The sequence below is a fragment of the Micromonospora sp. DT68 genome (assembly GCF_049847245.1).
GTDB lineage: Bacteria > Actinomycetota > Actinomycetes > Mycobacteriales > Micromonosporaceae > Micromonospora > Micromonospora profundi.
Map to the genome: position 1 here is coordinate 115,344 of NZ_JBNCNZ010000002.1, position 57,671 is coordinate 173,014.

At 70.5% G+C, this 57,671-nt stretch carries 49 protein-coding genes and 1 pseudogene (2 of these 50 cut by a window edge); 21 read left to right on the plus strand and 29 right to left on the minus strand.

Annotated features, from left to right (window positions below):
• The 4 genes from ACPXB1_RS03740 to ACPXB1_RS03755 all read right to left on the minus strand — a co-directional run.
• Positions 1–939, minus strand: the 5' portion of a protein-coding gene (locus ACPXB1_RS03740; protein WP_425734818.1) for an IlvD/Edd family dehydratase. It extends 789 nt beyond the left edge of the window; only the first 939 of its 1,728 coding nucleotides appear in the window; the start codon lies at positions 937–939; its stop codon lies off the left edge, out of view.
• A gap of 70 nt (positions 940–1,009) precedes the next feature.
• On the minus strand, positions 1,010–2,527 hold the full coding sequence (locus tag ACPXB1_RS03745; protein WP_425734819.1) for an aldehyde dehydrogenase family protein: 1,518 nt from the start codon (positions 2,525–2,527) through the stop codon (positions 1,010–1,012).
• Positions 2,524–3,735: a fumarylacetoacetate hydrolase family protein gene (locus ACPXB1_RS03750; protein WP_053652945.1), complete on the minus strand. Its 1,212-nt coding sequence runs from the start codon at positions 3,733–3,735 to the stop codon at positions 2,524–2,526. The genes ACPXB1_RS03745 and ACPXB1_RS03750 overlap by 4 nt, the downstream gene beginning before the upstream one ends.
• Entirely contained in the window at positions 3,732–3,938 is a 207-nt protein-coding gene (locus ACPXB1_RS03755) for a hypothetical protein (protein WP_053652946.1), read from the minus strand. Before ACPXB1_RS03755 ends, ACPXB1_RS03750 begins: the two co-directional genes overlap by 4 nt.
• Positions 3,939–4,067: 129 nt before the next feature.
• On the opposite strand from ACPXB1_RS03755, the gene ACPXB1_RS03760 reads away from it, so the two are divergent.
• The 4 genes from ACPXB1_RS03760 to ACPXB1_RS03775 all read left to right on the plus strand — a co-directional run bounded on the left by ACPXB1_RS03760 (position 4,068) and on the right by ACPXB1_RS03775 (position 8,605).
• Complete coding sequence (locus ACPXB1_RS03760) at positions 4,068–4,826, plus strand: IclR family transcriptional regulator (RefSeq protein ID WP_053652947.1); 759 nt, start codon at positions 4,068–4,070, stop codon at positions 4,824–4,826.
• 100 nt (positions 4,827–4,926) lie between these two features.
• A complete protein-coding gene (locus tag ACPXB1_RS03765) occupies positions 4,927–6,387 on the plus strand; it encodes an alkaline phosphatase PhoX (RefSeq protein WP_053652948.1) in 1,461 nt (486 codons plus the stop codon).
• A gap of 74 nt (positions 6,388–6,461) precedes the next feature.
• Positions 6,462–7,640 (plus strand): DUF4241 domain-containing protein, encoded by a 1,179-nt coding sequence (locus tag ACPXB1_RS03770; protein WP_157552285.1) that lies wholly within the window; start codon positions 6,462–6,464, stop codon positions 7,638–7,640.
• Positions 7,641–7,726: 86 nt separating this feature from the next.
• Positions 7,727–8,605 carry a fructosamine kinase family protein gene (locus ACPXB1_RS03775; protein ID WP_053652950.1) on the plus strand — a complete coding sequence of 293 codons (879 nt, stop codon included), beginning with the start codon at positions 7,727–7,729 and terminating at the stop codon, positions 8,603–8,605.
• Positions 8,606–8,717: 112 nt separating this feature from the next.
• Here the strand turns inward: ACPXB1_RS03775 and ACPXB1_RS03780 are convergent, their stop codons facing one another.
• A complete protein-coding gene (locus ACPXB1_RS03780) occupies positions 8,718–9,656 on the minus strand; it encodes an oxidoreductase (protein ID WP_053652951.1) in 939 nt (312 codons plus the stop codon).
• A 146-nt stretch (positions 9,657–9,802) separates the two neighbouring features.
• On the opposite strand from ACPXB1_RS03780, the gene ACPXB1_RS03785 reads away from it, so the two are divergent.
• Entirely contained in the window at positions 9,803–10,246 is a 444-nt protein-coding gene (locus ACPXB1_RS03785; RefSeq protein WP_053652952.1) for a MerR family transcriptional regulator, read from the plus strand.
• Positions 10,247–10,261: 15 nt separating this feature from the next.
• Here ACPXB1_RS03785 and ACPXB1_RS03790 read toward each other — a convergent pair whose 3' ends face one another.
• The 4 genes from ACPXB1_RS03790 to ACPXB1_RS03805 all read right to left on the minus strand — a co-directional run bounded on the left by ACPXB1_RS03790 (position 10,262) and on the right by ACPXB1_RS03805 (position 14,520).
• Positions 10,262–11,638 carry an AbfB domain-containing protein gene (locus tag ACPXB1_RS03790; protein WP_197281431.1) on the minus strand — a complete coding sequence of 459 codons (1,377 nt, stop codon included), beginning with the start codon at positions 11,636–11,638 and terminating at the stop codon, positions 10,262–10,264.
• 163 nt (positions 11,639–11,801) lie between these two features.
• The gene (locus ACPXB1_RS03795; protein ID WP_425734820.1) at positions 11,802–13,265 is read right to left on the minus strand and encodes an endo-1,4-beta-xylanase; all 1,464 of its coding nucleotides are present in this window, start codon (positions 13,263–13,265) and stop codon (positions 11,802–11,804) included.
• A gap of 293 nt (positions 13,266–13,558) precedes the next feature.
• The gene (locus ACPXB1_RS03800) at positions 13,559–14,011 is read right to left on the minus strand and encodes a hypothetical protein (RefSeq protein WP_053660672.1); all 453 of its coding nucleotides are present in this window, start codon (positions 14,009–14,011) and stop codon (positions 13,559–13,561) included.
• On the minus strand, positions 14,008–14,520 hold the full coding sequence (locus ACPXB1_RS03805; protein WP_231640228.1) for an anthrone oxygenase family protein: 513 nt from the start codon (positions 14,518–14,520) through the stop codon (positions 14,008–14,010). Before ACPXB1_RS03805 ends, ACPXB1_RS03800 begins: the two co-directional genes overlap by 4 nt.
• A gap of 195 nt (positions 14,521–14,715) precedes the next feature.
• On the opposite strand from ACPXB1_RS03805, the gene ACPXB1_RS03810 reads away from it, so the two are divergent.
• Positions 14,716–15,864, plus strand: a complete 1,149-nt coding sequence (locus ACPXB1_RS03810) for a sensor histidine kinase (protein ID WP_157553013.1) — start codon at positions 14,716–14,718, stop codon at positions 15,862–15,864.
• Entirely contained in the window at positions 15,861–16,523 is a 663-nt protein-coding gene (locus tag ACPXB1_RS03815; RefSeq protein WP_053660674.1) for a response regulator transcription factor, read from the plus strand. The genes ACPXB1_RS03810 and ACPXB1_RS03815 overlap by 4 nt, the downstream gene beginning before the upstream one ends.
• Before the next feature lie 157 nt (positions 16,524–16,680).
• Here the strand turns inward: ACPXB1_RS03815 and ACPXB1_RS03820 are convergent, their stop codons facing one another.
• Positions 16,681–17,424: an alpha/beta hydrolase gene (locus ACPXB1_RS03820; RefSeq protein ID WP_231640229.1), complete on the minus strand. Its 744-nt coding sequence runs from the start codon at positions 17,422–17,424 to the stop codon at positions 16,681–16,683.
• Between the two features lie 224 nt (positions 17,425–17,648).
• On the opposite strand from ACPXB1_RS03820, the gene ACPXB1_RS03825 reads away from it, so the two are divergent.
• Positions 17,649–18,257, plus strand: a complete 609-nt coding sequence (locus ACPXB1_RS03825) for a TetR/AcrR family transcriptional regulator (RefSeq protein WP_053660677.1) — start codon at positions 17,649–17,651, stop codon at positions 18,255–18,257.
• 74 nt (positions 18,258–18,331) lie between these two features.
• Here ACPXB1_RS03825 and ACPXB1_RS03830 read toward each other — a convergent pair whose 3' ends face one another.
• The 8 genes from ACPXB1_RS03830 to ACPXB1_RS03865 form a co-directional block, all read right to left on the minus strand.
• Positions 18,332–19,771, minus strand: coding sequence for a dihydrolipoyl dehydrogenase family protein (locus ACPXB1_RS03830; protein WP_053660679.1), 1,440 nt, complete (start codon positions 19,769–19,771; stop codon positions 18,332–18,334).
• A 1-nt stretch (position 19,772) separates the two neighbouring features.
• Complete coding sequence (locus ACPXB1_RS03835) at positions 19,773–20,330, minus strand: hypothetical protein (protein WP_053660681.1); 558 nt, start codon at positions 20,328–20,330, stop codon at positions 19,773–19,775.
• Positions 20,331–20,388: 58 nt separating this feature from the next.
• On the minus strand, positions 20,389–20,688 hold the full coding sequence (locus ACPXB1_RS03840; RefSeq protein ID WP_053660683.1) for a hypothetical protein: 300 nt from the start codon (positions 20,686–20,688) through the stop codon (positions 20,389–20,391).
• A 317-nt stretch (positions 20,689–21,005) separates the two neighbouring features.
• The gene (locus ACPXB1_RS03845) at positions 21,006–22,109 is read right to left on the minus strand and encodes a low temperature requirement protein A (RefSeq protein ID WP_231640230.1); all 1,104 of its coding nucleotides are present in this window, start codon (positions 22,107–22,109) and stop codon (positions 21,006–21,008) included.
• Positions 22,110–22,309: 200 nt separating this feature from the next.
• Positions 22,310–23,758, minus strand: coding sequence for a multicopper oxidase family protein (locus ACPXB1_RS03850; RefSeq protein ID WP_053660686.1), 1,449 nt, complete (start codon positions 23,756–23,758; stop codon positions 22,310–22,312).
• 230 nt (positions 23,759–23,988) lie between these two features.
• Entirely contained in the window at positions 23,989–25,026 is a 1,038-nt protein-coding gene (locus ACPXB1_RS03855) for a hypothetical protein (protein ID WP_053660688.1), read from the minus strand.
• Positions 25,023–26,990 (minus strand): CRTAC1 family protein, encoded by a 1,968-nt coding sequence (locus ACPXB1_RS03860; RefSeq protein ID WP_082377713.1) that lies wholly within the window; start codon positions 26,988–26,990, stop codon positions 25,023–25,025. Before ACPXB1_RS03860 ends, ACPXB1_RS03855 begins: the two co-directional genes overlap by 4 nt.
• Positions 26,991–27,363: 373 nt before the next feature.
• Positions 27,364–28,002: a MerR family transcriptional regulator gene (locus tag ACPXB1_RS03865; RefSeq protein WP_082377714.1), complete on the minus strand. Its 639-nt coding sequence runs from the start codon at positions 28,000–28,002 to the stop codon at positions 27,364–27,366.
• A gap of 679 nt (positions 28,003–28,681) precedes the next feature.
• Here ACPXB1_RS03865 and ACPXB1_RS03870 point away from each other — a divergent pair.
• On the plus strand, positions 28,682–29,482 hold the full coding sequence (locus ACPXB1_RS03870) for a helix-turn-helix domain-containing protein (protein WP_053660694.1): 801 nt from the start codon (positions 28,682–28,684) through the stop codon (positions 29,480–29,482).
• A gap of 196 nt (positions 29,483–29,678) precedes the next feature.
• Here the strand turns inward: ACPXB1_RS03870 and ACPXB1_RS03875 are convergent, their stop codons facing one another.
• From ACPXB1_RS03875 to ACPXB1_RS03905, 7 genes are all read right to left on the minus strand, one after another.
• The gene (locus ACPXB1_RS03875) at positions 29,679–31,037 is read right to left on the minus strand and encodes a cytochrome P450 (protein ID WP_053660696.1); all 1,359 of its coding nucleotides are present in this window, start codon (positions 31,035–31,037) and stop codon (positions 29,679–29,681) included.
• Positions 31,034–31,570, minus strand: a complete 537-nt coding sequence (locus tag ACPXB1_RS03880; protein ID WP_053660698.1) for a flavin reductase family protein — start codon at positions 31,568–31,570, stop codon at positions 31,034–31,036. The genes ACPXB1_RS03875 and ACPXB1_RS03880 overlap by 4 nt, the downstream gene beginning before the upstream one ends.
• A gap of 26 nt (positions 31,571–31,596) precedes the next feature.
• Positions 31,597–32,040, minus strand: coding sequence for an acyl-CoA thioesterase (locus ACPXB1_RS03885; RefSeq protein WP_053660700.1), 444 nt, complete (start codon positions 32,038–32,040; stop codon positions 31,597–31,599).
• A gap of 2 nt (positions 32,041–32,042) precedes the next feature.
• Positions 32,043–37,847, minus strand: a complete 5,805-nt coding sequence (locus ACPXB1_RS03890) for a type I polyketide synthase (protein WP_053660701.1) — start codon at positions 37,845–37,847, stop codon at positions 32,043–32,045.
• Between the two features lie 74 nt (positions 37,848–37,921).
• Positions 37,922–38,893, minus strand: coding sequence for a DUF1702 family protein (locus tag ACPXB1_RS03895; RefSeq protein ID WP_053660703.1), 972 nt, complete (start codon positions 38,891–38,893; stop codon positions 37,922–37,924).
• A gap of 140 nt (positions 38,894–39,033) precedes the next feature.
• The gene (locus ACPXB1_RS03900; protein ID WP_053660705.1) at positions 39,034–40,029 is read right to left on the minus strand and encodes a DUF1702 family protein; all 996 of its coding nucleotides are present in this window, start codon (positions 40,027–40,029) and stop codon (positions 39,034–39,036) included.
• A gap of 138 nt (positions 40,030–40,167) precedes the next feature.
• A complete protein-coding gene (locus ACPXB1_RS03905; protein WP_157553016.1) occupies positions 40,168–41,226 on the minus strand; it encodes a carboxymuconolactone decarboxylase family protein in 1,059 nt (352 codons plus the stop codon).
• 461 nt (positions 41,227–41,687) lie between these two features.
• Here ACPXB1_RS03905 and ACPXB1_RS03910 point away from each other — a divergent pair, with 461 nt between their 5' ends.
• Positions 41,688–42,251, plus strand: a complete 564-nt coding sequence (locus tag ACPXB1_RS03910; RefSeq protein ID WP_053660709.1) for a DUF5987 family protein — start codon at positions 41,688–41,690, stop codon at positions 42,249–42,251.
• The gene (locus ACPXB1_RS03915; protein ID WP_053660711.1) at positions 42,248–43,900 is read left to right on the plus strand and encodes an FAD-dependent oxidoreductase; all 1,653 of its coding nucleotides are present in this window, start codon (positions 42,248–42,250) and stop codon (positions 43,898–43,900) included. The genes ACPXB1_RS03910 and ACPXB1_RS03915 overlap by 4 nt, the downstream gene beginning before the upstream one ends.
• Before the next feature lie 221 nt (positions 43,901–44,121).
• On the opposite strand, the gene ACPXB1_RS03920 is transcribed toward ACPXB1_RS03915, so the two are convergent.
• Positions 44,122–45,336, minus strand: a complete 1,215-nt coding sequence (locus ACPXB1_RS03920) for a hypothetical protein (RefSeq protein ID WP_355589495.1) — start codon at positions 45,334–45,336, stop codon at positions 44,122–44,124.
• On the minus strand, positions 45,329–45,892 hold the full coding sequence (locus ACPXB1_RS03925) for a SigE family RNA polymerase sigma factor (RefSeq protein WP_355589493.1): 564 nt from the start codon (positions 45,890–45,892) through the stop codon (positions 45,329–45,331). The genes ACPXB1_RS03920 and ACPXB1_RS03925 overlap by 8 nt, the downstream gene beginning before the upstream one ends.
• A gap of 186 nt (positions 45,893–46,078) precedes the next feature.
• Here ACPXB1_RS03925 and ACPXB1_RS03930 point away from each other — a divergent pair, with 186 nt between their 5' ends.
• Entirely contained in the window at positions 46,079–46,660 is a 582-nt protein-coding gene (locus ACPXB1_RS03930; RefSeq protein WP_355589491.1) for an NADH-quinone oxidoreductase subunit B, read from the plus strand.
• A gap of 36 nt (positions 46,661–46,696) precedes the next feature.
• Positions 46,697–48,013 (plus strand): DUF2252 domain-containing protein, encoded by a 1,317-nt coding sequence (locus ACPXB1_RS03935; protein WP_355589489.1) that lies wholly within the window; start codon positions 46,697–46,699, stop codon positions 48,011–48,013.
• 15 nt (positions 48,014–48,028) lie between these two features.
• On the opposite strand, the gene ACPXB1_RS03940 is transcribed toward ACPXB1_RS03935, so the two are convergent.
• Positions 48,029–49,075: a glucose 1-dehydrogenase gene (locus tag ACPXB1_RS03940; RefSeq protein ID WP_355589488.1), complete on the minus strand. Its 1,047-nt coding sequence runs from the start codon at positions 49,073–49,075 to the stop codon at positions 48,029–48,031.
• A 116-nt stretch (positions 49,076–49,191) separates the two neighbouring features.
• On the opposite strand from ACPXB1_RS03940, the pseudogene ACPXB1_RS03945 reads away from it, so the two are divergent.
• Together ACPXB1_RS03945 and nuoH are read left to right on the plus strand one after the other, a co-directional pair.
• Positions 49,192–49,788, plus strand: a pseudogene (locus ACPXB1_RS03945) (NADH-quinone oxidoreductase subunit C); the annotation flags it as partial.
• Between the two features lie 338 nt (positions 49,789–50,126).
• Positions 50,127–51,089, plus strand: a complete 963-nt coding sequence (nuoH, locus tag ACPXB1_RS03950) for an NADH-quinone oxidoreductase subunit NuoH (protein WP_053654030.1) — start codon at positions 50,127–50,129, stop codon at positions 51,087–51,089.
• 164 nt (positions 51,090–51,253) lie between these two features.
• On the opposite strand, the gene ACPXB1_RS03955 is transcribed toward nuoH, so the two are convergent.
• The gene (locus ACPXB1_RS03955; RefSeq protein WP_355589486.1) at positions 51,254–52,273 is read right to left on the minus strand and encodes a glutathione S-transferase family protein; all 1,020 of its coding nucleotides are present in this window, start codon (positions 52,271–52,273) and stop codon (positions 51,254–51,256) included.
• Between the two features lie 86 nt (positions 52,274–52,359).
• Here ACPXB1_RS03955 and ACPXB1_RS03960 point away from each other — a divergent pair, with 86 nt between their 5' ends.
• From ACPXB1_RS03960 to ACPXB1_RS03985, 6 genes are all read left to right on the plus strand, one after another.
• Positions 52,360–52,791, plus strand: coding sequence for an ester cyclase (locus tag ACPXB1_RS03960; RefSeq protein ID WP_355589484.1), 432 nt, complete (start codon positions 52,360–52,362; stop codon positions 52,789–52,791).
• An 85-nt stretch (positions 52,792–52,876) separates the two neighbouring features.
• Positions 52,877–53,476, plus strand: coding sequence for a NuoI/complex I 23 kDa subunit family protein (locus ACPXB1_RS03965; protein WP_425734821.1), 600 nt, complete (start codon positions 52,877–52,879; stop codon positions 53,474–53,476).
• A 37-nt stretch (positions 53,477–53,513) separates the two neighbouring features.
• Positions 53,514–54,071, plus strand: a complete 558-nt coding sequence (locus tag ACPXB1_RS03970; protein ID WP_355589482.1) for an NADH-quinone oxidoreductase subunit J family protein — start codon at positions 53,514–53,516, stop codon at positions 54,069–54,071.
• Entirely contained in the window at positions 54,068–54,439 is a 372-nt protein-coding gene (gene nuoK / locus ACPXB1_RS03975; RefSeq protein WP_355589480.1) for an NADH-quinone oxidoreductase subunit NuoK, read from the plus strand. Before ACPXB1_RS03970 ends, nuoK begins: the two co-directional genes overlap by 4 nt.
• A complete protein-coding gene (locus ACPXB1_RS03980) occupies positions 54,436–56,361 on the plus strand; it encodes an NADH-quinone oxidoreductase subunit L (protein ID WP_355589478.1) in 1,926 nt (641 codons plus the stop codon). Before nuoK ends, ACPXB1_RS03980 begins: the two co-directional genes overlap by 4 nt.
• A gap of 173 nt (positions 56,362–56,534) precedes the next feature.
• A protein-coding gene (locus ACPXB1_RS03985) for a complex I subunit 4 family protein (protein WP_425734822.1) crosses the window boundary here: on the plus strand, positions 56,535–57,671 show its 5' portion. Its footprint extends 372 nt past the window's final position; only the first 1,137 of its 1,509 coding nucleotides appear in the window; it begins with the start codon at positions 56,535–56,537; its stop codon lies beyond the right edge, outside the window.

The following is a 57,671-nucleotide window of genomic DNA, read 5'->3' on the forward strand; positions in this document are numbered from 1 at the left end:
CCCGGACGGCATGAGGTTGACGATCATGGGCACGTCGGCGGTGAGTGTGTCGAAGTCCTCCAGTGACAGGGCAACGCCGAGACGTCCGGCGATCGCGAGCAGGTGCACGACGGCGTTCGTGGAACCGCCGATCGCGGCGTTGACCCGGATGGCGTTCTCGAACGCCTGCCGAGTGAGCACACTGGACAGCCGCTGGTCCTCCGAGACCATGGCGACGATCCGGCGGCCGGCGGCGTGCGCGAGGGCGTACCTGCGGGAATCGACAGCCGGCACGGCGGCTGCCCCCGGCATCTGCACGCCCAGCGCCTCGGTCACACAGGCCATCGTGGAAGCCGTACCCATCGTCATGCAGTGACCCCGGCTGCGGGACATGCCGACCTCGGCCTCCGCGCAGTCGGCAACTGTCATCCGGCCGGCCCGCACCTCCTCGGTGAACTGCCAGACGACGGTGCCCGAGCCGATGTCCTGGCCGCGGAACTTGCCGTTGAGCATCGGGCCGCCGGTCAGCATGAGGGTCGGCAGGTCGACGCTCGCCGCACCCATCAGCAGGCCGGGGGTGGTCTTGTCGCAGCCGGAAAGCAGGACCACCCCGTCGAGCGGGTTGGCGCGGACCAGTTCCTCCAACTCCATTGCCAGCAGATTGCGGTAGAGCATCGTCGTGGGTCGCATGAGGGGCTCGCCCAGGCTCATCGCGGGAAACTCCAGCGGAAGGCCGCCGCTCTCCCAGATGCCCCGCTTCACCGATTCGGCAAGGTCGCGCAGGTGGGCGTTGCACGGTGTCAGCTCCGACCAGGTGGTGGCGATGCCGATCACCGGGCGACCGTCGAAGACGTCGTCGGCGAACCCCTGATTACGCATCCACGATCGGTGGACGAACCCGTTGCGGCCTTCGGCGCCGAACCACTGCGCGCTGCGCAGCGGCCGATCTGTGGTCGACATCGGTGCACCCCTCCGGGTTGAGAGAAACAGAAGCGGGCTCAGGCCCAGACCTGTGGGAGCCGTACGGCGGCTACGTCACCGCTGGCTCCAACCTCCCGTCGACGCGCCGCGCGATCGCGGCGTACTCGTCCCGCAACTCCTCGGGGAGGATCCAAACCGGGGCGTTCTGCCAGGCGAGCGGACGTAGGAACCGCCGGATCGACGTGGCGCCCACCGAGGTGTGCACGGAATTCGTCGACGGCCAGAGCCCACCGTGGTGCTGGGCCCACGACACCCGGACACCTGTGGGATAGCCGTCGAAGACGATGCGGCCCGAGCGGGCCGCGAGCACGTCGACCAGCCGGCGTACGACGGTGGTGTCGTCGCCCGGACCGTGATGGATGGAGCCGGTCAACGACGGGGCGACTGTCGCCAGCACGGCGTCGAGGTCGGCGACGTCGTCATACCGGACCACGACAAGGAGCGGACCGAAACACTCGTCGGCGATCTCGGCGGTCAGGCCGGGCAGGTCGACCTCCAGGAGCGTCGGCGCGACAGTGAAGCCCGCACCGGGATCGACAGTCGGCCGCGCCGAAACGTGCGCGCCGGCCCGCTCGAACGCCCGTGCTCCGTTCTCGTACGCGTCCCGGATGCGCTCGTTGAGCAGTACCGTACCGCCGGAGGCCGCGACCCTGTCCCGCAGCGCCTCGACAAGCTTCGCGCCGCCCGGGTCCGACGGAACGAACGCCAGACCGGGCTTCGTGCACAGCTGACCGCCCGAGCCGGTGAACGAGGCGTACAGGCCCTCGGCGATCTGGTCCCCCCGGTCGGCGGACGCGCCGGGCAGGACGACGATCGGGTTCACGCTGCTCAGCTCGGCGTACAGGGGAATGGGATCGGGGCGTTCGTCGATGGCCGCCTGGATGGCGCGGGCGGCACCGACAGAGCCGGTCAGGGCCACCGCGCGCATCGCGGGATGGCGCACCAGGCGGCGGCCGGCCTGCTCCCCGTAGACGGTGGAGATCACCCCGTCGGGGCCGCCCAACTCGCGGATCGCCGACCCGATCGCCTCGGCGGAGGCGTGCGATGTCAGCGGGTGCGACGGGTGGGCCTTCAGGACTGTGGGACACCCCGCGGCGAGCGCGGCGGCGGTGTCACCCCCGGCGACCGAGAACGCGAACGGGAAGTTGCTCGCCCCGAAGACGGCGACCGGCCCCAGCGGTACGAGCATCCGCCGCAGGTCCGGGCCGGGCCCGAGTGGCGTCTCGGCAGCGTGGTCGATTGCCGCCTCGACGTACGCTCCGTCGCGCAGCACGTCGCCGAACAGCCGGAACTGGAGCGCCGCCCTGGTGAGTTCCTGGTCGAGTCGGGCGTGGCTCAGCCCGGTCTCCGCCTCGGCGGCGGCGACCAGTGCCGCCCGGTGGGACTCCAGGGAGGCTGCGATGGCGTCAAGCATCCCCGCTCGGCCGAGCCGTCCCAGGTCGGACAGCCACTGCGTCGCCCGGGACGCCTGCTCGGCGATCGCCTCCAGCCGGAGATCGTCGGTCTCGGTGAGATCCGTGTCGCGCTGTCGGCCGTCGCGCGGATCGACCGTGCTGACCACGTTCACAGCAGTCCTCTCTTTCCCAGGTTGGCCATGAGATCCCGGACGCCGAACTCCCAGGGCTCGCATTCCTCCGCGTGCCGCACGCGATTGACGAGGGTGCCGAGGGACGGGCAGCTGATCCGTACGATGTCGTCGACCTTGTGGGTGAAGCCCTCGCCGGGGCGGTCCCGGTCCTGGATGGGCGCGAACATGGTGCCGAGCATCAGGGCGGCGCCGTCGGGATAGCTGTGGTGCGGGCCGATCAACTGACGCACCAACGCCTCCGGGTCGCGCGACATCCGTGTCATCTCCGAGACGGCCTCCAGTCGGAAGCCGTCGACCCCGCAGACCTCAAGGCCCACCTCGAGTTCGCGTACCTGGTCCATGCCGAACCGCTCGTCGAAGAGGCGGATCAGGGGGCCGAGGGCGCAGGAGGCGTTGTTGTCCTTCGCCAGGGGCAGCAGGAGCGCCGAGCGGCCCTCGACGTCGCGCAGGTTCACGTCGTTGCCGAGGGTGGCGCCGACGACCCGGCCGCTGGACTGGACGATCAGCGTGACCTCGGGCTCCGGGTTGTTCCAGGTCGACGCGGCGAGCACACCGACAGCGACGGCGGTGCCGACGGCGGAGAGGATCTGCCCCTTGGTGAAGATCTCGGCGTCGGGCCCGATACCCACCTCCAGGTACTGGCTCCAGATGCCCTCGCCGACAAGCAGGGTCTTGAGCCGGTCCGCCTCGGGCGAGCCCGGTGCCAGGCTGGTCAGGTCGGTGCCGATGTCGGCGGACATGCGGTGCCGGATGTCCGCCGCCACCGCCACGTCTCCCCGTGCCCGCTCCTCGATGACGCGTTCGATGAGCGAGACCGGGAAGGTCACACCCGCGGCCTTGAGCGCCTGGAGGTCGACAGGGGCCAGCAACCAGGGCCGGGTACGGTCCGGCGACGCGGCACCGGTGTTGGCGAGGATCTCCCCGAAGTAGCCCACCCGTGGCCCGTCGAGCCCGGCCACCGTGGCGGCAGGGTCCGGCAGCTCACAGACGTCCCGGACGGTCGGGAACAGATGGCTGATGTCGATGACCTCGCCGCCGCGCACTGTCACCGTCGAGGGTCCGTCGACGGACGGGTCCCAGATCCGTCCGACGAGGACACTGTGGTCGACGTCGTCCGGCAGCGCCTCGGTGGAGGAACCGAACCAGTTCGCCTCAGCGGGCAGCTCTCGGGGCTTCGGGACCGTCATGAGCCGGTCTCCAGGTAGCAGGTGGGCCGCTCGTCCCGAGGGCAGACGAGCACGTCGCCGTAACCGGTCAGGACCAGCCGTTCATTGGTGATCTCGGGTCGCCAGGGCACATCCGTCGCCATGATCTCCAGGTATCGGAAGGTGGACGGTGTCGCGCCGAGCGGCAGTGTCGCCGTTTCTCCACTGTCACGCGTCGGAGTCACCGGGATCAATCTGCAACGATCGTAGCGCTATGTGCAACGGTGTCAAGCCATGATTGCGCGGCGCGTGGATTACATTGCACATGACGCAACGATGGCGGCCGGTGCGGCCGTCGCGGGAGGAGACGGAACTTGTCGCAATCGATTCGCCGCGCCATCGACCTCATCCGCCGGTCGGCGGAACAACCGCTGTCGCTCACCGAGGCGGCGGACGTGCTCGGCGTCCACAAGTCCACGGCTCTGCGGATCCTCCAGACACTGGAGGCCGCCCGCTTCGTACGCCGGACCGGCGCGGGTACCTACGTGCTCGGCAGCGGGGTGATCGAGCTGTCCGAGATCGCGCTCGGCTCGATGGACCTGCGGCAGTTCGCCGCCGCCCACCTCCGCGCGTTGCAACGCGAGACCGGCCACACCGTGCACCTGGGGCAGCTGACCGGCAACGAGATCATCTACATCGACAAGGTCGACAGCCAGGCGTTCGACGCCGTGAAGCTGCCATCCCGGGTGGGGCGCGCCGTGTCGATCTACGCGAGCGCGGTCGGCAAGACGATCCTTGCCTACCTGCCACCGGAGGAACGCGACCGCCTCCTCTCCCACGTCGTCTTCGAACGGTTCACCGACACCACCCTCACCGACCACGACTCCCTCGACGCCGAACTCACACGCATCCGTGAACGCGGCTGGGCCACGGACAACGGCGAGCACGACGCCTACGTGATGTGCGTGGCCGCACCGGTCCGGGACTCGCGCGGGCAGGTCATCGCCGCCGCCTCGATGACGGCGATCGAGGTCATCGCGAGCCTCGACGAGCTGAAGAGCGCCCTGCCCCTCCTGCTGGAGACCGCGAACCAGATCTCGCGTGAACTCGGATACACACCTCCGTCTTCCTGATCGTCACTCCGATGTCACCGGTTGATCGCATCGGTGACGTGTCGGCGTCGGTCCGTGCGAGTTGGCTGTCAGCCGTCGCAGATGACCGGACCAGGAGCTGATGCACGTGCCTTCCTCTCGTCGTACCTTCCTCGCGGGCGGCGCCGCCGCCGGCGTGGGCCTCGCCGTCGCCGGCGGACTGCCGTCGCTGGCGCAGGCCAGCCCGGCCCGGGTTCACCCGCCGGTCAAGGCCGGCCGCGTGCCATTCCCGCCGCTCGTGGACGACCCCAAGGGCATCCTGGCCCTGCCCAAGGGCTTCAGCTACACAGTTGTCACACGTACCGGGGTCACCCGGCTCGACCACGGCCAGGGCCTGACACCGGCCGACCACGACGGCATGGCCGTCTACGACGCCGGCCACGGCCGGTACCACCTGATCCAGAACCACGAGATGGACCCCGGCGCCGAGTTCGGCGTGCCGCACGTCAAGGGCACGGTCTACGACCCGGGCGCCGTCGACGCCGGTGGTTGCACCGTGATCAAGACGGACCGCGCCGGCCGCAACCTGGGCGAGTTCGTCGCCCTCTCCGGCACCGTCGCCAACTGTGCGGGCGGCCCCACCCCCTGGGGGACCTGGCTCACCTGCGAGGAGACCGAGGACCGGGCCGGGGACAAGTGGAGTGAGGACGGCCGGTCCGGCGTCTTCCAGAAGGACCACGGCTACGTCTTCGAGGTGTGGGCCGACGGCAGCGCCGACCCGAGGCCGATCAAGTGCCTGGGCCGCTACTCCCACGAGGCACTGGCGGTCGACAGGGACCGCACCAGGGTCTACCTCTCCGAGGACGCCGACGAGCCCAACGGCCTCTTCTACCGCTGGACGGCGCCACGCGGAGTGAAGCTGGGGCCCGGCGTACTCACCCGCCTCGCACCGGACGCCGGAGTCCTCGCCGCGATGCAGATCATCATGGACGACGGCTCGGTGCTCCCGGACGTCGCCTACCTGACCTCCGCCCAGCTGGGCCGCCCCTTCCCCGTACGGTGGATCGAGGTGCCCGACCGCGACGCGCGGAACAAGCCCGTGCGCGAGCAGTTCACCGATGGCCAGGTCACCCGCGGCCGCAAGTTCGAGGGCGTGTGGGGCACCGACGAGGGCGTGTACGTGGTCAACTCCTACGCCTGGGACGAGGGCGACCTGCCGGCGGACGCGGCGCCGCACGACGGCATGGTCTGGTTCTACAACTACAAGGACCAGACCATCCAGCTGGTGACGTACTTCCCGCACCAGACCGCCTCGGAGGAGGGGACGGCCGTCAAGTACACCGACCTCACCTTCGACGGCCCCGACAACGTGACGGTCACCCCGTGGGGAAGCCTCGTGCTCGCCGAGGACGGCTCTGGCGCCTCCCACGTGCTCAGCGCGACTCCAGGCGGCCCGACGTACGCGATCGCCCGCAACCAGCTCAACGACTCGGAGTTCTGCGGGCCTACCTTCACCGCCGACGGCAAGGTGCTCTTCGTCAACATGCAGGACCCCGGCCTCACCCTTGCCATCACCGGCCCGTGGGAGAAGTACCTGGGCTGACGCCCATCAGTGGGGGTCAGGCGATCGGCCTGGCCCCCACGACGCGGGTCGAGGCGGCAGGTAGGGTCACCGCCGTGCCAGCGAGGCTAGAGGCTGTCTACTGCGACGGGTGGGACGCCGGCGTGGTCAACCCGTTGACGTCGGTCACTGCGAAAGCACGCGACGCGGTGGGCGAACCGTACACCGTCCTGCTGTTGCTCAACGGTCAGCTGTGTGCGGTGATGGACCTGTCCTGGAGCGATGGGTATTGCCGAATCACTCGATTCGACCCCGCTGACAGGCAACTGTCTCGGCACCTGCTGCGCGGCACCGACGAGGGCGACCTGTTCCTGCGCGAAGCCCGCACCTGGGATGGCCCAGCCGACGCAGGCAAGTACGAGTATCCGCACGTTGCGGCCAGGACGACCACGACGTACAGCACCTCCGGAATGCGTACCGACATCGTGGAGCCGCGCGGAGACCTGGGTGCCCGGCAGGAGTCCACGTCGGAGCAGCGACCACCACGGCTACCCATCCCGGCTTTTGGCCAATGGAACGAGCTGTTGCGCCTCGCCGGGGAGGCATCCGCCGAGATTGTCGACGCCGTCCAGCACGAACTGCCGGTGCGCGTGGAGACCCGCGCACCGTGGCGACCGCCCCGTCCCCTGCGGCCCGACGGCATTGCGGAGCTGTTCGTCTCCGGCGCCATCGTCGACATCCACGACAAGCGGCTTCACCTGTCGGTTCATCAGGCCGGGGAGCTTCGCCTGACCTCCGGCCGTCTGGTGGCGGCCGACCCCTCGTCGCTGGAGTTCGACGCCGAGCCGTTCACCGTCAGCGTGCCAGCGGGCGCGTACCCGGTCTCGATCAGCCTTGCCACCTTCCTCGACGACCCGGGCCACAGCCGGGTGTGCGCTGCCCGCCTTGACGTCAACGACCGGCCCACCGTGCGGTGGGAACTGGCCTTGCGCGATGGCCAGGAGCCGATCGATCTGGGCCATCGGGAGTTCTTCGGGTTCGGCGTGGACGCTGGCATGGCCTGCTTCGTCGACGCGGACGCCCGCGAGCGGATGAAGGACGTCTGGCTGACCCTCGACGGCCTGATCGATCCCCGGCATCGCACGATTGACTCCGGAGCGATGGTCGTGTGGTCCAGCGGCTGGGGCGACGGTGCCTACCCCACCTGGATCGGCTACGACGCTACCGAGAGCGTTACCTGCTTTGTCGCGGACATGCTGCTGTTCCCCACCGACAACGACGAGGACGACGACTGAGCTGAGAGGGCTCGCGAGCCGACAAACGTCAGCCGTCCCCTAGGATCGGCCGGCAAACGCCCCGGCCCCAAAGGGAGTGCGGCCCGATGGATTCGAAGATCCTGCTGGAACGCCTGCACCGGGCCGGGATGCGCGACGTCGTGGCGGTCGAGCCGGTGACGGGTGGGCTCGCGGCGCTCGCCGGCATAGCCACCCGCCGGGACGCGCCTGCGGTGTTCGTCAAGGCGTTCGCCGACGCACCAGCCGAGGGCGTCTTCGTCACGGAGGCGCACGGGTTGGCCGCCCTGCGCGAGCGCGGCGGCGTGGCGACGCCTGAGGTGATCCTTGCGGGCCGGGACCTGCTGGTGCTGTCGGTGCTGCGGCCGAGGCCGCACGACGAGCACTTCTGGGAACAGTTCGCGCACGCGCTCGCCGGGATGCACCTGAGCACGACCTCCCCGCGCTTCGGCTGGGACCACGACAACTGGCTGGGCCGCCGCCGCCAGATCAACACCTGGGACGACGACGGCTTCGCCTTCTTCGCGCAGCACCGGTTGCTGCGCTGGCTCGGGCAGCCCCGCGTCGACGCGGCACTCGACACAGCGGACCGGGCGGCGCTGGAGCGGCTGTGCCACCGGCTGCCCGACCTGCTCCCCGACCGGCCGGCCTGCCTGACCCACGGTGACCTGTGGGCACAGAACATCCTGGCCACGCCGGACGGGCAGCCCGCGCTTATCGACCCCGCCGTGTCCTACATGTGGGCCGAGGTCGACCTCGCCCACGTCTGGTCCACCGCTCCCCCGCCCGAGGCGCGACGCTTCTTCGACGTGTACGCGGAACTGACCTCGCTCGACAGCGACTGGCGGGCCCGTATGCCGATCGTCCAACTGCGGCAGCACCTCGCCGTGCTGGCGCAGTTCGACGACGACTGGGGCGCGGCCGACCAGATCCGCGCCACCCTCGCCCCGTTCCGTACGCAAACCTGACCGCAGGTGCCCTCGGCTCGGCACTGCCGAACCGCTCGGGCATGGCCTATCAGGGCCGCTCGGGGCATGGACGCGCGGCGCCGCGGGTGTGCGTGGGCCGGCAGGGTCAGGCTCAGTGGACGAGGTCGAGGCCGGTCAGGTCAGCCGAGAGCGCCCAGAGGCGGGCCACCGCACTGCTGTCCGTGGGGTTGCCGCCGCTTTCGTTGGGGTCGCCGCCGACGATGCGACAGTCCGCGCAGTAGGCGCCACCGTTGGCATCGAGGCCGGGTGACGTGGCGGCCCAGACCTGCGTGGCAGCGCCCTGCTCGGCGGTCTTGAACAGGCCCGGCGTCGGGGTGCCGTCGGCGTCGATCCAGCCGGCGGCGACCATCTCCTCGACGGCAAGGTGTCGTTGCAGGGGCGTGAGGATCCAGCCGGGGTTGACCGAGAAGGCGCGGACGCCGTGCGGCTCGCCGACCAGGTCGAGGTGGCGGGCGAACAGGATGTTCGCGAGCTTCGACTGGGTGTACGCCTCCCACTTGTCGTAGCCGCGCTCGAAGTGCACGTCGTCCCAGCGGATCCGCCACGACGGGTTACGTCCGGAGGCGACCGAGACGACCCGGGCCGTCCGGGCGGCGGTGAGGGCCGGCCACAGCAGGTTCGTGAGCGCGTAGTGGCCGAGGTGGTTGATCGCGAACTGTGCCTCCCAGCCCGGACCGACCCGTGTCTCCGGGCAGGCCATCACCCCGGCGTTAGCGATCAGGATGTCGAGCGTCGGGTGGTCGCGTAGGAACCGGTCGGCGAACGTCCGGACGGACGCCAGGTCGGCGAGGTCGAGTTCGTCGACCTCGACCCCGCCCACGCCGGCCAGCATCCGCTGCGCGTCGTCCGGCCGACGAGCGGGGACGACGACGCGGGCCCCGGCATGGGCGAGAGCACGGGTCGTGGCGCGGCCGAGGCCGGAGTAGCCACCCGTGACGACAGCAGTCCTGCCGGTGAGGTCGATCCCGTCGAGGATGTCTCCGGCCGTGCTGTGGGCGCCGAACATTGTGTGGGTCGTGTCGCTGGTCATGGTCCGGACGCTATGGGCTAGACCAAGGTCTAGGTCAACGCCGATGCCGGGCGGGACTTCTGACGAGCGTGCAGGTACGCCGAGCGGCAGCGACCGGCGACCGGCGACGGACGGTGGGTGGCGGGCGACGGGCTACCGTCGACGCCATGGCGGACGGGGACCTGAGCATCGGGCAGGTGGCGCGGCGCACCGGGTTGAGCGTGCACACTCTGCGGCTCTACGAGCGGGCTGGTCTGCTGGCCGGCGAGGTGCGGCGCGATCGGGCCGGCCGGCGTGTCTACAGTGCCTGGGACGTCGAGTGGCTGATGAACTGCGTGAAGTTCCGGGCCACCGGGATGCCGCTGGCCACGATCAGCCGCCTGGCCCAGCTCGTCCGTGAGGGCAGCGGCAACGAGGCCGAGCGGCTGACGTTGCTGCGCGAGCACCGGCAGCACATCACCGAGCAGCTCGCCCGACTGCACGACTGCCTCGACCTCGTCGACACCAAGGTGGCCAGCTACGAGCGACACCTCGCCGCCGGCGCGACCGGGGATCCTTGGCAACAGCAAACCCCGCCCGTGCCGGGGACGCGCCGACACCAGGTCGGTTGACGCCCCCGGCTCGGGCTAGCTGGTGACGCGGAAGGTGGCGTCCGCGCGGCCGGTCGCGTTGGTGATCTGGTCCAGCCGCAACAGGTACTCCCAGTGCCGGATGTAGCGGTCCGGGAAGTTGTACGACTGGAACGACACCGCGCCGGAGTCGGCGAGCCCGGCCACCCGTCGGAAGGTGGCATCGGCGGCGAACTGCGCGGTGCCCTCGTTGCGGGCCAACGAGAAGTCGTAGTCGTAGTGCCGAAGGTAGTAGCCCGGGAAGTTCACCGACTCGAACGAGACATAGCCGCTCGACGCGTTGGCCAGGCCCGGCACGATCCGCCACTGGCCGTCGGCCGCCGGGCTCACGTTCGCGTCGATCCGGGCGTCGTAGCTGGCGTGCCGCACGTAGCGATCGGCGAAGTTGTACGACTGGAGGCGGTTCACCGGCAGGGTGGGCGTGCCGACACCGACGCTTGTCTGGGTGACCCGCGCGATGGTGCCGTCGCTGTTGTAGTTCAGGTAGTCCATCGCCAGGGACCGCCGGAAGTCGTTGCTGCCCGGCAGCCCGTTGCGGTGGTAGGCGATGTACCAGCGGCCGTTGTACTCCGCGATCGAGTGGTGATTGGTGTTGTTGTTCGTGTAGTCCAGCAGGATCCCGCGGTAGGTGAACGGACCGAGGGGGTTGCTCGCGGTGGCGTACGCGATCTGGCCAGGCCAGCCGGTCGAGTACGAGAAGTAGTAGACGCCGTTGCGCTTGTGCACGAATCCGGCCTCACCGAACGCGGTGCTGCTGCCCGTACCGGTGATCGTGAGGTTCTGGACGCCACCGGAGGTCGAGATCATGTCGGCGTTGAGCCGGACCACCTTCGGCGCGCGGGCACCACCGAAATACAGGTACGCCTGCCCGTTGTCGTCGACGAAGGCGGCCGGGTCGATCGGTTCCTCGCCGGTGTTGGCGTCGCGTCCACGCTCCACGAGGGAACTGCCGCGGGGATCGCTGAAGCCGCCCGTGGGTGACGTGCTGCGGGCCACGCCGATCTTCGTCCGGTCGACCGGAAGGTACAGGTAGTAGTAGCCGTTGCGCTGCACGGCTGACGGCGCCCAGGCGTACTGCGTCGCCCAGGAGAATCCGCTCACCGAGAAGGGCGCGCCGTGGTCGGTCCAGTCGACGAGGTTGCTCGACGAGTAGACCCGCCAGGCGTTGGAGTCCCAGTAGGTGCCGCTGTTGCCCTGGTCGTCGGTGGCGTAGATGTACACGCGGTTGTTGGCCACGAGCATCGACGGGTCGCCGGCGAACCGGGGCACAATCGGGTTCGCCGCCTGGGCGGGCATGGCGACCAAGGCCGTGGCCACCACGGCGGAGGACGCGATCAGGGACGCGATGACGCGCCAGCGGGCTGTCAGTCTCATGAGGGCGTCGTCTCCTAGAGGGTGGGCGCGACAGGTCGGATGGTGCCGTCGGCGTTGAACCACATCTGGTCGCGGAGTTCCTGCCCACCTTCGCCACGGGGGATGGGCGGCGACGGGACGATCGCCACCCAGCCCACGCGCGTTGGTCGGCCGGGGCGCCGAGCTAACCGATGCGGACCAGTTGCCACTGCTGGTTGTTGCCACCCCAGTCGGCGTACTGGACGATGTTGCCGCCGTCGGCGGTGGACGCGCCCTGCACCTCGATCGCCTTGCCGCTGTTGCGGTTGAGCAGGCGCACGTAGCCGCCGCTGGACTCGGCGATCCGGAACTGCTGGTTGGTGCCGTTGCCGTCGCCCCACTGCACGATCGCCGCACCGTCGGCGGTGGAGAAGTTGTAGACGTCGAGCACCTTGCCGGAGTGCCGGGACTTCAGCCGGTAGTAGCCGCCGCCGGAGTCGACGAACTGCCACTGCTGCCACGCGCCGTCGTTACGGGACCACTGCGTGATCCGTGCGCCGTCGTTCGTGGCACGGTTGTACACGTCCAACGCCCTGCCACTGTTGCGGTTCACCAGCACGTACCAGGCGTTGGTGTCCACAGGGGAGCCCGGCGGAGGTGTGGTGGGGTTGGTGCCCGCGTTGAGGGCGTTGAGGACGGAGTCGTACGCCGCCTTTTTGTTGCCCGACCTGTCGAACAGCAGGGCGTTGTCAGTGCCACGCCACGAGTCGCTGTCCCGTACGCCCCAGACGGTGATGCCGGTGCAGCGGGTGACGGCCAGGCAGGCGCGGGTGACCGCGCCGAAGATGTTGGCCTGGTTGGAGCCGGTCATCACGTCCAACTCGGTGATCTGCACATCAACGCCCAGGTCAGCGAAGCGTTGCAGGTTGGCCTGGTAGTCACCGGCCAACGTCGTACCCAGGTGCGACTGGAAACCGACGCAGTCGATCGGCACACCACGGGACTTGAAGTCCCGCACCATGTTGTAGATACCCGTCGACTTCGCGTTGATCCCATCGGTGTTGTAGTCGTTGTAACACAACTTCGCACCCGGATCCGCGGCCCGCGCAGCCCGGAACGCCGCCTCGATCCAGTCGTTACCGGTGCGCTGCAGATTCGAATCCCGCCGCCCACCACTGCCACCATCGGCGAACGCCTCGTTCACCACATCCCAGGCATAGATCTTGCCCCGGTAGTAGGTGGCCACCTGCGTCACATGGTTGATCGCCGCGTTACGCAACGCGCTGCCCGACAAGCCCTGCGCCCAACCCGGCTGCTGCTGGTGCCACAACAACGCATGACCCCGCACACTCATGCCATTGGCCTGCGCGTGACTGACCAGACGATCACCACCGGAATAGCTGAACCGACCCTGCTGCGGCTCGGTGGCATCCCACTTCATCTCATTCTCAGCCACCACACTGTTGAACTCGCGGTTCAGGATCCCGACGTACTGGCTGTCGGAGAGCTTGCCCGTCGCGACGGCCGCACCGAAGTAGCGGCCCTTCTCGGCGGCGGCCTGTTTGAGGGTTGTCCCGGCGCTGGCGGTGGGGGCCATGGCCACCGCCATGCCCGCGGTCAGGGCGACGGCGAGTGTCGCCGTCGACAGCAGAGTTCTCAGGGGTTTCATGTCGTTCCTTCTCACTCTCGGAACCGGTGGTGGTCTGCCAGAGCCGGGCGCGGCGGAACCGGCGCCGAGACGGAGCCCGGATCGTGACGTGACGTCCACATGCCCTGGGGGACGCCGTGCTCGAAGGTGCCAGCGGGCTCGCCCGGTGAGCCACAGCTGCGCCATCCTCGACATCGAGAGTGAGCGATAACATGTTGTTCGTCAAGACGTAATGAATCGCCCCTTGCCTATGCCTTGAAGCTGCGCTCCATCCGAAGCCCCACCATCAACGCCACGGCACCGAACCGTCACTGTTACCGCTCACACACAGAGTGCGAGCGCGGCGGCAGCAGCCGGCTCAGCGCCGCCGCCACCGCCCCGGTCACCACTCCGACGAGCACGCCGGTGACCAGGCTGGAGAACACCGCCGCCACGCGCAGGATCCCTTCCTGCGCCCGGGGATCGACCTCCCCGAGGCTCGGCGCGACTCCGTCGAACGCCTGGTTCCACAGCACCTGGTGGCCGACGGCGAGAAGGACACCGTAGATCCCCCCGATGACCACAACGGTCAGGAACGGACGCGGCGGACGCCGCCACAACACGGCGGCCACCCAACAGATCGACGGTACGACCGCCAGCAGCACTGTGGCGACGCTTCCTTCCTCCACGACGTGCAGGTCGTGCAGGACCACCCGCGGCGCGGCCAGCGCGGCGAGCGCCACCAGAGCAGGCCAGGAAAAGCCGAGGGTACGACGTCCGAGGCTCATCGCTCGACCCGCGCCGGTGCGGTGTCCCTGGTGAAGCGCAGCAGCGCGGTGAACGCCAGCGCGGCAGTCACCGCACCGCCGGCGACGCGCACCCAGTGCCCGGCGACGAACTCCTCGGCGACCTGGCGCAGGTACTCCGGCGAGTGCGTGCCGACCGGGTCGACGAACATGATCTCGTTGCGCGGCCAGAAGAACACCACCGAGAACAGGAACTCGCAGACGATGAAGACCGCTGCCGCAGCGGCGACATACCAGCGCAGCCGGCGGTTGCGCCAGGTGAGGACGGTCGCGGCGAGGCTGGTCAGCACCACCGAGGCGCCCAGCGGCGGGAAGTAGTCACTCGGACCGCCCGCGACCAGGAACTCACGGGCCCGGTCCAGCGACGCGGGTGCGTCGCCGAAGACGTTCGGGTAGAGCATCACGGTCTCGGCGGCGACCCCACCAAAGGACATCATCGCCGTCCAGACGAGCACGATCAGGACGATCCACGTCAGCTTGATACGGGACACAGCAGCACTTCTCCTTGGTTTCCGCCCTCTGCGGGCACGGTCTGTGATGTCGCTGTCGACGCTAGGTCGCCACATGGGGGTCGTCTGCCGCGCAGACGCGCGAGCTGGTGTCGCTTCTCGACGTACGTGCCGGGGCGCGGGATGATGCCTGCGGACGGCAGCGGCCCGGGCCAGCGCCGACCTAGGCTCACAGACGTGCAGGCCACACCACCCACCCGTACCGAATGGCTGCTGGCCGTGGCCATCCTCGGCCTGATCACGGCGGCGGTCGTGACAGATGACGCGTCGGCCGCCCACGCGGTGATCGCCTGCGGTTTCGGGGTCGGGTTGGCCGCACTGCTGCTGGTGGCCCGGCGTTGGCCGGTTCCCGCGCTGCTGGCGACGGCCGCCGGCATCCTCGGCTACTACGCACTGGACCTGCCGCCGGTAGGCGTGGCCGCCCCGGCCGCCGCCATCCTCTACGTGGTCGCGGAACGCGGCCGGGTGGTCCCGGCGGCCGTCGTCGGCGGAAGCCTGCTTGCCGTTTCGGTGGCCGCCCGGCTGGTCGAGGGCGACGACACCTCCGTCGTGATCGGTGCCGGCCTGGGCTCGGAGGCGGCGCTGATGCTCGCCGTCATCGCGCTCGGCGACGCCGTTCGCAACCGGCGTTCGCTGCGCGCGGCGCTGGCCCGGCAGGCGGCAGCGGCGGCCGAGGAGCGCCGACGGGAGGCCGCCCGGGAGGTCGAGGCGGAGCGGATCCGGATCGCCCGGGAGGTGCACGACACCCTCGGACACACGATGTCGGTGATCACCCTCCAGTCCGCGGTGGCGCGGGAGGCGCTCACCGACGCCGAGCCCGAGCAGGTCGACACGGCCCTGGCCGCGATCCAGTCGGTGAGCGGCAGCGCCATGGCCGAACTACGTGCGACGCTGGGTACGCTGCGTCGCGAGCCTGGACCACGCGCACCGGCCCCCGGCTTCGCCCAGCTGGGCACGCTCGTCGACGGCGTCCGCCGCGGCGGGCTCCCGGTCGAGTTGCGCGTCGACGGCCCGGTCGACGCGTTGCCCACGGTTGTGGGCAGCACTGTCTACCGGATCGTGCAGGAGGCGCTGACAAACGTGGTGCGACACGCGCAGGCCACCCGCGTCACTGTGACGATCCGGGCGACGCCCGCCCGACTGTCCGTGGAGATCATCGACGACGGCCGCGGATCCGCCACCGGCGCGGCAGGCGAGCCCGGTGAAGGGCTGCGGGGCATGTCGGAGCGGGTCGCCCTGCTCGGCGGAACCCTCGACGCCGCCGACGTCGCCGGGGGCGGCTTCCGGGTCTCGGTCCGCCTGCCACTGGCCGGGGCAGCCGCATGAGCGACGTACGTGTCGTCCTCGTCGACGACCAGCACCTGGTGCGCACGGGCCTTCGTGCACTGCTGGAGCGCGCCGCCGACATCACAGTGGTCGGTGAGGCGCAGGACGGCGGGGCCGCCGTTGCGGTCACCCGCGACCAGCGGCCCGACGTAGTCCTGATGGACGTTCGGATGCCCGGCGGCGACGGTATCGAGGCCACCCGGCGCATCCGCACCGATCCGACGCTTGCCGACGTCCGGGTGGTCATGCTCACCACCTTCGACGACGACGAGTACCTCTTCGAGGCCATCCGCGCCGGCGCCTCCGGCTTCCTGCTCAAGGACACCCCGCCCGACGCGCTGCGCGACGCCGTCCGCGTGGTGGCCGGCGGGGACGCGCTGCTGTCGCCGGCGGTGACCCGGCGGGTGATCGCCGCGGCGGCCCGCTCCCCCGTTGCGGATCCGACGCGGCTCGCCGGCCTCACCGGACGGGAACGCGACGTCCTCGCCCAGGTCGGCACCGGACGGTCGAACGTCGAGATCGGGGCGGCGCTGCACCTCAGCCCGGACACCGCCCGAACCTACGTGAGTCGCCTCCTGCACAAGCTGAACGCCCGCGACCGCGCCCAACTCGTCGTCATCGCGTACGAGAGCGGGCTTGTCCGCCCGGGTGACAACTGACGCGGAGGCGGGCAGCATTGTCCGCCGCTGTTAATTGCCGACACGCAATCCAACGGTGGCGACCTTGGAAAACACCGTCAGCGGCGCACTCGCCGATTCGTCGGCGAAATGGCGATCACGGGCCCGGCGCTATTCCCGTAATGGCCGGACCGGTCGACTAGCTCGCCGTGGCGCTGGCGGCGGTGTCGATGAGGTCTGCGACGACGCCGGGCTGGGAGACCGCCACCGCGTGCGACGCCTCGACCTCCACCACAGTGGACCCGGCGCGTTCGGCGACGAAGCGCTGAAGGTCCGGCGCGATGGCCTGGTCCTGCTTGGTGATGAGGGTCCAGGACGGGATGGTCTTCCACGCGGCCTTTGTCACGCCGTCCTGTTGGGCGTCCGCCGAGGCCGGTCGCTGCGTGACAGCCATCACCTCGGCGGTCCCGGTGTCCACGTCGGCGGCGAAGACCTCGGGGAACTTGGCCGGATCGACGTACTGGTCCATGCCCGTGCTGCCGTCGGGAAGGGTGAACGGCACGCCCTTGATGGCCTGGAAGAGCTTACTGACGGCGAACTTGGCCCCCAGCGTGGCGACGCTCTCGCCGGTATCCGGGCTGACACTGGCGACGTACACCAGTGCCTTGACCTTGGAGACGCCGTCCGCGGCCTCGGTCATCACCACTCCGCCGTACGAGTGGGCGGCCATGACGACCGGCCCCGACACGGTGTCCAGCACAGAGCGCACGTATGCCGCGTCGTTCTGCACACCGCGCAGCGGGTTGGCGACAGCCAGGACCGGATAACCCCGGCGCTTGAGGTCGGCAATGACGCCGTTCCAACTCGACGATTCGGCGAATGCGCCATGGACCAGAACAATTGTCGGCTTGCCCTGCCCGGACATATCAGAAGCGACGCTCATGTGGCGGTCCTTTCGAGAGGCCCCACTGCCCGGGAACACGGGTCGGCGAGGACGGTCGACGGGCGATTCACCGCAGCACGCACCGGCCCGCATTTCCGGCCCCGGTGCGGCGTAGCCTCCAATATTCAGCACGGATAAGGCTGCTGTCAGCGGGACGCAGAAACGGAGTGGATCATCAACCGTGTAGCGGCTCAGACCGAACGTTCTATCGCTAAGATGGGTGCATGACTCGCGGCGCACCCGAACCCCGGCCCTCCGAGGCGCGGCTCCGGCTCCTGGCCACCGCGACCAGGATCTTCTACGCCGAGGGCATCCACTCCGTCGGTGTCGACCGGATCATCGCGGAGGCGAAGGTGACCCGGGCCACCTTCTACCGGCACTTCCCCAGCAAGGACGACCTCATCCTCGCCTACCTGCGCGAAATCCACGGGATGGAACGCGGCAGGGTCGAGGCGGCTCTCGCGGCCGACCCGTCGCCGGCCGGCGCTCTCCTGGCCATCGCCGGCTCGATCGCTGAGAGCATCCAGTCCTCCGGCTTCCGCGGATGCGCGTTCCTGAATGCCGCAGCGGAGTATCCCGACCCGAACCATCCCGTGCACCAGGAGGTCATCGGCCACCGGCAGTGGTTCCTGGACACGCTCACCGCGCTCATGGCGCAGGTCCACGAGGAAACGGCCGGTCCTGCCGCGCGCCACTTCGTCATGCTCCGCGACGGGGCAATGGCGGCCGGGTGCCTCTTCGATCCCGCGTTGGTGTCGGAGACGTTCCTGCGCGGGGTCGAGGGACTTCTGGACATCAACTCCGAGCGTCAATCGGCGCAGTCACACCGCTAGCCTCCAGGCCACAGCGGGGGCGAGAGCGGCGATGGCCGGCCGTTCGGGACGGCCGGCCATCGGTACGACCCAGGTCAGCGGCCGTACGCCTCCAGCAGGCGCAACCAGACCTCGCTGACCGTCGGGTACGAAGGGACGGCGTGCCACAGTCGGTCCAGCGGAACCTCGCCGACGATGGCGATCGTCGCCGCGTGCAGCAGTTCCGCGACGTCCGGGCCGACGAGGGTGAAGCCCACTATGACGCTGCGGTCCTCGTCGACGACCATCCGGGCGTGCCCCTGATAGCCGTCGGCGTGCAGCGCGGATCCCGCCACGGCCGCCAGGTCGTAGTCGACGACCCGGACCCGCAGCCTGGCGGCCTCGGCGGCGGCTGCGGTCAGCCCCACGGAAGCGACCTCCGGATCGGTGAAGACGACCTGCGGCACGGCGCGCTGGTCGGCGGTGGCGACGTGCCGGCCCCACGGGCCGTCCTCGACCGCTTCGCCCTTGGCCCGTGCCACGATGACGTCGCCCACCGCGCGGGCCTGGTACTTGCCCTGGTGGGTCAGCAGCACGCGCCGGTTGACGTCACCGGCCGCGTACAGCCAGCCGTCGCCGACCAACGCCCCGGCGTCGTCGACGACCCGCAGCGTGTCGTCGACGGTGAGCCAGGCGCCGGGCTTCAGCCCGATCGTGTCCAGGCCGATGTCCTGGGTGTTCGGCGTACGGCCGGCAGCGACAAGGACCTCGTCGGCGTCGACCTGCTCGCCGTCGGTGAGCGTGATGTGCACTGTGCCGGCGTCGTCCCGGCTCACCGACGTGGCCTCGACACCGAGACGTACCGTCACGCCGGCTTCCCGCAGGGACTGCGTGACCCGCTCGCCGACGAACGGCTCCGCCTGTTGCAGCACACCGTCGCGGACCAGCACCGTCACAGTGGATCCGAAACTGGCGTACGCGGTAGCCATCTCCGTGGCCACCACTCCCCCGCCGATGATGGCGAGGCGGCCAGGGACCTCGCTCGCGGATGCCGCCTCACGGCTGGTCCACGGCGTCGCCTCGGTCAGACCGGGGACGTCCGGCACCCGGGCGCCGCTTCCGGTCGCGACGACGACGGCGTGTCGAGCGGTGAGCGAGATCGTGACACCCTCCGCGCCGCTCACCTCGACGACCCGGTCGGAGCTGATCCGTCCGTGGCCGCGATACAGCGCGATCCCCGCGGAGTCGAGCCAGGACACCTGCCCGTCGTCCTTCCAGTTCGAGGCGAAGGAGTCGCGGCGGCGCAGCACGGCGGCCACGTCCAGGTCGCCCGTCACCGCCTCGCGGGCTCCAGGCAGCCGACGTGCCGCCTGGAGCGCGGTCTGACTGCGCAGCAACGCCTTTGTCGGCATGCACGCCCAGTAGGAACACTCACCACCGACCAGTTCCCGCTCGACGATGGCGGCGGTCAGGCCGCCCTGCACGACGCGGTCGGCGACGTTCTCGCCGACCGGCCCCGCGCCGATGACGATGACGTCGTACGTGGCGTTGTCCATGTCAGTTTCCCTTCGCACCGCGGCTGAGGCGGATGGCGGAGATCAGAAAGAAGATGGCGCCGGGGATCGCGTAGCCGACCGCGTTGGTCAGCACCGGGTTGTCCGCGGAGGCGGCGGCGATGAACGACCCGCCGGCGAGAACGGAGATCCCACCACTGATGATCATCGGCCACTGCCCACCCATCTTGCGTCGGCTGACGGCCACGAGCAACTGCACAAGGCCGGCCACAACCGCCCAGGCGCCCCAGACACGCAGGGCCGCCGGGATGCCGGACGTGCCCGCGACGGCCAGGCCGACGGCGGCGAGCAGGCTGATCGCGACGTTCACGTACAACAGGGTGGGTGTTCCGGTGGCCCGGGAGGACCGGGCGTCGACGACGGCGGCGGCCACGTCGAACAGCGGGTAGATGACGAGCAGCGCCACTGTGAGCGGGGTGAGGTCCCTGGCGAGCGGGAACGTCACGGCGGCCCAGACGATGGCGAACGCGAAGCGGCCGAAGTGCAGGCGACGCAGGGCGTCCGCCGTCGTCGAGACGCCGGAAGGGGCAAGGGTGGTCATGTCATCCTCTCGAGATCACTTAACGAACGGCCGTCGACGGGAGTGGCGTGGCACGGGGCTACTCGATCTCCGAGAACAGCCCCGTGATCTCCACCTGAGCGCCTTGGAGCCCGCCGAAGACGGCGCCGGCGGCGGGCGTCGCGACCGCGGCGGACGCGTCGTCGTAGGAGGCGAAGTAGAGGTCGAGCGTCCGGTACGCAGGGGTCGGCGTGCCGTCCTCCTTCGGCCACACCTTTGCCGATTCGACCCGCTGGAGCTTCGGGAACGCCTCCGCGGCCCGACGCACATCGGCGTAGACCTTCTCGAACTCGGCGGGGTTCGCGGGGTTACCAACGATCAGCGTGATCTTGGTGGGCAACGGCCTTCTCCTTCGATGCTTCTCTACGCGGGAGGGAGTGGCACGGCGCCGAGGAGGTGAACTCCCCGCTGCTCAGGACCACACTCGCACTGCCGCCGGAGGCGTAACGAACGTTCTGTCTCGTCGTACGCTACTGGCGCGGAGCACTATCGTCAAGACCGATCGTTCTACCTACTGCGGCGCAGGGACCTCACGCCTCGCTGACGCGCCCCCGGGCGCTTCCCGCCCGATCGGCGAGGCGGGGCGCTCCACCGGCCGTCCCCGGCTCCGCAGGGCGTCGAGCAGCGCGACCAGGGCAAGCACTCCGGCCACCACGCTCAGCCCACCATCCGCTCCGAGCTGGCCAACGCCGGCGTCACCAGCAACAGAGCCACGAAGCCGATCACCTTGGGGTGGGAAACCCGGCCGAAGATCTCGTAATCCAGCCGAATACGAGCGACGAGGAAGAGCATCGGACCGCCCACCACGAAGAGAAGCCAACTGAGCTTCGGCGGCCCGTACGGATGGTCGATGACCAGCTCGTAACCGACCGAGGTGACAAGCACGCTGAGCACGATCACCAGATGCGTCCGCTCCGACGCCGCGCCCAGCCGACCGGGCGTCGTCGCCTGCTCCAATGCCTCGGTCAGCAGCAGACCGGCGCGGTAGAAGTAGATCCGCCAGAGCAGCGCGCTGGTGGCGAAGGCGACAGTGAAGGCGGCGGCCCTTTCCCCGGAGTAGTCATTGCCGCTGAAGACCACGCCGATGACGAGGATCGATTCACCAAGTGCGATGAGGAACATCTGCTGATAACGGTCGGCGAGATGCGTACCGGCGATCCGCCAACGTCCCACCTGTGAGGCCCCGAGCCGCGGCAGGGGCCAGCCGAGGGCCCACGCGAGGTAGTCGACGGCGAGGGCGGCAGCCCAGAGCGACGTGCGAAGGTGTTCCGGGCCCAACGCGCCGGCCAGCCACAGCGGCGCGCTCGCCGTCGACCACGCCGCCAGCCGGAACGGCACCAACCGCCGCGGATGGCCGCGCAGCGCGGCGGCGACCACCAGCGGCCGCACCACCATCACCATCAGGTACGCGGCCGTGAACGGCAGCGCCCGCTCCTCCATCGCGCGTGGCAGCGCCACCGCCATGACCAGGCCGGCGAACATGGTGCCGACCACCACGGCCTGGATGATCGGCTGCTCCGGCTCGTAGCGACTCGTGATCCAGGCGGTGTGCGACCAGATCAGCCAGAGCGCCAGAAACAGCAGCAGGGTACGACCGAACCCGGTGACCAGCGCCCAGCCGGTCTCGTCGTGCAGGCCGGCGAATCGTTGCGAGACCCTACTGAGGGCCACCACGAAGGCCAGATCGAAGAACAGCTCCAGGAACGTCGCGCGGCCCGAACTCGCGGGGGGACGTAGCAGCTCGGCCCGCGCTGCCGCCATCGTCCGCCCCCGCCTACCTCCGTCCGCCCCTTGTCGCACCAACGAGCACGCCGCCGGACAGGTTGCGTCGGCCCTGACGGCGCACAGTCACGCCGCGCCGCATGGGCAGCTAGCCGACGATCCGACAGCGCTTCTGTGGCACGGCAGGCGGCCCGCCACCGCCGCGGCCGTGGCGGGCCCTCCGCACGCGGAGACAGCGCTCAGGAGCCCGGGGGGACGACCTCCATCTGGCCCATCATTCCGAAGGCGGAGTGGTCGAGCATGTGGCAGTGGTAGAGGTAGCGGCCCACGAACCCGTCGAACGTGGCCTGCACGCGGACGGACTCCCCCGGACGTACGTAGATGGTGTCCTTGAACCCCGACTCCCCGGGTGACGGTGGGGCACCGTCGCGGTCCAGCACCCGGAACTGCGCCAGGTGCATGTGGAAGGTGTGTTCCAGATTGAGGCCGGCGTCCCCGTTGACGATCTTCCAGATCTCGGTCGTGCCCCGCGTGATTGTCGTGTCGACCCGTGCCGGATCGAACGCCTTGTCGTTGATCAGGCTCGCGAAGGTGACCGGGTCCACTCGCATCACGAACAGCCGCTCCGCGGTGGCACGCGGCATCGGCGGCAGCGGTCGCAGCTGCGGGGGGACGCGACTCGAGTCGGTGGCACGCCGTACGACGTCGAACCGCACCAGCGGGCCACCGGTGGCGTCGGCCAGGAAGACCTGGTCACCGATTGCGTTACCGGAGAAGTCGATTACCACCTCGGCGCGCTCGGCCGACCCGAGCAGGATCGACGTGCGGGGCACCGGTGCCGGCAGCAGGCCACCGTCTCCGCCGATCTGGAGCAGGGTCGCCCCATTCGCGTGGACCTCGAAGGTCCGGTGGGTTGAGGCGTTGAGCAGGCGCAGCCGATAACGCCGGGCCGCCACCGGGAAGTACGGCTGGTGCCGATTGTTTGCCAGAAGCGTGGTGCGGCTGAACGGATCGGCCTGGTTCCACACGAGCGTGCCGTCCTCGGCGAAGAGCGAGTCACGCAGCGCGATCGGGATGTCGTACTGCCCCGACGGCAGGCGCAGACCGGCCTCGTCCGAGCCCTCGATGAGATAGAAGCCGTAGAGCCCGCGGTAGACGTGCTCGGACTCGGTGTGATGGCTGTGATCGTGGTACCAGAGCGGGGCGCCCGCCTGCTGGTTCGGGTAGTCGTACACCCGCTCCTGTCCGGGCTGGATGAGGTCCATCGGGTGACCGTCGTCCGCGGCGGCGACGTGGCCGCCGTGCAGGTGCACGTTCACCGGCTGGTCCAGCCGGTTGCGGTAGGTGACCCGCACTCGGCGGCCCTGTCGGGCGCGGATGGTGGGGTTCACCGCGTGGCCGCCGTAACTGAGCATCCGGCTGCGCAGCCCAGGAACGATCTCGACGTCGGCGGTGGTGACGTCGAGTCGGTAGTGGTCGGTGGTCGCCGTGACGGCCACCGGCCGCAGAACGGGCGGCACCACCAACGGACGAGTGAACGGCTCGCCGGTGTCCGCCGACGGCACCGGGCGCGACGGGCGGCGGTGGTGGTGCCGGGGATGGCCGCCCGGCGCGGCGACCGCTGGTTCAGTCGTCTCGGCGGTGGGGATCACCAGCGCGACGCCGGTCGCACCCCCCAGCGCCAGCATGGCTCGTCGGTCCACAACGCCCCCGAATCGTCGGTTGCGGTCGACCACCTCCCCGGCCGTCCGCGTCGCGGTTGATGGTGGCACCCCGTCGACGTCGAATCTTCTCCCAGATTGCGCTTCCGGCCTCCGCTGCGGCGCCTCGCGAGCGAGGGTGACGTCGACAGATGCGACGACCGCGCCGGCCCCGGTGGTCCGCCCTAACAGGGCGGTTCCGGAGCCGGCGCGGCGGATCAGCGCGAGGCCGTGGCCAGTGTGGCTGGCACGCCCGGGGAGACAGGTGCCCGCCGGTCACGCCGCCGCTCGGTCCACCAGACGAACCACCAGTAGAGGCCGCGGATCAGACAGACGATGGTGACCGCGAAGAACAGCGTGTAGACGATGTTGAACACCATCAGCACCCCGTAGACGATGCCCACCGACGACCCGAACATGAACTGGTTCTTGAACGAGGTCGGGGTGGTGCCGGGGTCGGTGATCATGTAGTTCGTGAAGAGGACGAACGCCACACCGGTCATCGGGACCAGCGCAGCCCAGAGCGCGACGTCCCAGACGAAGTGTCGAATGAGCGCCTGGATCACGAACGCGCCGACCCAGCCCATGATCAGCGGAACCTTCTTGGTGAGGACCGCGTTGAGCACCGTCCCGGAGGTGATGATCACCAGCGGCACCACGATCCGGATCACGTCCGGCACGTTCTCGGTGAAGTGGTACGGCGGTGCGATGTTCACCCAGGAGAACGCCAGCAGTGTGATGGTGATGCCGAGGTTCGACGGGTTCATGTAGTGCCGCATCCGGCCGCGGATGGGCGCCTGGAGAACCGCCTTCTGTCCGATCGCGACCACCACAGCGAACGCGATGGGCCAGAAGTTGTCATTGGCGTACAGGAGCATGTTCGCCGCGAGCGCGGTGATGTGGGTGGGGAGCAGGAAGGTGTAGAGACCCCACATCCCGTTGCCGCGATAGGCCGGGGCGCGCCTCCGCGACCACGCCACGATGGCCTCGATCCCGATCTCGGCGGCGTAGCCGACGGCCAGCGCCAGGAACGGCCAGGTCCAGGGCTGCTCGAAGCCGAGGACGGTGTAGCCGAGGATGTTGAAGATGCTCATCGAGATGGCGAAGTTGCGCAGCGCGATGTAGCGGGGATCCTTGGGGTCCACCCGGGGCGGGGCGCCACTGGTGGCCTGGGTGGAGCCCGCCGGTGCGGGGGTGGTGGTCGCCGACGCCGGCACCCCGACGGCTGTGGAGCCGGGTTGATAGGTCTGCGTCATGACGGCTTCACCTCCTGAACCTGAGTCGTGAGCATGAGGTCGTGCCAACCCGGGGAGAGTTGCAGCTGCTGGCGGTGCGCGACGCCGTCCAGGTCGCGCCAGCAGATCTCCGCCGAGACCGGCTTTGCGCCGTTCTGGCCGAGGCCGAAGAAGACGTCGAAGCTGCGCTTGCCGGAGTGGCCGCCACCACCGTCGAGCTGACCCACACGGGTGCTCCCGTCGGCGAGCGTGAGCTTCACCTGGGCTCCGTACGCGGGTGTGCCGACCGGTCCGGCGCCGCCGGCGGTGGCGCCGAGCGCGGGACGGTGGAGCCGCAGCCCGAGGAAGTCGCCCCGCTTGTCGCTGGTGTTGCGGTAGTACGCCGGGGGACCCCACTGCCGGGCGATGGCGAAGTCCTGACCGCCGTCACCGTCGACGTCGGCTACCGCGACGCCCCGGGTCGGGATGGGCGCGTCCAGCTTCAGCTCGTGGCTGAGATTGACGAACCGCCCGTTGTCCTCGCGGACCCAGAAGCCGACCGGCTCGGAGCCGGCGATGTCGTCCCCGGGCACCGCCTTGGGCCACATGTCCGGCTCGCGGAGCATCAGGTCGTTGCTCATCGCGAGTTCCTGGAGCCAGTTGAATCGGTTGATCTCGCCCTTGACGAACCCGCTCGCCTGCACGACGGACAGGTTTCCGCTGTTGTCGAAGTCCGCCATCTTGGCGTCCCAACCCCAGCCGATCCAGGCCATGTTGAGCCGGGCCGCCTTGTTCTCGAACGGCGCCCGGCCCGCGGCGAGCTGGGTGCGGGCGTCGGCGGCGTCCTTGGCGGTGTTCTGCCAGACGAAGTTGCTCTCCTCCAGGCCCCAGGAGACGGTGATGTTGCTGACGAACATGTCGAACCGACCGTTACCGGATAGATCGGCGAAGTCGATCGACATGCCCTTGAACGAGTCGTGGCCGACCACAAGCGACTTCGGCGTCGCCGGCCCGCGACTTCCCTCCACGAGGGAGAAGCGGATCTGGCCGGGAGTGGAAACGTTGTGGAACAGTCGGTCGTTGCCGAAGTCGTTGGCCAGGTACAACTCTGGCAGCAGGTCACCGTCCAGGTCGGCGGACGCCGCGCCGAGGGTCCACCCGGTCGCCACCTTCGGGTCCAGGGCGAGCTGCTCCTCGAAGAGGACCGAGTCGGCCGACGCGGACTTCCACCGCAGCAGATGCGCCCCGCCGCCGTTGCGGGCGGTCGACATGGAGTGGTTCATCTCCACGTTGGGCTGACCCTGCGGATTGAGCACCTCGCTGTCCCGGAAGTAGTTGAACACTCCGAGATCCGGGTGGCCGTCACCATCGAAGTCCGCTACCGCCACGGCGTTGGTGTTCCACAACTTGCCGTGGTACTGGCGGTCCGGCGTGGGCTGCTCCGGCACGATCTCCACCGGACGGAAGCTGGCGAGGCTCAGTTCGGCCTGGGTCGCGCGGTTCAGGAAGAGCACGGGCGTCCGGCCCCAGTAGTAGACGACCAGGTCGTTCCACCCGTCGCCGTTGAAGTCACCGGGAACGCAGCCCATCGGCGCCATCGTGGTGCTTGTCGGCAGCGGGGCCGGGTCGAGCACGAACGGCTCGTAGGTGCCGCCGCTGCCCGGGGCGGGGGTCACGATCGCCGCGTCACTGCGGGTGTCGACCAGGCAGAGGTCGTTTGCCACCCCACCGCCGTCGAGGTCGTTGACGGCGACCGCCGCGCCGACCGACGAGACCCACGACTTGATGTGCTCGTACTTGGGGTTGACCTCGCGGACCGTCCGCTCGGGCAGGCCGGGCGGCAGGGCGATCGGCAGCTCGGTGAACCCGAACCGGGACGCCAGGGTGGCACGGTCCGCGGCCGACGCCTCCGGCAGGCGTGCCACCTGGAACAGTGCCGCCAGGAGCACGAGCACGAAGATGGCGGGAGCGAGGCGGCGGAGCTTTTCGACGGGTTTTGTTGGCATCGATTCCCCTTGCTTAGACGGCGTGCGGCACGTCCGGCTTCCGCTGCCCGGTCTCCGACCTGAGGCCTGACGCGCCGGCCGGCCGGGCTACCACCAGGCGGTGCCGTGGGCACGGCACCGCGCCGGCGACGACGCGGCGGATGGACGGGAGTCGGCACTGGATGACCGGGGCGGATCACCGCCACCCTGCCGGAAGTGCCGACGGACGACATCGGGACGAATTGCGGTCCTGACGCTGGTTATCCTCGGGCCCGGCCACTCGGCATGTCTTCTCGATAATTGCTCTGCAAACCTCGGTAACGGCTGTTTCGCAATTCTGGAGAAACGTTTTCGGTCGTGACGGCCCGTCGGCCGGACCGAGCTGGTGCGCCGTTCAGCGCTCGGGAGAGTCGCCCTGGTCTGCCTGGCGGGCGGCGAGGCGGTGCTCGTAGGCCATGCGCCTCATCACCGCGAAGGCCACCTCGAGCAGCACGGTGCGGGCGACGACAGTCGCGGCCGTGGACTCCGGAGGCACGTTCTCGGTGCTGCGAGCGAGGCGTTCGGCGGCCTCGGCGTACGGTACGAACGCCTCCGCCCCGCAGGAGCAGCCGAGCCCTTGGAGGGCTGCGAGAACCTGGGCGAGGGTGTCGCGCTCCCGGGCGTCGGCGGAGATCTGCCAGCCGACGGTGTCGATGAACTGATCGGCCTGCTCCCGAGCGGTGCGCAGCGACCGCGCCTCCGCGTCCGGCAGCGGGTGTTGCGGCAGCAGACGGTCGTTGACGACCCGGGCCAGATCCTGCGGGGACAGGCAGTTGGCATCGATCGCCACAAGCACCTCCCGCACCGAGGCGAGGCTCATCATCCCGATCCCGGTGAGCAGGCGGATCAGCCGAAGCCGGACAAGGTGCGACTCGTCGTACTCGGCCTGGTTGCGGGCTGTGGGCGTGCCAGGCGGAAGGAGCCGCTCACGGAGGTAGAACTTGATGGTTGCCACGGAGACACCGCTCTGCCTGCTGAGATTCGAGATTTTCATCGAACTCCATCAGTTGTTCAGCGATGACCTTGGCTCATGTTGCCACACCCTACCTGGGAGCGACAGGGCTGCCGAAGCGTCGCCCTCCCGACAGCATCCGAGGGGAATTCCGGACACTTGACCAGTAGCGGCATCATTCGCCTTTAACCCAAGGTCGCTGCACTAGCACTGTGCGTAACTGCCGCGAAATGCCTGCTCAACGGGCACGGCACGCCACCTCAACGGAAGTTGCACGCAGTCGCCAAGAAGATCGAGCGTCACGCTCCGTAGAAATTACCGGATAGTGGAAATTGCCAACTTCTCCTTTCTGAATGATTGCTCTCTTTGCCTGCTGCGCACCCCCACCAGGAGGACGTTTTCCCAGCTCAGAAGGGACTCGGGCGGTCCGGCACCCACGCGCGGCCAGTCCCGCCTGCGGGTGTCCCGGATGAGCTATTGCCGCCGAGGGCCTTCGCAACTAACATCAATTTCCGTCACTCGGCGCTACGACGGGGGGAAGAACGTGCGCGTGGCGTTTCAAGGACCACCCACGCGCCGCACTTCATCCCCAGGGAATAGGGCCAGCAATCCGGCAATTCGTCAGTGGATCCCCGCTGGAATTGCACGGGCTGCGTTCGCCACTGGCTCGCCTTATCCCCCGCCGTTGACACAGACCTTTAACTGGGGAGGTACAGAGGTCATGGACAAATCTGCAGAAAAAGCCGTCGAGCGCGTCATCGCCGCCATGCACGACAACCTCGGTGAACAACTCACAATCGACGACATGGCCCGCGTCGCGATGTTCAGCAAGTTCCACTTCTCGCGAATCTTCCAGCGGGTGACCGGGGTGTCCCCCGGCAGGTTCCTGTCGGCCCTTCGACTCGAACAGGCAAAGGAACTGCTGACCTCCACATCATTCAACGTGTCGGACATCAGCCTCCGGGTGGGTTACACAAGCGTCGGCACGTTCAGCTCCCGGTTCACCCGAAGCGTGGGGCTCTCCCCGACCACCTATCGCCGGATGCGGGGCATCGCGCCCCAGATCCAGCCCGAGACCGACCTCGACCCGACGAAGACCACAGGCGTCGTCCGGGGCACCGTGACCCCCGCCGACGCGGACCGACCCGGCCTCACATTCATCGGCCTGTTCCACGAACGCATACCGGAGGGCCGACCGGTGAGCTGCACGGTGCTGGACGAACCGGGTGGGTTCCTGCTCGACAAGGTGCCGCCAGGATCGTGGTACCTGCTCGCCCACTCCGTCGAGGAAAGCGCCGAGCAGGCCGTCGAGGCGGTGTCGTTGCGCGGCGTGGGCCTGGCCGCGGGCACGGTCGGCCCGATCAGCATCGGGCATTCGACGGTCATCGAGAACGCCGACCTCGCCCTGCGACCGATGCGCTCCCTCGACCCGCCCGTGCTGCTCGCCCTGCTCGACGTACGCAAGACGGCCCTCGCACGGGCCGGTCGGACGCTGCCGGAGCGGTACCCCCTGGCGGCCTGACCACCCGCCGGCGCCCTGTGGGCCGGCCACCGGTTCTCCGGTGGCCGGCCACACGCGTGTCTACCCCACACGGCGGTCGAGCTGGGCCGAAAGCTGGCTGAATGCCCGCAGCGGTACCCGAGGGTCCAACGGGCGCGACGGGCGGACAACGACGTGGCCGGCGCCCGTAGGCGCCGGCCACGTGCGGGTCCAACCGTCAGTGCACCGGTCGGACCGTCATCGGCAGGCCGCCCCGCACCCGCAGGGACAGCATCGGCTCGGCTGTCACCGGGTAACCCGGCTTCAGGACCAGGTCCAACTCGCGCACCAGCATCGCGATGACGAAGGTCGCCTCCATCATCCCGAGGTGATTACCCACGCAGAACCGGGGCCCGGCGCCGAACGGTATGTAGGCGTACCGGGGCCGGTCGGTCGGCCGATCCGGGTCGAAGCGGTCCGGGTCGAACCGCTCCGGCTCGTCCCACAGATCAGGGTGCCGATGCAGGGTGTACGGGCTGATCAGCACATCCGATCCGGCGGGCACGTGGTAGCCGTTGACCTCGTCGTCCTTCAGCGCGAGGCGGGGCAGCAACCACACCGGCGGGTACAGCCGCATAGCCTCCTCCACCACCGATGTCGTGTAGGGAAGACGGTGCAGGTCCTCGTACGTGGGCGGCCGGTCACCGAGCGCGGACGTCACCTCGGCCCGCAACCTCTCACGGACCTCGGGGTGCTTGTCGACGAGGTAGAGCGTCCAGCTCAACGTGCTGGCCGTCGTCTCGTGCCCGGCCAGCATCAGCGTGACCAGCTCGTCACGCAGCCGCTGCCGCCCGACCCGCCGGTCCTCCTCGGCCGCCGTGGACACGACGAGCCGGGACAGCACGTCGTCACGCCCGTCGCCGGCGGGGTCGCGATCGGCCACGAGCCGGTCCACGACCCGCTCCAGGTCCCGACGGGCACGCCGAAACCGCACCTGTCGCGGTAGGGGAATCCACGTGGGAACGGCACTCAGCGTCTCCAGCTCGAACATCGCCTGATCCTGCACCGCGGCGAAGGACGCACCCACCGACCCGAAGGCACTGGCGTCCGCGTCCAGCAGAGCCCGGCCCAGCACCCCGAGGGTCAACCCGGTCATCTCCTGGACCACGTCCACCGGCCCCTGCCCCGCGTACCGACGCAGACGCTCGACGAGCAGCGCCCCCTCCTCGGCGATCACCGGCGCCATGGCGGCGACGCGACGGCTCTGGAACGTCGGTTGGATGACGCGACGCTGCTTGCGCCAGAGCTCACCCTCACTGGTGAGCAGGCCGTCGCCGAGCGCCCGCTTGGCGTGTCGCAGGCCGACGCCCTTGTGGTAATTGGCGCTGTTGTCGGCAAGCACGTGCTTGGCGTGGTCAGGATGGTTGAACAGGTAGAGGGTGATCGGCCCGACCGGCAGCCGGACGGCGTCGCCGTACTGTGCCGCGGCGGTGGTGAGCATGCTGAGCCGGTCCCGCCGCATCGCCGCGAGCAGACGCAACGTCGCGGTCCGGGGTGGCCCCGGCGGTACGCGCCGGCGTATCTGGTCGAGAGTCATATCGCCACATCGCTTCGCTTGGGTTCGACCTGCCGGAAGCCGCCGTTGACGAACAGCAGCGCGTCGTTCTCGAGACTGCGGTCCATCGACAGCAGCTCCCCCAGGAAGATGCTGTGGTCGCCCCCCTCGTACGTCCGCCGCAACTCACACTCGAAGTGGGCGAGCGCCCCGCTGATCAGCGGGGCGCCCGTCTGGGGTCCGGGCAGCCAGTCGACGCTGGCGAACTGCTCCCGGCCCAGCGGCCGACGGCGGTCGGCGAAGTAGCGCGCCACGGCCTCCTGCTCGGCGGCCAGCACCGAGACGGCGAAGACGCCGGCGCGGGACAGCACCTGGTGCATGACCGCCTCCCGACCCACGCAGATCAGCACCAGCGGCGGTTCGAGAGACACGGTGGCGAACGAGTTGGCTGTCATCCCGTGCGGGGTGGCGCCGCCGACCGTCACCACCGTGACGCCGGTGGCGAACGCCCCGAAGGCCCGCCGGAGCAGTTTCGCGTCGGTCACCTGAGCGGGCGGCCTGGCATGAATATCCATGAGCGCCTCCTATCGGCTCGGACGCCTCACCCGCGGACGGGTGCGCGTTGGTACGGCTCGAGTGCGCGGGCGAGTGCCTCCGGCACCCGGGCCGGAAGGGTTCGAGTGTTCGGGCCGCGCATGCAGGCCACGCGTTGACTGCCGCGGGCGATAAGCGTCTCCGTGCCGTCGGCGTCGAGCCGGACGTAGTCGAAACCGAACTCGATCTGCGTCTGCGCCAGCTCGACCAGGCGCATCCGGATGGCGAGGTCGTCGAAAGCGGTGATCTCGGCGAAGAACTCGCAGTCCACCCGGAGGGTGAACAGCTTGAGATCGTCCTGAAGGTCGGCCAGGATCGCCGGGGCCCGCTCCCGCAGGAACATCTCCCGGCACCGTCCCTGCCAGCGCAGGTAGTTGACGTAGTAGACGTTCCCGACGATGTTCGTCTCCTCGAACCCGACGGTGTGCCGGATCTCGTAGTAGCTCTCCACGGTCAGTGGCTCCCCTCGGTCAGCACCGCGATCACGACGGGTCCGCCGACGTCGCGCAGGGTCGTCGCCGTCACGGCGATGCGGTGGCCAGCCGCGGCGAACACCGTCCACCCCGGACGTGGCGTGGACAGCAGCGTCAGCGGCTCCCGGTTGGTGTGGCCGACCTTCTGCAGGCACTCGACGGCGGTCCAGGCACGGGTGGCGGCGGTCGACAGGTCCTCACCTGTCGCCTCGCGGATCGCCTCCGCCAGCGCGAGGTGCTGCCCGAGCAGGCCCTGCCATACCGAGTCCGGACGCTCCTCGACCAGTTCCAGGTCGCAGGCGACGGGACCGTCGGCCACCACGGCCAGGGTCACCCCGGCGCCGTGGCTGCTCGACACCACGCGACCATCGTCGAGCTCCGGCCGACCGTCCGGCCGGTATCGCACCGGCACCGGCTCGCCGCAGGCCCGGCTGACGGCCGTCGCGGTCTGCGCCCGACGGGCGGCTACGAAGTCGCCGGACGCCGCCTCGCCGTCCGGCTCCACGGCGGTGGCCACGTCGACCCCGAGGAGATCGGCCACCGTACGCTGCAGGTAGGGGCCGAGCAGCGGCGGCGCCCACGGTCCGCGGCCGTCGTTCTTGCGTACCGCCCGCAGACGCAGCCCCTCCCAGCGCTCCAAGGGTTTCCCGGCACCGTCGCGCAGCACCACGTCGTAGACGTAGGTGTCCCCGTCACGCTGCCGTTCGGTGGCGCAGAAGCGCAGCCCTTCGGCGTCGAACACGGCTGGCCCGGCCGCCTGGACCCGGGCGATCCCGGCCGGCAGCAGGGTCGCGTCGGGCACACAGACCTGAAGTCCGTGCATCAGCGCGTCCCGGGTGCCCGGGTCGCCCAGCAGGAGCCGACCCGGCAGGAACCCGGCGAACCAGTCCGTCGTCGGGTCCACCGCCACCGCAACGTCGACGTCGCGGGCGGCGACCCGGTGATAGCGGCGCAGGCGCTGGAAGCGGTCGCCCTGGAACAGCACCGGGCCGTACAGCTCGGCGGCCGGGTCCAGAGGCACCGTCGGCAGTTCGTCGTGGACCTGGGCGGGCGGCCCGTCGGCGACGGCGACGGCGCCGGTGCGCAACTGTGCCCGGAAGTGGTCGACCACGAATCCGGTCTCCTCGCTGTGCAGCGCCACCTCCACCGTGTCCGGGCCGGTCACCACCGCCGCGATCCGGATCGTGGTGGTGCCGTCCGGTGGCACCACCACCGGACGGAGGAACTCGGCCCGCTCGATCACCGGCACCGCTTCGTCGCCGGTGAGCGCGGCGGTGACCTGCGCCATGGCCTCCATGCCGAAGACCGCCGGGAAGAGCAGGTTGCCGTCGAGCAGGTGGTCGGCCAGGTAGCGGTCGGTGCCCGCGTTGAGCGCGACCTCGGACACCAGCTCCACCCCGTGGTAGCGGATCAGCGGACGTTCGACGAAACGCAGCAGCGGCAGCTCGGGCAGGTCGTACCGGACCGTGTCGACGCCCTCCGTACGGCCACTGATGACCACCCGGTCCGGGCTGTCCTGGTCCGACAGGAGCCGGCGCAGGATCGCGATGCCCTGGTCGGGAGTGATCGGCGTGACGCCGTCGCGGGTCAGCGACTCCACCACCGACAGCCGCTCCCCCATGCCGACCCCGGACCAGACCGACCACTCCAGACACCGGGTACGGCATTGCGGGTGTTCGCGACCGAACTCTCGGGTGAGGTCGGCCAGCCACTCGTTCGCGGTGGCGTAATGCCCCTCGCCCCGCAGACCGGCACGACCGATGATGCTGCCCAGGGTGACAAGCAACCGCAGCCGGGCCGGGTCGACGGCGGCGAGCACCGCGCGCAGACCGTCGATCTTGGGAGCGAAGGTACGCCGGAAGGCGTCGCGGTCCAGCTGCGTGATCGCCGCCGGCTCGTTGCGTCCCGCGCCGTGCAGCACGCCGGTGACCGGACCCAGCTCCGCCACCATCTCGTCGACGGCCCGCTTGACCTCGTCGGCGTCGGTGACGTCGGCGCGGGCGTACCGCACCCGCACGCCGGCATCGGCCATCCGCTTCAGGTTCGCCTCCAGCTCGGCGTCCTGCGCCGGGTCGCTGCGCCCGAGCAGCGCCAGCGCCGCACCGGTGTCGACGGCGACGGCGAGCGCGCACTCGGCGGTGATGCCCTTGCCGCCGCCGCTCACCAGCAGCACGTCAGTGGCGGCCAGCGGCAGGTCGGTACGGGTCGGCTCGACGGGCAGCACCCGCAGCGTCGGAACCCGGCGAACCCCCGCCTCGTCGTAGTACGCCTCGGTGAACTCGCCCGTCGCGGCCACCTCGGCAACCACCCGCTCGACCTCGGCGTCGCCGACCGGCAGGTGCACGATTGTCACCCGCAGCCGTGGCGCCTCCAGCCGCAGAGTCTTGGCCAGCCCGGCCGCGCCCCGGTCCCGCTGGACGAGCACGAACCGGTCGCCCGCGACGCCGGCCAGCGCTGCCTTCGCCCCGTCGAGCGCCAGCCCGACCTGGTCCTCGGTGCACCCCGACGGTAGGCAGACCAGCACTCCGCCGCCGACCCCGGCCGACTCCAGCGCCGTACGCAGCGCCGGGCCGAGCGGATCTGACGCGTCCGCGTACATCTGCCACGTGCCGCGCTGTCCCGTCGGGACCGGCGGCGGCAGTGGCACCTCGTCGAGGTCGACCGACCACGGCCGGGCCCACCCGGCGGCGCCCGCGACCGGCGCGCCCGCCGCCGCGTCGCCCGGCTGCGCCGTCTGCGCGAGGGTGTCGAGCGCCTCGGCCAACTCCCGCACCGTGGCGGTGGCGAAGTTCGTCGGTGTCTGCGCCGGCGGCACCGCGAGCTGCGCCGCGACCTGGTTGACGACCTGGCCGACGGTGATCGAGCTCAGGTGCAGGTCGTCGAGGAGCCGGCTGTCCTGATGGACGAGTTCCAACGGCAGCTCGGCGCGCTCGGCCGCGAGACGTCGGAGCAGTTCGATTGCCGGTTCCGAAGCGCCGCCGGGCACGGGTGCCTGCGCGATACCGGGCAGGGACGCCGTCGTTTCCGTCGCCGCCCCGAGCGGCCGGGTACGGGCCGGCAGGTGGACCGGCGGTGCGGCCGAGCACGGGCTGGCGAAGAAGCTGAACTCCTGCCCCAGCCGCAGCGGACGCACCAGCCGGCCGTGGAACAGCGGGGCCTCGTTCACCGGGGCGCCGACCACGTACGCCGCGCCGACCACCCCGAGCAGCCCGGCCAGCGACTCGCTGTCGGTGTCCAGGGCGACCGCGGGGGTGTCGGTGATCGCCGTGGCCAGCCCCGTGAGCACCCGGCCTGGGCCGACCTCGACGAAGAGGTCGATGTCCTTGGCCGCCACGGTCACGGCCTGGGCGAACAGCACCGGGTCGGTGATCTGCCGGTGCAGCAGCGCCCGCACGTCGGTGTCGGCCGACAGCGCGTCACCGGTCACCGTGGAGACGACCCGGCGGGTCACCGGACCGAACCGCTCGTCGGCAAGCGTGGCGGCGAACGTGGCTGCGGCCGGCGCCACGAGCGGGGAGTGGAAGGCGTGCGAGACGTTCAGCCGGGTCGCGCCGACGCCCGCCTGCCGGGCGCGCTCGCACACGGCCTCGATCTCGTCCACCGACCCGGCGACCACCGTCTGGTTCGGCCCGTTGTGCCCGCCGATCACCACCGACGTGCCGGCGATGAGCTGCGCGACGGCGTCCGCCGAGGCGCTGATGCCGGCCATCGTGCCGGACGCGCTGTGCCGGCTCATCGTCGAGCCGCGGACGGCGGCCACCCGCAGCAGGTCCTCCTCCTGCATCGCGTCGGCCCAGTGCAGCGCGGACAGCTCGCCGAGGCTGTGCCCGACCGCCACCGTCGCCTCCAAGCCCAGGGTGTCCAGCACCCGCAGGCCGGCCATCGAACCGGTGACGATGCGCGGCTGAGCCACCTCCGTCGCCACCGCGTCGGCGCCCACCGGCAGGGCAGCCCGCACGTACACCTCCTCGGCTTCGGCGAAGCGTCGCCGCAGCGCGCCTCCGCTGAGGCCGCGACCGGAGCCCTGCCCGGGGAAGAGGTAACCGATCCGGCCGGGGCCGGTGGCGTGGCCGAGGAAGCACCGGCCGTCCGAGCCGAAGTAGCTCGTCTCACCGGAGGTGATCTTCTCGCGCAGTGTCCGCAGCCGCCGCTCGGCGTCCTCCGGTGAGGACACCACCGTCGCCGCCCGGAACGGCAGGTCGCGCAGCTCCTGGTGCAGGGTGGCCGACAGGTCGGCGAGCTGGCCGTACGCGACGCCGGGCACGAACGCCAACAGCTGGTCGATCCGCTCACCCAGCTCGTCCAGGGTCGACGCGTCCACGACCAGCAGCTCGACGTCCTGCAGGGACGAGGCCAGCGCGGCTGTGCGGGTGTCCAACCGGCCGCGACGGCGGGCGTCGGTGTTCTCCAGCACGATGTGGGTGTTGATTCCGCCGAAGCCCATCGCGGTGACACCGGCCCGGACCGGCACGTCGGTCGGGAAGGGCTCGGCCTTGCGCAGCACCCGCAGCGCGGCCCCGTCCTCGGTGAGCAGGTCGTGCGGCTCCACGCAGCCGATGGCCGGCGGCAGCACCCGGTGGTGCACGGCCATGGCGGCCTTGATCAGGCCGGCCACCCCGGCAGCCGCCTTGGTGTGGCCGATCATGCCCTTGACCGAGCTGATCGCGGCGGGGGCGGCGGCCGGGCCAGCCGACCGGCGGGCCAGCGTCAACGCCCGTAGCTCGGTGGCGTCGCCCACCGCCGTGCCCGTGCCGTGGCCCTCGAACAGCGCGACGGTCTCGACGCCGAAGCCGGCCCGCTCGTATGCCCGCCGGAGGGCCAGCTGGTAGCCGCTGACCTCGGGGCGGGTGATCCCGCCCTTGCCGTCGGAGGAGATGCCCCAACCGGCGATCGTCGTGTAGATGCGGTGCCCGGCGCGGCGTGCCTCGTCCTCGCGCATCAGCACCACCATGCCGCAGCCCTCACCGGGCCAGAACCCGTTGGAGCCCTGGTCGTACACCCGCATCTCGCCGGTGGCGAGGGCGCCGGTCTTGGCGAAGCCGATCACCTCGAACGGGTCGATCGAGAGGTCGACACCGCCGGCGACGACGACGTCGAGTTCCCCGTCCACCAGACCCTTGCAGGCCGTCGCCACCGACAGCAGCGAGGACGAACAGGCTCCGTCGACGGTGTAGCCGCCGCCCTTGAGGTCGAAGTGGTTGCAGATCCGCCCGGCGATGGTGTTCGACAAGCCGCCGGCCAGGGTGTCCTCGTCGATCTCCGGGAACGGGCTCTTGAATGTGGACTCGAAGTCGTCGAGGAACGTCGTGAGCTGGTCGTCGTCCCAGTTCTGGTCCTTCAGGGCGGCGGCCACCATGCGCCGCACGAAAGGCCAGCGCAGGCGCAGCTGGTTCGCGCGGGAGAACTCGCCGGTCAGACTGTTGCCGACGATCACGCCGGTCCGCTCGCGCGGCACCCCCTCGGCCATCGGGAAACCGGCGTCGGCCAGGGCCATCGCCGCGACGTCCAGAGCCAGCCAGTGGGTCAGGTCCGTGGAGCGGTAGGTGCTGCCGGCCACCTTGTAGGCGATCCGGTCGAACTCGTACCCCTCGATCACGGCGGCGTTGCGGGAGTAGAACTTGTCCGGGGCCTTCGGGTCGGCGTCCCAGTACTCGTCGAGGGACATGCGTTCGTCGGGCATGCGGCGGAAGGCTCGGCGTCCCGCGATCGCGTTTTCCCACAACTCGCGTGGTGAGGTCGCGTCCGGGTATCGGCATGCCATGCCCACGATGGCGATTCTTGTCATGTGCTCAGGACCCTCCTTGTACCTGAACCCGGCCGTCGCCGGCCGGGGTCCTGCGTGAGTCGTCGTACGGGGCGTCAGCACTGCCCGAGCGACACGAACGATGCGGTGATGCGCTGCCGCCAGATCTCCCAGGACGGCAGGGATTCGCCGTCGGGCAGATCGACCAGCGCCTCGTCGGTCACCTTCTGCGCCTGTTCCGCCGACATCCCGCAGAAGATCTGGGTGGCCAGTTCGGTGTGCGGGCCGAGCAACCCGGCCCGTACACGCGCGCCGGCGGCGAACGCGGCCCCCTGGGCTAGCTGTGGCCGGTGCTCGCCGGCGAGGCGCCACAGTGCCCGCAGCTCCTCCTCGTCGCCGCCACCGGCGTAGGTGGCGGCGAGCCCGGTGCCGCTCCAGAGGTCAGCTCGGCGTTCTGGCTGGTACGCCTCGATCATGCGCGCGACCTCGCCGGGGTCGGTGCCGCCGACGAACCACAGTGCCCGGCCGATGCCCTGGTCGATGGCGTGGTCGGCGTACCAGCGGTACTCGTCGAGCGGCCAGGGGAAGTTCTTCTCGCGGTACTGCTGCCGCACGTACCTGTCGGTGTGGAAGTAGGCCTGGTGGAAGCCGTAGCCGTCCAGTACCAGCCAGCGCAGCAACCGGTCCGGGGCGGTGAGGGTGGACCAGCGCAGCCGGGGCAGCCGGGCCATCGCCCAGCCCACCCCGACGTACGCCATGTAGACGTGCGCGTCACCGCGCCCGGCCAGCATCTCCGACACGTACCGGGGTCGACCGAGACGCAGCCCGTCCCGGATCGCGAATCCCATCGCCGCGCCCTCGTAGGCGAATCCGCGGAATCGGAAAGGCACACTTTCCAACTCCCGTTCGGCGTCTGCCACGGCGGACGCCTCGGCGGCGTACCCGAAGCCGCGCAGGAAGCTGGCGCCGACCGTCTCCAGCAGCTCACGTGCCTGCGGGTTCTTGACGTGGAAACCTCGTACGTCGAGTTTCGTCTCCGAAACGTCCGGCGTCAGTATTCGCCGCCTCAGCTTCCCGGACACACCCATGAAACGCTCCCTGCATCGTCGCGCCAATCGGAAAGAGTTTCCGGGGAAATCGTCCCAAGTAATCGACGGAAACTGCTTCTTCGAATGTGCCGAGCAGGCGTTCGGCAATTTCGCGACAACGGCGTGGGGCAAGCGCTCCGTCAGCCGTGCCGCAACGACGCGTCGACCGGCAACCGATCGCGGACCAGGCTGCGCCAGGTCTCGTAGTGCGGCTCCGCGGCCGGGGCGGTGGAATCGACCACCACGTCGTCGGCCAGCGCCCCTGCGGCGTCGGCGGACAGGTCCGCCAGCGCGCGCACGCCGGCCTCGGTGTGCGCGGGCACCGTGCCCGCCCAGGTGCGCGCCTTCGCGGCGAAGACGGCGCCCTGGGCCAGATCCCGCGCGTGCCCACCGGCCTGGCGGCGCAGCGCCGCGAGCCCGTCGGGGCCGCACTGACCGGCGAAGGTGGCGGCGAGCCCGACGCCGCTCCAGAGATCCGCCCGGCGTGCCGCGGCGAAGCGGTCCACGGCGGCGACGACCTGCGGCACCTGTCCACCGTGGATGAACCAGAGTGCGCGACCGACACCCTGGTCCCAGGCGCGCGCGAAGTACTCCGGGTGGCCGTCCCACGGGTACGGCTTCGGCCGGCGCTGCCCGTCGACCCAGCGCGGCGTGTCGAAGTAGGCACGGTCGAAGCCCAGGCCGTCGACGGCCAGCCAACTCATCGTCGGGTGGTAGGGCACGTCCGGCAGGTCGGGCAGCACCCGGGCCCACAGCGGCCGGGGCAGCCGGGCCATGGCGAACCCGATGCCGATGTACGCGAGGAAGATGTGCCGGCGCCCCGGCCCCCGCAGCAGCGCCTCGGTGCGCCGCCCTCGGCCGCCGGCCATCGCGTCCCGGACGGTGCACGCCATCGTGGCGCCCTCGTAGGCGAAGCCTCGCTGCTCCGGGTCGACCAGTTCGAGGCGCCGTTCCAACTCCCACAACTCGCGCACGTCGATGCCCCACTCGAAGCCGCAGATCACCGCCTGCGGGATCGCCTCCAATCGGCGGGTCACGTCCTCGGGCGCCGGGGGGAAGCCCCTACGCTGGAAGCTGACCTCCGCCATGGACGGCGTCATCATCAGGCTGCGCACTGCACCCATTACGGTCGGCATGGTTCCTCCTGCCCCGGTGTCGGGTAAGACGGCCCCATCGTCGTACGCGCCTGCGTGGCGGGGCGTCTCCTGCCGTGCGCTGTGACGCCTCAGGCGGGCTGCGGGCGTCCCGGGTGCGCTCCTCGGCGCCTGGGCCGGTCACCCGGTCGCCCGGTGCCAGGCGCCGACCCGGCGGGCCGCGGCGAAGCTCGCCCAGGCTGTCAGCTCCACAAGGGCGACGTCGTCGGAATGCTGGTCCCGGAAGGCGGTCACCACGTCCTCGTCGACCTGGTAGGAAGCCACGGCGGTGAGCAGGGCGAGCCGTCCGGCCGCACGGTCGGCGGGCTCCAGGTCGGCGACCAGGAGATCGCACCAGCGCCGGCTCAACCCGGTCTCCTCCCCCTGCCAGTCGGCAAGACGATCCAGGACCACCTGTCGGACCGCCGGGGACACCGACCGCGCGCCGGCCGCGTCGAACACGGCGGCGGAACGGGCCACCGCGGCAGCCACCGTGGGGCTGGTACGGGCCCAGTCGGCGTCGGGCGGCAGCGGCGCGTCGGGCAGCAGCGGCACGGACAGTCCGGCGGCGCGCGGCTGCCGCAGCGTCGGACGCAGCACGCGACTGACCCCGCGCTTGAACCGGCGCCGCGCCTCCGGGCTGAGCCGCGGCGGCAGCAGGAAGCTGGACAGGAAGACATTCACCATCCGGGTCAGGTAGTGCATGGCGACCAGGACGCCGACCAACTCCGGGCGGTGCCGGTCGTCGAACGGCGCGGGCAGCGGAGCCCGCCCCGGCTCGGCGGCGGTACGCGCCCAGGCCGCCAGCGACCGCAGGCCCCCGTCGCGCAGTTCCTCGATGCGGTCGGCGACCAACGCCTCGGCGTCGTGCTCGCCGGTCAGGTCGTACATGCCGGTGCTGTGCATGTCGACGCAGTAGGGGCAGATGTTGGCGGTGGAGACGGCAGTCGCCACCGCCTCCTTGACGTCGCGGCCGATGGTGTTGCTCGGCAGCATCGGCTCACGCATGAGCATCCAGTACGCGGCGGCCAACTCCGGCACCGGCGAGTGCAGTTGCACAGGCGGGCTGACCAGGCCCATCTCGTCCGCGGTCTGCTGGTAGACGGTCCGCAGCAGCCCGGTGGCGGCGCCGACCGGCACCGGCGTGACGTACTTGACCTGCCGCTGCGCGACCGACGCCGCGATGCGTCTGGCGACCATGCCGTCCTCCTCGTGCACGGGCCGCGCCGCACTCGGCGCGAGGGTGCCTGTGGACCTGGATACTGGCGGCACGGACGGCGCCGCAAGCGTTCGTGGCGGTCAGAGCACGCTCGGAGAAACACCGGCGTCCGGCGTTTCACGACGACCACTCCCGCTGCCATTCATCGCGTTTACCTGTGTGCTATCCATATCGCTTCGACGTCGGGGAATACCGGCGCGGCCCGGTTACCGCACAGACGATTCCGCGCGCTGTTGCCCGACCGTATTCCTGCGCACGCCGGGAGATGCGTGGCGTGCGACGCCGATCGCACGATGTGGCGGCAGCGGACGGGCTGACGCGCCCCGGCGCCGCCGGGCGATCCACCCACGGCCGCAGGCCGACAGCCCGCCCAGGAATCCGTAGACGGCGGGCACAAACGGCCGGCAGACGCCGGAAAGAGTCCCGTCGAGGAGGTGACGTGATGAGTTCCGAACCCGAATCCCACGGCTGGACGATGACGCTCGAGGCGTTTGCCGACACGATCATTCCGGGCGAGAAACGCTTTCCCGAGGACCGTGCGATTGCCGGGGTTTCCACCGGCGGAGGCGCGGTCGCGTCCGGCGCCCTCGACATGCTCACCCACCCGGCCGGCGGTCTCGCCGAATCGCTGGACGGCCTGGTGGCGCTCCTGAACGGGCACGCGGCGGAGTACGCGGCGGAGCGCGGTCTGGACCTGGACGCCGACCTGCCCGCGTTCGTCGCGCTGGACTATTCGCACCGGGCGGCACTGGTGCAGATCCTCACCGCCCCGGAGCACCCGGAGAAGAGCATCTGGGTGGGGATGGCCCTGTTCAGCAACATGGCCTTCGACAGCGCCGCGCACCTGAGCACGCCGCAGGCCCTCGCCGAGGGTCACCCCGGCCTGATGACCATCGGATACGCGCCGCCCGGGCCGGACGGCCTCTGGCGCTTCGGACAGTTCTCGTACGGACGGCAACTCGCCGCCCTCCACCCGCGGACCACCACGACGGGGAGCCCTTCATGACCAGTATCGAGAGCACCGACGTCGTCGTGATCGGCAGTGGTTTCGGTGGGGCGATCGCCGCCTACCACCTGGCCGCCGGCGGGGCCCGTGTGGTCGTCCTCGAACGAGGACCGTGGTTGGACGCCGACGAGTTCGACCACGACTTCAAGCTGGGCGCCTCGTACACCCGGATCTTCGACTTCGTGGTCGGCGACGGGATGAGCGTGCTCAGCGGCAACTGCGTGGGCGGTGGCAGCGTGGTCTACTTCGCCACCATGCCGCGCGCGCCGCGCTTCGTCTTCGAGCGGCGCGGCAGCATCGGCCGCCGCATGTGGCCTGCGGCCATCAACCGGGACACCCTCGACCCCTGGTACGACGTGGTCACCGAGTCCCTGCCGGTGACGCCGCAGGGCTGGGAGACGGTGCCGTACGGCGGCGGACTGTGGGCGGCGGCCTGCGCACACGCCGGCCGGACGGCCAACCCGGTGCCGTCGGCGGTGAACGTCGACGAGTGCACCAACTGCAACTGGATGATGGCCGGCTGCCGCTTCGACGCGAAGAAGTCGTTGCTGCTCAACTACCTGCCGGGTGCCGTCGCCCACGGAGCGCAGATCCGTCCGCTGCACGAGGTGCAGCACCTGTCCCGCACCGACGACGGCGGCTACCGGGTGCACTTCCGGATCGTCGACGACGAGGATTACCGGGTGTTGCACGACACCGGCGCGATCGACGCGAAGATCGTCATCTTGGCTGCCGGCGCGGGCGCGACGCCGGTCATCCTGCAACGGTCGGAGGCGACGCTGGGCCGCATGCCGCATGCTGTCGGGCGCTACTTCTCCGGCAACGGCGAACGCCTCAACACCGCCGCGTTCGACGAGGACAAGGTCCGTGAGGTGCTGGGGCTGAGCCGTCCGGACGGGGTGCCGTACGAGGCGCACCAGATCGGCCGTGGACCGGTCGTGGCGAGCTGGGACCGGCTCGACCCGGACCTTCCGGAGTACGAGCGGTACTCGCTGGAGCAGCTCTACTTCCCGCCCGGGCTGGGCACGATCCTGGCACAGGCCCCGGACGCCAGCGGCCCCACCTGGTTCGGCGTCGACAAGAAGGACTTCCTTCGCAAGTGGAAGTCCTGGCTCACCATCTTCACGATGTCCGAGGACGACAACGAGGGCGTGTTCGGGGCACCACCGGAGACCGGCAACGCGCGCCGCTTCTCGCAGCAGATGCTCGGCCACGGCCCGCTGAGCTACCGGCCGACGTCCAACACCCTGCGCGGCTGGGGGCTCGCCGACGCCGACGTACGGGACATCCTCGAACGCGACGGCCTCGCGAAGGTCATGCCGTGGACAAATGACCTGGTCGGCGCGTACACCGTGCACCCGCTGGCGTCCTGCCGGATCGGCGACGATCCGGAGACGTCCGCCCTGGACGACGGGCACGAGCTGCGCAACCATCCCGGCATCTTCGTCACCGACGGCTCGGCGGTGCCCGGCGCGCTCACCGTCAACCCGGCACTCACCATCTCGGCCCTCGCCGAGCGGGCCATGCCCGGAATCGTCCGCGCCGCACAGGAACGCGGCGTGCGGGTCACCTACGGGGCACCGCCGCCCGCGCCGGTGGCCAGCTCGCGCGTCGCCGCCGGCTCGCCACATCCGGCAGCGGCCCGCTGATCCCCGCGCGGCGCCCCGGGGCGGGGCGCCGCCGCCCCGCCCGACGGTGACGGATCGGGCGCGGGGCCGCTGCCGGAGCGGATGGCGCTTGTGAACACGTTGCTCGACGCCGCGCCCCCGGCGCTGCGCGAGCGGCTGCTTGTGGAGTTCGTCGGGTTGCTGCAACGTCCCACTTGGTAGAGCCGCCGGTGCCCCGCCCCTACGGGCAGGGCACCGGTAGCTCAGCCGAGATTCAGGGTCACCTTGTTGTCGTCCGGTTTGAGGTCGCGCCATCTGCGGTCCTGCCGGTCCCAGTGCGTGACGGCGATGTTCTGCGGAGCCATGTACTCCTGCCGCGCCCCACCGGGAATCAACTCCTCGAACGTGTACCGGCGAGTCTCGCCAGCCGGTATTCCGGGGAGCATGCACACGGAGTTGTCAGGCTCCGTCGTCGGCGGCTTCCCGCACTTCGACCAGTCGCCGCCGGTCGGCTCGCCCAGGCCCAATCCGCGGAAGCTGATCCGCTCCACGTCGCGGGGTCCGACATTCTTGACGGTCAGGACGGTGGTGAGATATTGCCGAGCGTCGTTCTCGACGAACGCACCCAGCTTGTACGTCATGGTCAACCGCAGGTCGGTGAGCCGTGGGTCCTTTCCGAACTTCGTCGGACCGTCGGTCTGGGTGAACCGGTCGCCCTCCCACCGGTAGGTGCGCTGCTGTTCCTGCGCCCAGTACGTCGGGATGTCACAGCACGGCTGGAGATCGGCCACCCGCACCTCGATCGAGCCGGCGGTGGTCACCTTCAGGCCGCGGATGTCCTCGATCCCGTCGGTCGTGCGGACGACGCGACCGAGTGGCACGATCTGCCCACTGTCGTTTCGGTCGAAGGCGACGACCTGCTTCGCCAACGCCTCGCCGTAGCGGCAGGCGACGACGGCGACTGTCTCGTCGGCGCCGTCTGCGTCCACGTCGGCGTGGCCCACGGGTATGTCGGTGAGCAGCGGCACGAAGTCCTTGTTCGAGCTGGTCGCCAGCCGCACCTTCGAGGTGGTGCAGCTCTCCGGCGCGACCGACGGCCAGGCCGGCAGGTCGAGGCGGGCGGCGAGCAGTTGCGCCCGGCTGATCCGGCCGTCCGGGGCGCCAGGAGCGGTCGAGGGTGTCGAGCTCGGCGACTCGCTTACGGACGGTGTCGGCAGCGTCCCCGTCGTCGGCGGGGCCGTCGGATCGACCGTCTGCGCCGGGACCGGTGCGCTCCGCTCGCCGTTGAGCGCGGCGTTCGCGACGACCGGTGCCAGCACCAGGACGACGGCCGCGGTGGCAACGGCCACCGCCCTCGTCTGCCGGCGTCGGCGCAGGGTGCGTCGGGCCAGGTCGGGACCTGGGCCGACCACCTGGGTGGTGACATCGGCGCGGTACGCGGTGAACCGCTCCCGCAGTCGGGGTTCGAGATCAGACATCGGACACCCCCTCGGTGTTGTCGTCGAGCAGTCCGGCCAGGGTTGTCCGGCCTCGGTGCAGCCAGGACTTGACGGTGCCCTCGGCCACCCCTTCCTGGAGAGCGATCTGGTTTACCGACAGGTCGGCCAGGTAGTGCAGGATTACGGCCCGCCGGTGGTTGGCGGGAAGTTTCGCGAGCGCCGCGTCGATGGCCACCCGGTCCGGTGTGGGGCCGTCCACCTCGGCTTCGACCCGTCGCTGCCGCAGGAGGTGGTTGCGTGCGGTACGCAACCGGCGCCAGCGGCTGCGGGCCAGGTTCCACGCGACCCGTCGTACCCAGGCCACCGGATCGTCGTAGCGGACGAGGCGGTCCCAGCGTGCCAGCGCCCGGCAGAAGGCCTCCTGAGCCAGGTCCTGCGCGTGGCCAAGATCCCCCGTGTACGCGCACAGCTGCGTGGTGACACTCCGGAAGTGCGCGTGGTAGAACTCGTCGAAGCTGATCGTCACCACGTTCAGCCCGCTGACGGTCAGCGCCGCAGGTGGTTCGTTGGCACGGGCTCCCATCGTTGCTGTCACTGCCCCTCCCCGTTGCTGTCGGGCCGGTTGCCCCAAGCGCCGGTAACACTCCACAGCAACGGGTGTGGTTGCAGACCGTCCTGCCGTGAACCCGACTATCCGCCGCTTTCGTCCGGGTCGCCACCGGCACCCGGAGTCGTCCCGGGAGCTGTGGTTGACTGTCGTGGGGACAGGAGGGAGGCGGTCGTGCAGCTACCGGCAGTGCTCGGCGAGCCGATCCGGTTCGTGCTGAACTGGGGGCGGCGCTACTCGCTCTGGGTGTTCAACTTCGGCCTGGCCTGCTGCGCGATCGAGTTCATCGCCACAAGCATGGGCCGGCACGACTTCATGCGGCTCGGGGTGATCCCGTTCGCCCACGGCCCCCGGCAGGCCGACCTGATGGTCGTCTCCGGCACGGTGACCGACAAGATGGCTCCGGCGATCAAGCGGCTCTACGACCAGATGCCCGAGCCGAAGTACGTCATCTCGTTCGGCGCCTGCTCCAACTGCGGCGGCCCCTACTGGGATTCGTACTCGGTGACGAAGGGCGTCGACCAGATCATCCCCGTCGACGTGTACGTGCCCGGCTGCCCGCCCCGGCCGGAGGCGCTGCTGCACGGCATCCTGCGCCTTCAGGAGAAGATCGCCGCCGAGCAGGCCGGCATCGGCGGGGTGTCCCGCCCGGACCTGCTCGCCGCGCCACTGGACACCGCACCCCGCGAGGCCGCTGCGCCACGCTCCGTCGACTCGCTCACCGCCCCGCCGGTACGCCCGCCATCGGCTGATTGACGCCCACGGTGGCCGGGCGGGGCTAGCCTGCGCAGCATGAGCAACTCCGTGGACAAGCGCTCCGCCCACATCATCGACGTGCTCACCGAGGAGTTCGGCGCGTCGATGGCGATGGACCCGGCCGCCTTCCGCCGCAAGTTCCGCAAAATGGCCGCGTCACCGTTCGCCTTCTACCGGGGCAGCGCCGCGCTGTTCTACGCCGACCAGCGCGGCGACTTCGCCGACGACCGGTTCCTCGACGAGCGGACCAGCCGGGTGTGGATCCACGGTGACCTGCACGCGGAGAACTTCGGCACCTACATGAACGCCTCCGGGCAGCTCGTGTTCAACGTCAACGACTTCGACGAGGCGTACGTGGGGCCGTTCACCTGGGACCTGCGACGGTTCGCGGCAAGCGTGGCGCTGCTTGGCTACAGCAAGGCGCTCTCGGATGCGGTGATCGGTGAGTTGGTGGCCGGGTTCGCCGGGTCGTACCTGACCGAGCTGCGGGCGATCGCCGCCGGCGGGGACGACGCGATCGGCTCGATCACCCTGGACAACGCCGACGGAGTGCTGCGTCGGGTGCTCCAGCAGGCCCGGCTCAACACGCGGGTCGACCTGCTCGCCGCGCAGACCACCGTCGACAACTACGAGCGGCGGTTCTCGATCGGCGACGGGGTCTTCGCTGTCGGCGGCGACACCCGGGGCAATGTCGTCGCGGCCTTCCAGGAGTACCTGGGCACCCTGCCCGCCACGTCGACCCGGCCCCGCCCGCTCGCCGCACAGATCAAGGACGTGGTGCTGCGCAAGGGTGTCGGCATCGGATCGGCCGGGCTGCCGTCGTACAACCTGCTGCTGGAGGGGCACACCCAGGCGCTGGAGAACGACGTCGTGATCTACATGAAGCAGGCGCAGGTGCCGGCGGTGGCCCGGTACAGCACCGACGAGTCGGTGCGGAACTACTTCCGGCACCAGGGGCACCGGACCGCCGAGTCGCAGCGGGCGTTGCAGGCGCACGCCGACCCATGGTTGGGCTTCACCGAGCTGGACGGGGTGGGCCAGCTCGTCGCGGAGGTCTCCCCGTACGCCGCCGACCTGGACTGGGCGGACGTCAACGAGCCGGAGGACCTGACCGGAATCCTTGCCGACCTGGGCCGGGCGGTGGCCCGGATGCACTCGGTCGCCGACGACGAGTCCAGTCACGACCTGGTGGACTACTCCACCGAGGAGGCGATAGTGGCGGCGGTGGGCTCCGACGAGTCGGGCTTCGTCACCCACCTGGTGGACTTCGCGCACGCGTACGGGGTGCGTGCCCGGCAGGATCACCAGCTCTTCGTGGACCTGTTCCGCAACGGTCGGCTGCCCGGCATCTGAGCGGTGGCCCGCCGCTCAGGACGCGAAGTCCAGCACCACCTTGATGTCGTCCGGTCCGGCGGTGTACGCCTCGGCGTACCCCTCCACAGGCATCCGCCGGGTGATCAGCGAGCTGAGCCAGTTGTGGTCGGCCTGGGCGAGCGCCTGCGCGGCGAGGTCCCAGTGCCGGCGGTTGGCGTTCACCGAGCCGAACACCACGGTGTTGTCCAGCACCAACTCCCGGTTGAGGGCGCCCGCGTCGAAGTCGATGCGCCGACCGCCGCTGGACACCCCGGCAAGGCAGACGATGCCGGTCGGGGCCGCCTTGCACATCACGTCGAGGACCACCGTGGGCGCGCCGGTGCACTCGACCACGACGTCCGGCTCGATGGGAACGTCGTTCACCGACACCGTGTGGTAGGTGGCGCCGAGCGCGGCGACCAACTCGGGCTTCGGCCCGCCGCTCGCCCGGTCCAGCACGTGGACGGCGAACCCGCGTTGGGTGGCGAGCAGCGCGGCAAGCAACCCGATCGGCCCGGCCCCGGTCACCAGGACGGTTTGCGGCTGCCACTCGGCCCGGTGCCCGATGCGCTCGATGTGGTCCCACGCCTTTGCCACCACGCTCGTGGGCTCCAGCAGCACACCGACGCGTGACAACGCCGGATCGAGCTTGACGGCGAAGTGGGGTTGGATCCGCCACCGGTCGCGGGCGAAGCCGGCCAGCGCCTTGATCCCGTGCTCGGTGAACAGGCCGTTGCGGCACATGTCCCACTCGCCGACCGCGCAGTTGGAGCAGGGGACCGGGTCGGGGTGCCTGACGATCCCGGCCACCAGGTCGCCGGGTTGCAGGGTGCCCGTCGGGTCCTCCAGCACCCGGCCCAACGACTCGTGCCCGATGACCAGCCGGTCCGCGCCGGGCGGCGCCTCGCCGTACAGACCGGCGATGATCTCGTGGTCGGTGCCGCAGATGCCCACCGACAGCGCCTCGACAAGGATCGCGCCCTCTTCGGGTGCCGGCTCCGGCTGATCCTGGATCAGGCTCAGCGAGTTGGCGACTCCGGGTTCCACAGTCACAGCGCGCACACCCTCATCTTTCCCCGCCGGCCGTCGCGTCGCCCCGCAAAGCCGGCAGATCGCCGGACGCTTGTGGTCCGGCGCGGGCCGGGCCGGTGCCGGACCGACGCCCTAGGATCAGCGGCATGACTCCCGAAGAGGTCGGCGCTCGGCTGGTCGCGCTGCTCGCGCCGGTCGAGGCGACCCCGTCGGTCTCCGGCGGGCAGCAGTACGCCCGGGCCACCGTCGACGTACCCCCGTCGAGCTGGTCGGCCGCGGTGCGCGCAGCACGCGACGACACCGAGCTGGCCTGCGACTACTTCGACTGGCTGTCGGCGGTGGACGAGCTGGCCGAGGGCTTCGACGTGGTGGCTCATCTCTGGTCGACGCGGCTGCGGCACGGCGTGCTGCTGCGCACCCGGCTGCCGCGCGAGGCGCCGACGGTGGCCTCGGTGGTCGACGTCTACCCGGGTGCCGCCTGGCACGAGCGGGAGACCCACGAGATGTTCGGCATCGGCTTCGACGGCCACGGGGAACTGCGACCGCTGCTGCTGCCGCCGGAGTTCGAGGGCCATCCGCTGCGCAAGGAGTTCGTGCTCGCCTCCCGGGTGGCCAAGCCCTGGCCCGGAGCGAAGGAACCGGGCGAGTCGGAGGCCGGCGGTGGCCGTCGACCGATCCGCCCGCCGGGCGTGCCCGCCCCGGGTGAGTGGGGGACCGTCCCCACCCCTGCGGGTGCGGGCGGCGTGGGAGAGGGGCCGCGCGGCGGCACCCCGGCTCGACCAGCCGGTGAGCGGCCCGCCCGTCCGGCACCGGGGGCCCGTCCGGCGCGTACCCCCCGGGCCGCCGCCCCTGCCGACGGCCGGGCGCCGACCGGCAAGCCGGCGCCCGGCGCGGGCCCGGCCGCCGGCGAGCCTGCACCCGGCGCGGGCCCGGCCGCCGGCGAGCCCGGGGCCGACGCTGCCGCGCGTGACGGGGCCGGGCCGGGCGCGAGCGCGGCGGACCAGCCCGTGCCGGGCGGCGGGCCGGTAGCGGACCCGCCAGGACGCGACGACCGCACCGACCACGACGGGGGTACGCCCTGATGCCGCTCTGGGTGGAGTTGGTGCTCCGGATCGGCGGCGTGGTTGTCGCGTTCCTCACGCTGCCGCTGCTTGTCGGTCAGGCCGAGCACAAGGTGATGGCCCACATGCAGGGTCGCCTGGGCCCGATGTACGCGGGCGGCTTCCACGGCTGGGCGCAGCTCGTGGCCGACGGCGTCAAGTTCGTCCAGAAGGAGGACATCACACCGCGTGAGGCGGACCGGGCGGTGTTCCGGCTGGCGCCGGCGGTGGCGCTCGTGCCGTACCTGCTGGTGCTGCTCGTCATCCCGCTCGGCCCGAACGACCTGGTCGGGCAACCGTTGGACATCGGCCTGTTCTTCGTGCTGGCCGTTGTCGGCGTCGGTGTGGTGGCGGTGCTCATGTCGGCGTGGGCGTCGGCAAACAAGTACAGCCTGCTTGGTGGGCTGCGCGGGGCCGCACAGTTGCTCGGCTACGAACTGCCGCTGGTGCTGGCGGCGGCCTCGGTGGCGATGGCGGCGGGCACGCTGAGCCTGTCCGGCATCGTCGAGGCGTGGCAGCCGTGGTGGCTCATCTGGCAGGCGCCCGCGATGATCATTTTCTTCGTGGCCGGGCTGGCCGAGATCCGCCGGCCGCCGTTCGACATGCCGGTGGCCGACTCGGAGCTGGTGTTCGGCTACATGACCGAGTACACGGGTCTGCGCTTCGCGTTCTTCCTCCTCGCCGAGTACGTGGGCATCGTGGTGATCGCCGCGCTGACCACTGTGCTGTTCCTCGGCGGTTGGCAGGGCCCGTTCGCCGACGACCAGCTGGGTTGGCTCTGGACGTTGCTCAAGGTCTTCGCCGTCGCATTCGTGATCATCTGGCTGCGGGTGTCGTACCCGCGTCTGCGCGAGGACCAGCTCCAGCGGCTCTGCTGGCTGGTGCTGGTGCCGGCCGCCCTGGCCCAGCTGGTCCTCACGGCAGCTGTCCGTGTAGCCCTGTAACCCAAGCCCACCCCCGCCCTCGCCCCGCCCCCACCCCACCCCACCCCACCGCGCCGATCTTGCACTTTCTGCCTCGACAAAATGTGGCCAACCAGGCATACCGGCGTCACAAAGTGCAAGATCGCGGAGGTGGCGGGGTGGTGGCGGCGCGGTGGGGTTGGGGCTCAGCGCAGCGGGGTGTGGGCCGGGTCTACCGGCTCGGCCGGGGGCGGGGGTGGGGTGCCGTCGCCGAAGGGGCGGCCACCGAGGGCTTCCCGACCGTGCGGGGTGAGCCAGTTGGACAGGTCGGGGCCGAGCGGGACGATCCCGGTCGGGTTGATGTCCCGGTGCACCTCGTAGTAGTGCCGCTTGATGTGGTCGAAGTCGATGGTGTCGCCGAACCCGGGGGTCTGGAACAGGTCCCGGGCGTACGCCCACAGCACCGGCATCTCGCTCAGCTTCTGCCTGTTGCACTTGAAGTGGCCGTGGTAGACCGGATCGAACCGGACCAGTGTGGTGAACAGCCGCACGTCGGCCTCGGTGATGGTGTCGCCGACCAGGTACCGCTGGTCGGTCAGCCGCGCGGTCAACCAGTCCAGCCTGTCGAAGAGCCTGTGGTACGCCTTCTCGTACGCCTCCTGGCTGCCCGCGAACCCACACCGGTAGACACCGTTGTTGACGTCGGCGAACACCGCGCCGTTGACCTCGTCGATCTGCTCCCGCAGGTGCTCGGGATACAGCTGCGGCGCGCCCGCACGGTGGTAGGCCGTCCACTCCGTGGAGAGGTCGAGGCTCATCTGCGCGTAGTCGTTCGTCACCACCTGCCCGGTCGGCACGTCGACGATCGCCGGCACCGTGATGCCCCGCTCGTAGCCGGGGAAGCGCTTGAAGTACGCCTCCTGGATGCGTTCGATGCCGAGCACCGGGTCCCGCCCGCCGGGGTCGAGGTCGAAGGTCCAACTGCGGGCGTCGTGGGTCGGGCCGGCCACCGCCATCGAGATGGCGTCCTCAAGGCCGAGCAGCCGCCGCACGATGATCAGGCGGTTGGCCCACGGGCAGGCTCGGCTGACCGCCAGCCGGTACCTGCCCGGCTCGACCGGATAGCCGTCCCGCCCGTCCATGGTGATCCGGGTGGCGATGTAGCGCTGGTCCCGGGTGAACTCGCCGCCCGGCTCGACGTATTTGCCGCCTGTTTCCTCGCCCACGTCGCCCTCCTGGTCAGGTCAGTGTCTGTTCCCATCCTTACTGATCTCCAACCTGTTGATGCGGTGAGCCCGGCTACCCTGCCGTCATGACGGATGTCCAGGCGGCGGCGCGCCGCTTCGTCGCCGACGTGTGGAACGCCCGCCAGGAGGAGTCGGCGTACGAGTTGATCGCCGACGAGTGCCCCGGGCTGGGCGGCACCGGGCCGGAGGCGACGCTTGCCTGGCACCGCGAGCGGCGGGCGGCCTTCCCGGACCTGCGCTACAAGATCGTGGACGTGGTGGCCGCCGGTGAGCGGGTCGCCGTGCACTGGCGGGCGGCCGGCACCCACGCGGGCCAGTTCGGGCCGGTGCCTCCGACCGGTCAGGTGGTCAGCTACTCGGGTGCGACGTTCCTGCGGTTCGACGCGGCGGGCCGGATCGTCGAGGTGTGGAGCTGCACCGAGCTGTTCCAACTGCTCCAGCAGCTCGGCGTCGAGATGCTGCCGCCGGTCGGCGGGTTCACCGCCCCCGGGGCGTGAGCCGCTCTCGGCGTCGGCCACAGTCCCGCCGCAGACCTGCGGGGGGTGGTCGCGCGCGCCGGTGCCACAGGGCAGGATGGTCGACATGACCGACCCCAGCGAGCACGGCGACCCGGCCGGCGACGCCAGCGAGCGCGGCCTGCCCGGCGCGGGCCTGGTAAAGGGGCTGGCGGTCACCTTCAAGACGATGACCAGCCGCTCGACCACCCAGCAGTACCCGGACGTCGCCCCCGAGCTGCCGCCCCGCTCGCGTGGCGTGATCGCCCTGTCGGAGGAGAACTGCACGGTCTGCATGCTCTGCGCCCGCGAGTGTCCGGACTGGTGCATCTACATCGACTCGCACAAGGAGGAGGTGGCGGTGCCCGGCGCCGCCCGCCCCCGCCAGCGCAACGTCCTCGACAAGTTCGACATCGACTTCTCCCTCTGCATGTACTGCGGCATCTGCATCGAGGTCTGCCCGTTCGACGCGCTCTACTGGTCGCCGGAGTTCGAGTACGCCGAGTACGACATCAAGGACCTGCTGCACGACAAGGCCCACCTGGGCCAGTGGATGGCCACGGTTCCACCGCCGCCCGCCCACGACCCCAACGGCGAGCCGGCGAAGGAGGAGACAGCGGCCGCGCGCAAGGCCGCCGTGCGTCCGGCCCCTTCCGCCGTACGCCCCGAACCGGGTTCCGCGTCGTGACACCGCGAACGGCGGATCGCGCCGGGAGGGGGGCCCGGTGACCGGGGCGGACGTGCTGCTGCTCGCCCTGGGCGCGGTCGCGGTCGGTGCCGGGGTGCTTGTGGTGACCACGAAGCACCTGGTCCGGGCCGGGCTCTACCTTGTGGTGTGTCTGGGCGCCCTGGCCGGTGACTATCTGGTGCTCGGCGCCGAGTTGGTCGCCTGGGTGCAGGTGCTGATCTACGTGGGCGCGGTGGTGGTGCTGCTGTTGTTCGCGGTGATGCTGACGCGGGCCCCGATCGGAGCGTCCGACGATCTGGACCGGCCCGGCTGGCCGGCCGCGCTGATCGGTGGTGGCGCCGGCCTGGGCCTGAGCGTCCTGCTTGTCGACGCGTACCGGTGGAGCACAGTCGCGCTGCCCGACACGGGCACCGCCGAACGGCTCGGCGAGCAGATCTTCGCCTCGTGGGTGCTGCCGTTCGAGGTGCTCTCCGTGCTGCTGCTGTCCGCCCTGGTCGGCGCTGTGGTGCTGTCCCGGCCGGACATCGGCCGGCAGGCCCCGCCCGGCGACGGGACGGGTACGGCGGCCGAGGTGGACTCCGGGGGTCGCCGGTGAGGCCGGTCATCCCGTACGTCACCGCCGCGCTGCTGTTCGGCCTCGGCGTGTACGGCGTGCTGCGCCGTCGCAACGCCGTGCTGGTGCTGATGTCGGTCGAGCTGATGCTCAACGCGGTGAACCTCATCCTCGTCACCGCCGACACGACTGCCCGTGCGGTGCTGCCGCACTCCGGTCAGGTCTTCGCGTTGTTCGTCATCGTTCTCGCCGCCGCGGAGATCGGAGTGGGGTTGGCGATCGTCCTTCAGCTCTACCGTCTGCGGGCGACAGTGGCGGTGGACGAGGTGCCGCTCACCGAGCCCGCTGACCCGCCGGAGGCCGGCGCTGGGCGGGAGCCGGCCACCGCGGGCCCGGAGGTGGGCCGGTGAGCGGGCTGCTCGGGGCATTGCTGCCCGCCGTACCGCTGGTGGCAGGTCTGGTCGGGCTGCTGCTGCCGCCGGCCCCACGCGATCCGGGCGGGGGTGAGCGGGCGCGGCGGGTGGCAGTGGCGCTCGGGGTCGCCGGTGCCGCCGTCGCGCTGGCGCTGGCCGTCGCGCTGCTTGTCACAGTCGACTCCCCGACGGAGACCTCGACGACCTGGATCGACCTCGGCGGGTTGACGGTGACCCTCGGCGTACGCCTGGACGGCGCCGCCGCACTCGTCGCCGTCGCTGTCACAGCTGTCGCGCTTGCCGTGCAGGTCTACTCGATCGGCTACCTGCGGCGCGGTCCACACGACGACGTCGACGTCGACCACCGCTACCCGCCGTACGCCGCCCAGATCAGCCTCTTCACCGCCGCCATGCTGCTGGTGGTCGTCGCGGGTGACCTGGTGATGCTGCTTGTCGGCTGGGAGGTGATGGGCCTCTGCTCGTACCTGCTCATCGCCCACGACCGGCGACTGCCCGGCGCTCCGGCCGCCGCCATGAAGGCGTTCCTGGTGACCCGGGTCGGCGATGTGGGCTTCCTGCTCGGCATCGCGCTGCTCGGCGTGTCGGCGGGCAGTTTCCGGATCGCCGACGTGCTCGCCCACGACCACTCCGGCGCGACCCTGACCGCCGCCGGTCTGCTGCTGCTGGCCGGGGTTGCCGGCAAGAGCGCCCAGTTCCCGCTGCACACCTGGCTGCCGGACGCGATGGCCGGACCGACGCCCATCTCCGCGCTGATCCACGCCGCGACGATGGTCGCCGCCGGGGTGTACGCGGTGACCCGGCTCTACCCGCTGTTCACCGCCGCACCGGTGACGCTGACAGTGCTCGGCGTGATCGGTTCGATCACCCTGCTGCTCGGCGCGCTGGCAGCCACCGCGCAGGACGACATCAAACGGGTGCTGGCCTGGTCGACCGTCTCCCAGTTGGGCTACATGACCGGCGCGCTGGCTGTCGGTTCGCCGTCGGCAGCGCTGTTCCACCTGCTCACCCACGCGGCGTTCAAGGCGTTGCTGTTCCTCGCGGCGGGCGCGGTGATCCACGCGGTGGGCACCACCCTCATGTCGGAGATGGGCGGGCTGCGCCGCAGCATGCCTGTGACGTTCTGGTGCACCGTGGTGGGCCTGGGCGCGCTGGCGGGGGTGCCTCCGCTGGCCGGCTTCTGGAGCAAGGACGGCGTGCTGGCGGTCGCCGAGTCGGCCGCCCTGGAGGGCACCGGCCCGGCGCCGTCGTGGGTGGGCTGGCTGGTCTGGCTCGCCGGGCTCGTGGGCGTGGCGATCACCGCCTGGTACGCCGGCCGACTGCTGCTGCGAGCCTTCTTCGGCGCTCCCCGGCTGCCGCTGGTCCAGCCGCACGACCCGCCGGCCGTCATGCGGTGGCCGGTGCTGCTGCTGGCCGTGCCGGCCGCGCTGCTCGGCCTCGCCGGGTTCGTCGGGGCGTTCGCCGACCGGCTGCGGTTCGCCACAGTGCCGGTGGCCGGTGCCGAGGACGGTCTGGTCCACATCGGGCCGGGGCTGTTGCTGCCGCTGGCGTTGCTGCTGGCCGGGGCGGGGCTGGTCTGGCTGGGCTGGCGGCGGGACACCACCGCCGACCCGGCGGGCGCGCTGGGTCCGCTGCGGCCGGTCTTCGCCAGCGCGTTCCGGCTCGACGACGTCCAGCACACACTTGTCGTACGTCCCGTCCGGGCGCTTGCGCGCGCCGCGCGTACCGGTGACGAGTCGGTAGTGGACGGCGCTGTCGAGGGCAGTGGGCGGGTCGCGTCCGGGCTGGGCGCCGGGCTGGCCGCGCTGCACCGTGCGGCGTTGCCCCGCGCGGCGGCCGGTGTGCTTGCCGGTGCGCTGCTGATCGGCCTGGCGGCGGCCCTGATCGGGGTGGCCCGGTGAGTGCGAGGAGTGAGCCGGTGTTGCGAGCCCCGCAGTCGCGAACGAAGGTGGCCCGGTGAGCGCGAGGAGTGAGCCGGTGTTGCGAGCCCCGCAGTCGCGAACGAAGGTGGCCCGGTGAGTGCGAGGAGTGAGCCGGTGTTGCGAGCCCCGCAGTCGCGAACGAAGGCGACGCCATGAGTATTGGCCAGGTGTTGCTTGTTGCGGTGCTGGTGGTGCCGGCGCTCGGCGCGGTAGCGGTGGCGGCGACGCCCCGGGACCGGGCGGCCCGGCTGGTGGGCACTGTCGCGGCGGCGCTGACCCTGCTGGCCGCGGTACCGCTGGTGTTCGGGGGCCGGGGGTGGTTCGCCTGGTCGGCGGGCACGCCGGCGGTGCGCCCGTGGCATCAGGTGGACCTGCAGTGGGTGCCCGGCCTGGACCTGCGCTTCCACCTCGGCGTCGACGGGATCTCCTGGCCGCTCGTGGTGTTGACGGCGCTGCTCACGCTGCTGTGCTGCGCGTACACGATGTGGCGGGTGCCCGAGGGCGGCAGCGGCCGGTCGCTTGTGGCGTTGCTGCTTGTGGTCGAGGTGGGCATCCTGGGCACCTTCCTCGCCCTGGACCTGGTGCTGTTCTTCCTCTTCTTCGAGGTCGTCCTCCTGCCGATGTACGCGATCATCGCCGGCTGGGGTGGTGCGGACCGGCGGCGGGCAGCCCGGAAGTTCGCGCTCTACACGCTGTTCGGGTCAGTGCTGCTGCTGGTCGGCGTGTACGTCGTGGTCGCCGCCGCAGGCACCGCCGACGTGGTGGCGCTTACCGGTGGCGGTGGGCTGTCCCGGGGCACCCAGTTGGCAGCGTTCACGCTGCTCGCGTTGGCGTTCGCTGTGAAGAGTCCGCTCTGGCCGCTGCACTCCTGGCTGCCCGACGCGCACACCCAGGCGCCGACGGTGGGCAGCATCGTGCTGGCCGGGGTGCTGCTCAAGATGGGCACCTACGGCCTGATCCGGGTGGCGGTGGGGGTGGCACCGGAGGGTGCGCGGTGGGCGGCGCCGGTGTTGGGCGTGCTGGCCGTCGCCGCCATCCTGATCGGTTCTCTCGTCTGCCTCGCCCAGACCGATGTGAAGCGGCTCATCGCGTATTCGAGCGTGGGGCACATGGGTTTCGTGCTGCTGGGCGTCGCCACGTTGACGGCCACCGGCATCCAGGCCGCGCTGATCGGCAACATCGCGCACGGTGTCATCACCGGCCTGCTGTTCTTCCTGGCCGGGGCGGTGAAGGACCGTACCGGCACTGGCACGCTGGCCGACCTGTCCGGGCTGCGGGAGACCGCGCCC

Excerpts from the sequence above, each read along its gene's own strand:
- ACPXB1_RS03750 (WP_053652945.1), bottom strand. The coding sequence starts at position 3,735 with ATGACGGTCCCGAAGCCCCGAGAGCTGCCCGCTGAGGCGAACTGGTTC.
- ACPXB1_RS03765 (WP_053652948.1), top strand. The coding sequence starts at position 4,927 with ATGCACGTGCCTTCCTCTCGTCGTACCTTCCTCGCGGGCGGCGCCGCC.
- ACPXB1_RS03775 (WP_053652950.1), top strand. The coding sequence starts at position 7,727 with ATGGATTCGAAGATCCTGCTGGAACGCCTGCACCGGGCCGGGATGCGC.
- ACPXB1_RS03780 (WP_053652951.1), bottom strand. The coding sequence starts at position 9,656 with ATGACCAGCGACACGACCCACACAATGTTCGGCGCCCACAGCACGGCC.
- ACPXB1_RS03785 (WP_053652952.1), top strand. The coding sequence starts at position 9,803 with ATGGCGGACGGGGACCTGAGCATCGGGCAGGTGGCGCGGCGCACCGGG.
- ACPXB1_RS03790 (WP_197281431.1), bottom strand. The coding sequence starts at position 11,638 with ATGAGACTGACAGCCCGCTGGCGCGTCATCGCGTCCCTGATCGCGTCC.
- ACPXB1_RS03795 (WP_425734820.1), bottom strand. The coding sequence starts at position 13,265 with ATGAAACCCCTGAGAACTCTGCTGTCGACGGCGACACTCGCCGTCGCC.
- ACPXB1_RS03800 (WP_053660672.1), bottom strand. The coding sequence starts at position 14,011 with ATGAGCCTCGGACGTCGTACCCTCGGCTTTTCCTGGCCTGCTCTGGTG.
- ACPXB1_RS03815 (WP_053660674.1), top strand. The coding sequence starts at position 15,861 with ATGAGCGACGTACGTGTCGTCCTCGTCGACGACCAGCACCTGGTGCGC.
- ACPXB1_RS03820 (WP_231640229.1), bottom strand. The coding sequence starts at position 17,424 with ATGAGCGTCGCTTCTGATATGTCCGGGCAGGGCAAGCCGACAATTGTT.
- ACPXB1_RS03825 (WP_053660677.1), top strand. The coding sequence starts at position 17,649 with ATGACTCGCGGCGCACCCGAACCCCGGCCCTCCGAGGCGCGGCTCCGG.
- ACPXB1_RS03830 (WP_053660679.1), bottom strand. The coding sequence starts at position 19,771 with ATGGACAACGCCACGTACGACGTCATCGTCATCGGCGCGGGGCCGGTC.
- ACPXB1_RS03835 (WP_053660681.1), bottom strand. The coding sequence starts at position 20,330 with ATGACCACCCTTGCCCCTTCCGGCGTCTCGACGACGGCGGACGCCCTG.
- ACPXB1_RS03845 (WP_231640230.1), bottom strand. The coding sequence starts at position 22,109 with ATGGCGGCAGCGCGGGCCGAGCTGCTACGTCCCCCCGCGAGTTCGGGC.
- ACPXB1_RS03850 (WP_053660686.1), bottom strand. The coding sequence starts at position 23,758 with ATGCTGGCGCTGGGGGGTGCGACCGGCGTCGCGCTGGTGATCCCCACC.
- ACPXB1_RS03855 (WP_053660688.1), bottom strand. The coding sequence starts at position 25,026 with ATGACGCAGACCTATCAACCCGGCTCCACAGCCGTCGGGGTGCCGGCG.
- ACPXB1_RS03860 (WP_082377713.1), bottom strand. The coding sequence starts at position 26,990 with ATGCCAACAAAACCCGTCGAAAAGCTCCGCCGCCTCGCTCCCGCCATC.
- ACPXB1_RS03865 (WP_082377714.1), bottom strand. The coding sequence starts at position 28,002 with ATGAAAATCTCGAATCTCAGCAGGCAGAGCGGTGTCTCCGTGGCAACC.
- ACPXB1_RS03870 (WP_053660694.1), top strand. The coding sequence starts at position 28,682 with ATGGACAAATCTGCAGAAAAAGCCGTCGAGCGCGTCATCGCCGCCATG.
- ACPXB1_RS03875 (WP_053660696.1), bottom strand. The coding sequence starts at position 31,037 with ATGACTCTCGACCAGATACGCCGGCGCGTACCGCCGGGGCCACCCCGG.
- ACPXB1_RS03880 (WP_053660698.1), bottom strand. The coding sequence starts at position 31,570 with ATGGATATTCATGCCAGGCCGCCCGCTCAGGTGACCGACGCGAAACTG.
- ACPXB1_RS03890 (WP_053660701.1), bottom strand. The coding sequence starts at position 37,847 with ATGACAAGAATCGCCATCGTGGGCATGGCATGCCGATACCCGGACGCG.
- ACPXB1_RS03895 (WP_053660703.1), bottom strand. The coding sequence starts at position 38,893 with ATGGGTGTGTCCGGGAAGCTGAGGCGGCGAATACTGACGCCGGACGTT.
- ACPXB1_RS03900 (WP_053660705.1), bottom strand. The coding sequence starts at position 40,029 with ATGCCGACCGTAATGGGTGCAGTGCGCAGCCTGATGATGACGCCGTCC.
- ACPXB1_RS03905 (WP_157553016.1), bottom strand. The coding sequence starts at position 41,226 with ATGGTCGCCAGACGCATCGCGGCGTCGGTCGCGCAGCGGCAGGTCAAG.
- ACPXB1_RS03910 (WP_053660709.1), top strand. The coding sequence starts at position 41,688 with ATGAGTTCCGAACCCGAATCCCACGGCTGGACGATGACGCTCGAGGCG.
- ACPXB1_RS03915 (WP_053660711.1), top strand. The coding sequence starts at position 42,248 with ATGACCAGTATCGAGAGCACCGACGTCGTCGTGATCGGCAGTGGTTTC.
- ACPXB1_RS03920 (WP_355589495.1), bottom strand. The coding sequence starts at position 45,336 with ATGTCTGATCTCGAACCCCGACTGCGGGAGCGGTTCACCGCGTACCGC.
- ACPXB1_RS03935 (WP_355589489.1), top strand. The coding sequence starts at position 46,697 with ATGAGCAACTCCGTGGACAAGCGCTCCGCCCACATCATCGACGTGCTC.
- nuoH (WP_053654030.1), top strand. The coding sequence starts at position 50,127 with ATGCCGCTCTGGGTGGAGTTGGTGCTCCGGATCGGCGGCGTGGTTGTC.
- ACPXB1_RS03960 (WP_355589484.1), top strand. The coding sequence starts at position 52,360 with ATGACGGATGTCCAGGCGGCGGCGCGCCGCTTCGTCGCCGACGTGTGG.
- ACPXB1_RS03965 (WP_425734821.1), top strand. The coding sequence starts at position 52,877 with ATGACCGACCCCAGCGAGCACGGCGACCCGGCCGGCGACGCCAGCGAG.